Genomic DNA, 57671 nt, shown 5'->3' with positions numbered 1-57671 from the left:
GCCCGGCACTACGGCCGCAAGGCCCCGTCCTATCTGCGCCCGCGCGGTCACACCGGCGCGATCCCCACGCTCACCAAGGTGACCGAACTGCGCCACCCGCGGGGCGTGGTGGGCCAGATCGCGCCCTGGAACTACCCGTTCGAGCTGTCCGTGGGGGACGCCCTGCCGGCCTTCGCCGCGGGCAACGCCGTCGTCATGAAGCCGGACACCGAGACCGCGCTGACCGCCCTGTGGGCCCGCGAGCAGCTCATCGAGGCGGGGCTGCCCGCCGACGTGTGGCAGGTCGTCATAGGGGACGGCCCGGTCATAGGCCCCGAGGTCGTGGACCGCGGTGACTACGTGTCGTTCACAGGGTCGACCCGTACGGGACGCGAGGTCGCCCAGAAGGCGGCGGCCCGACTGGTGGGCTGCTCCCTGGAGCTGGGCGGCAAGAACGCCATGCTCGTACTGGAGGACGCCGACCTGGACAAGGCCGCGGCGGGCGCCGTGCGCGGCGCGTTCTCGTCCGCGGGCCAGCTGTGCATCTCCATCGAGCGGCTGTACGTGCACGAGGCCGTGGCCGACGCCTTCCTGGAGCGCTTCGTCGCCCGTACGAAGGCCATGCGCCTCGGCAACTCCCTCGCGTACGGCGCCGAGATGGGCTCGCTGGTCGGCGAACGGCAGCTGGAGACCGTCAGCCGGCATGTCGAGGAAGCCGTGTCGAAGGGCGCGAAGATACTCGCCGGCGGGCGGGCCCGGCCCGACATCGGTCCGCTCTTCTACGAGCCGACGATCCTGGACGGCGTCGAGTCCCCGATGGCCGTGTGCGGCGAGGAGACCTTCGGCCCCGTCGTCTCCATATACCGCTTCTCGGACGAGGACGAAGCCGTGTCGCTCGCGAACGCGACGCCGTACGGGCTGAATTCCAGCGTGTGGAGCAAGAACGGCCGGCGCGCCCGCGACGTCGCCGCCAAGCTGCGCACCGGCACGGTCAACGTGAACGAGGGCTACGCCTCCGCGTACGGCAGCGTGCAGGCGCCGATGGGCGGCATGGGCGATTCCGGGCTCGGGCGCCGGCACGGGTCCGAGGGCATCCTCAAGTACACCGAGGTGCAGACCGTCGCCCACCAGCGGGTGCTGCCCATGGCGCCCTCGCTGGGGATGGACGACGAGAAGTACGCAGCGTTCATGAGTGCTTCGCTGAAGGCCCTGAAGGCCTTCCGCTTCCGCTGACCGGACCGGGCGCCGGGGCCCCTTCCCCTCGGCCCCGGCGCCCAGCAGGTCACTTTCCGAGCCGCACAGTCTTTCCGGAGGTCCCCGTGTCGGAGGAGAAGTCTGTCCAGGAAAAGGCAGATTCGTACCACTATGACGTGCTTGTCGTCGGCTCCGGCTTCGGGGGCGCGGTCTCCGCACTGCGGCTGACCGAGAAGGGCTACCGGGTCGGCGTGCTGGAGGCCGGCCGCCGCTTCACCCGCGACTCGCTGCCCAAGAACTCCTGGGACGTCAAGAACTACGTGTGGGCGCCCGCCCTCGGGCTGTACGGCATCCAGCGGATCCACGTGATGAGCAACGTGATGATCCTCGCGGGGGCCGGTGTGGGCGGCGGCTCGCTGAACTACGCCAACACGCTGTACGTACCGCCGCCGGCCTTCTTCCAGGACCGCCAGTGGGGCCACATCACCGACTGGCAGGAGGAGTTGAAGCCCTTCTACGACCAGGCGCAGCGGATGCTCGGCGTACGGCTCAACCCGACCATGACGCCGTCCGACGTCCATCTGCGCGCGGCGGCCGACGAGATGGGCGTGGGCGACACCTTCCACATGGCGCCCGTCGGCGTGTTCTTCGGCGACGGGCAGGACGCGGACGGCAACAGTGCGACCCGGCCCGGCGGCGAGGTGCCGGACCCGTACTTCGGCGGCGCGGGCCCCTCCCGCACGGCGTGCACCGAGTGCGGCGAGTGCATGACCGGCTGCCGGCGCGGCGCGAAGAACACCCTCAACGAGAACTACCTGTATCTGGCGGAGAAGGCCGGCGCCGTCATCCACCCGATGACGACGGTCAGCGCCATCGAGGAACTCGCCGCCACCGACGGACTGTCCGAAGGGGACGGCGACGGCGGCTATGCGGTGACCTGCGTCCGTACGGACAGGAAGAAGGCGCCCCCGCGGGTGCTGCGCTGCCGCAAGGTGGTCGTCGCGGCCGGGACGTACGGTACGCAGGCCCTGCTGCACCGGATGCGGGACGAGGGCAGGCTGCCGCGGCTGTCGCCGAAGCTCGGCGAGCTGACCCGCACCAACTCCGAGGCCCTGGTGGGCGCCCAGACGGTCGACCGCCGGTACGAGAAGAAATGGGGCAGCAAACCCGACTTCTCGCAGGGCGTGGCCATCACCTCGTCGGTGCACCCGAACGACCACACGCACATCGAGCCCGTGCGGTACGGCAAGGGGTCGAACGCGATGAGCGCCCTGACGACGGTGCAGGTGCGGCAGGGCACGAAGCTGCCGGGCGCGCTGGCGCACATCGGTACGTGCCTGCGGCAGCCGGTGACGTTCGCGCGGTCGCTGTCGGCACGCAAGTGGTCGGAGCGGATCATCATCGGTCTGGTGATGCAGACGCACGACAACTCGCTCACCACGTACCGGAAGGAAAAGGGCCTGGGCAAGGGCCTGTTGACGGCGAAGCAGGGGCACGGAGCACCGAACCCGGTGCACATCCCGGAAGGCGCCGACGCGGCCCGCAAGCTCGCCACGGAGATCAACGGCTTCGCCGGCACGAACGTGGGCGAGCTGCTGAACATGCCGCTCACCGCGCACTTCCTGGGCGGCTGCCCCATCGCGTCGGACGCCGACCACGGCGTCATCGACCCCTACCACCGCCTCTACGGCCACCCCGGCATCTCCGTCGTCGACGGCTCCGCCGTCTCCGCCAACCTCGGCGTCAACCCCTCCCTCACCATCACCGCACAGGCCGAACGCGCCCTGTCCCTGTGGCCCAACAACGGCGAGGCCGACACCCGGCCCGCGCAGGACGCGGAATACGTACGCCTCGACCCCGTCCCGCCCCGCCAACCAGCCGTCCCCGAGGGCGCGTTCGGGCAACTGCTGCTCCCCGTACCCAAGGTGCCGGCGCGCGAGGCGGCGGCCGGTGAGGAGAAGGCGGCGGCCGAACCCGCCCAGGGAGACTGACCCGCGGCGGGAGAGGCGGCTTCGCGAGAAGTCCCGGAGAGGTCCGGGAGAAGCGAAGGGCCCCGGGGGGCTGCCGGGTGGGTGGCGGCGCCGCGGGGCCCTTGGCGTTCAGCACGGGCGTCAGGGCAGCGCCCGCGCTGAGGTGCGGCGCCGGGGGGTAGCGCCGCGCGGAATTGGTCGGACCAATGGCAGTTGCCCGCCACGGACCGCCAACGCGCTTGTGCGGTACGGGGTTTGTCCTCTGCATCGTGGTGGATGCGCCGCATGCCGCGCAACCGTTTCGACGGATTCGACGAAGCCCGCGCGGTCCGGACCGTGCGGCCGGCCGCAGCGGCTGCCGTACGCGGGGAGTCCGCGGAGCGGCCGGACCCGGAGCGTCCCCCGGGACCGGCCGCCGGCCCCCGCCGCCGGCGGGGGTGGGTGACCGGGCTGCTGTCCCCTGCCGTCCGGTCACGCGCACCGGAGCGAAGGTCCCACGACGCGGTCGCCCCGCCTGACAGGCGGACACGGGCGTCACATCGCTCCGGTGGTGCAGCCCCATTGCCGCCGGGCGCCCAGCTGGCATCGGGGACACCTCGTCCAACGAAGTCCCTGCGGGGCGGTCACGCGCCGTACGGGTGACCGCCCGCGCGCCGGGCCGAATAGCCGCGTCGGCGTGCTGTCAGAGCCGGCCGCGGCACAGGCCGAGGAGGGTCATCGCCAGCTGCGTACCGGGGCGGCCCAGTTCGCGCCGGTAGTGGTCGAGGATCTCCATCTCGCGGGTCAGGTGGACCCGTGGCCCGCCGGTCCCGATCCGGGTCCGCTGGATGTGCCCGGACACGGCCATCCGTTCCTGCACGAGCCCGATGATCTGCTCGTCCAGCGCGTCGATCCGATCGCGCGCGCCGCTGATCTCCGTAGCCGCCGTGTTGTCAGCAGCCGCCGTGTCGTCCGCCGTCACGCTCATGTCTCTGCTCCTCAGAGGTCGGCCGGACGGCCCGGAATCCTCACTGCACGGGAGCGGAAACGCCGGACGCCCCGGGCCGTGAAGGGCCCGGGGCGTCCAGTAAGTCGTTGTCAGTGGCTCAAGCAGCACAACCGACGGACCCACGGCAGCCGGACGGGCCGGTGCCATAGGTAAACCAGAAGGTCATGTGCTGGAACATGCCGGACAGTATGCACCGTGCGCCCACCCCGGCCAAGTCCTGGCCGAGCCAGTGGCACTCCCGGGCGCCGGTAGAATCGGTGGTCCACACCCAGCTCCACCGCCGAAAGGCCGCTTCGTGGCTCCCACCCGCCGCCCGTCCGACGCACCCGTCGACACTGTCCTGGTCGTCGACTTCGGCGCGCAGTACGCCCAGCTCATCGCCCGCCGTGTGCGCGAGGCCCGGGTCTACAGCGAGATCGTCCCGCACACCATGCCGGTGTCGGAGATCCTCGCCAAGCAGCCCGCGGCGATCATCCTCTCCGGCGGCCCGTCCTCCGTGTACGCCGAGGAGGCCCCCTCCCTGGACCGTGCGCTCTTCGAGGCCGGAGTCCCCGTCTTCGGCATGTGCTACGGCTTCCAGCTGATGGCCCAGACCCTCGGCGGCACCGTCGACAACACGGGCAGCCGCGAATACGGCCGTACCGACCTCAGCGTCAGCAAGCCGGACTCCACTCTCTTCGAGGGCACCCCGGACCGGCAGCAGGTGTGGATGTCGCACGGCGACGCCTGCTCCGCGGCGCCCGAGGGCTTCACGGTCACGGCGTCCACCGAGCTGGTCCCGGTCGCGGCCTTCGAGAACGACGAGCGGAAGCTCTTCGGCGTGCAGCACCACCCCGAGGTCATGCACTCCACCTACGGGCAGCAGGTCCTGGAGCACTTCCTCTACCGCGGCGCCGGGCTGACCCCCTCGTGGACGACGACGAGCATCGTCGACGAGCAGGTCGAGGCGATCCGCGAACGGGTCGGCAGCAAGCGCGCCATCTGCGGACTGTCCGGCGGCGTCGACTCCGCGGTTGCCGGGGCCCTGGTCAACAAGGCCATCGGCACCCAGCTGACCTGCGTGTACGTCGACCACGGGCTGATGCGCAAGGGCGAGACGGAGCAGGTCGAGAAGGACTTCGTGGCCTCGACGGGCGCTGTCCTCAAGGTCGTTGACGCCTCCGAGCGCTTCCTCGACGCGCTCGCCGGGGTCAGCGACCCCGAGGAGAAGCGGAAGATCATCGGGCGGGAGTTCATCCGCGTCTTCGAGCAGGCGCAGGCCGAACTGGTCGCCGAGGCAGGCGCGGCCGGCGAGGACGTGGCCTTCCTCGTACAGGGCACGCTCTACCCGGACGTCGTCGAGTCCGGCGGCGGCACCGGCACCGCGAACATCAAGTCCCACCACAACGTGGGCGGACTGCCCGAGGACATCGAGTTCGAGCTCATCGAGCCGCTGCGGCAGCTGTTCAAGGACGAGGTCCGCGCCGTCGGTTCGGAACTCGGCCTGCCGGACGAGATCGTCCAGCGGCAGCCGTTCCCCGGCCCCGGCCTGGGCATCCGGATCATCGGCGAGGTCACCCGCGAACGGCTCGACATCCTGCGCGAGGCCGACGCCATCGCCCGCGAGGAACTGACCGCCGCCGGCCTCGACCGCGAGATCTGGCAGTGCCCGGTGGTGCTGCTCGCGGACGTGCGGAGCGTCGGCGTACAGGGCGACGGCCGCACCTACGGGCACCCCGTCGTACTGCGCCCCGTCTCCTCCGAGGACGCGATGACGGCGGACTGGTCGCGGCTGCCGTACGACGTGCTGGGCCGCATCTCGACCCGCATCACCAACGAGGTCTCCGAGGTCAACCGCGTCACGCTGGACGTCACCAGCAAGCCCCCGGGGACCATCGAGTGGGAGTGACTCTCCCCTGACGGACCGACGACAGCGCCATCGCCCGCTTTCCGGGTGGTGGCGCTGTCTCGTGTCAGACCAGGCGGCGGGCTGTGGCCCAGCGGGTGAGCTCGTGGCGGTTGGAGAGCTGGAGCTTGCGGAGGACCGCGGAGACATGCGACTCGACTGTCTTGACCGAGATGTAGAGCTGCTTGCCGACTTCCTTGTAGGCATAGCCGCGGGCGATCAGCCGGAGCACCTCGCGCTCGCGCTGGGTGAGCCGGTCGAGATCCTCGTCGATGGGCGGGGCGTCCGTGGACGCGAAGGCGTCCAGGACGAAACCGGCCAGCCGCGGGGAGAAGACCGCGTCGCCGTCCGCGACCCGGAAGATCGCGCCGACCAGATCGGTGCCGGTGATGGTCTTGGTGACATAGCCGCGGGCACCGCCGCGGATGACGCCGATGACGTCCTCCGCGGCATCGGAGACCGACAGCGCCAGGAAGCGCACCGGCGCCTCGGCGTCGGCCGCCAACGCGGCGCAGCGGCGCAGGACTTCGACCCCGCCGCCGCCCGGCAGATGGACGTCCAGCAGCACGACATCGGGACGGGTGGCGGCGATGACGGAGACCGCCTGGTCGACATCGCCGGCCTCGCCCGTCACATCGACGCCGGTGACGTCCGTGACCCCGATCTCCGCCCGGACGCCCGCGCGGAACATCCGGTGGTCGTCGACGAGAACCACCCGCACCCGGCGCGCCTCGTCCGCCGCGGCCCCCGTCCCCTCGGACTCTCCGGTCCCCTCGGTCTCGTCGGTCACGATGTCTCCTCCGTCTTGTCCGCTGCCCGCTCCATCTCCAGCTCCACCTCGGTGCCTTCACCGGGGGAGGACCGAAGCCGTGCGGTGCCGCCGTTGCGCTGCATGCGGCCGATGATCGATTCGCGGACGCCCATCCGGTCCTCCGGAACGGTGTCCGGATCGAAGCCGGGGCCGCGGTCCCGCACGGACACGAAGACCGTGCGTTCCTCCACTTCGGCGAAGACCTGCACCGTGCCGCGCTCGCCACCGTACTTGGCGGCGTTCACCATCGCCTCGCGCGCGGCCTGGATCTGGGCGCCGAGCCGATCGTCGAGAGGGCAGTCGCCGACACAGACGACCTCGACCGGGACGCCGTGCGCGTCCTCGACCTCGGCGGCCGTCACCTTGACCGCCGCCGCCAGGGTCTCCGGCGCCTCCGCCTCGTCCTTGCCCGTGCCGTCCGGTCTGTAGAGCCACTCGCGCAGTTCGCGCTCCTGGGACCGGGCGAGGCGGGCGACTTCACGGGGATGCTCGGCGTTGCGCTGGATCAGCGTGAGGGTGTGCAGCACGGAGTCGTGGACGTGCGCGGCGACTTCGGCCCGCTCCTGGGCGCGGATGCGCATCAGCCGCTCCTCGGAGAGATCCTGCATCATCCGCACGAGATAGGGGCCCGCCAGCAGGGCGACGCCGACCAGGATCGCCAGCGCCGCCTGGAGCACGGGGCCGAGATGCCGGGCCGAGCCCTGCACGACGACGATGCCGGTGACGCCGGCGGCGACCAGCAGCACGCCGGCCGTGCCGCGGGCGAGCGGCAACAGCCGCTTGCGGCGGCTGACTTCGGCCCAGTGCTCCCGCCGGGCGTTGTCGGCCTGGCGCCAGACCAGGACCACGCCGAGGCCGATCAGCAGCACCGGCCAGAGGTAGGTGTTGGCCCGGCCGAACTGGAGATTGTCCGCCAGCACCACGGCCACCACGACCAGCGCCAGCAGCGCCGTCAGCTGGCCCTTGTCCGGCTTGCGGACCACGCGGCGGCGCTTGCCGTCGGGGTCCGTCGCCGTCGCGGCGGACCGGGCGCGCGGCGCGGTGCTGACACCGCCGGTGCCGAGCGGCACCACGAACCAGAACGCGGCATACAGCAGCACCCCGAGGCCGTTGGCCACGCACAGCGCGAGGATGACGATCCGCACCCAGGAGACCGGCAGCCCGAGATGCCCGGCGAGGCCGCGCGCGACGCCGCCGAGCATGCGGCCTTCCGCGCTGCGGTACAGCTTGCGCGGCGGCGGCTCGTCGGGTGCGGCGGCCGCGGACGCGGCGCCGAGGCCCGGGGGTGCGGCGGTCATGTCCCGATCGTCACACGCGGGCGGCAGAGGGGGCATCAGGGTCCGTCCCTGAGTGACCCCTGAGGTACGGGCGTGCAGACAGGCCGATCTCAGGGTTGTGTCCGGGTCGGTCCCGGATGTGACGTGGGGCGCGCAGCGGCGAACATGTCCTCATGACCGACGAGCAGCAGCCGTCACGGGACGACGGCACGCACGGCCCCGCCGCCACGGCGGCCCCCGGCGGCGGCGCCGCGGGGGCGTCTGCTGCCGAGGGGGACGGCGGGCGGATCAGGCGGAGCAGGAAGCACCGGGTCGTCGGCGGCGTGTGCGCCGGGCTCGGCCGGCATTTCGACGTGGACCCGGTGATGTTCCGGGTGCCGCTCGCCGTGCTCTCCGTCGTCGGCGGGCTCGGCCTGGTCTTCTACGGCTGTGCGTGGCTGCTGATCCCCGCGTCCGGCGAGCGGGAGAACGAGCTGCGGAAGCTGCTGTCGGGGCGGATCGAGGCCGGTTCGCTGGCCGCTTTCCTGTTCGCGCTGGTCGGCTGCGGTCTCTTCCTCGCCTCGCTCGGCAGCCGGAGCACCGCTTTCTCGCTGATGCTGGCGGTGGCGGTCGCCGGCGCTGCCTACTGGTCGCGCCACCGGCGGCAGGCCGAGGCGGCGGAGGCGGAGGGCGCCCCGCTCGACCCGGCCACCGCGCATGCCGTCGCCGACGCCCCGCCGGAGGCCAAGGCGCCGCCGGTGCGGGAGGTGCCGCAGTGGTGGCAGGACCCGACGGGCCTGCACATCACCTACGCCGGCGGCGGGCACAGCGGACAGGTGGGCGACTCCGGCTATCTGTGGGGGCCGGCCGATCTGAGTGACGCCGAAGCGGCCGGGATGAGAGCCGGGGCGGGCGCGAGTCCGGCCGTGGAGAGTCCCGGCTCCCGGCAGCCGGCGAAGACGCGGCGGCGGTCCATAGGCGGGCCGGTGCTGCTGCTCGCGCTCCTCGCGGCCGTGGCCGGCACGGCAGCGGAGTGGAGCAGCAGGCCGCTCGGTACGAGCCTGACGCTCGGATTCGCCTGCGCGCTGGCCGTGTTCGCCCTCGGGCTGGTCGTCAGCGCCTTCTTCGGGCGGCTGGGGGCGGGCACGATCGTGCTGGTGGTGCTCACCGCGGCGCTGCTGACCGGTGCCGCTCTCCTGCCCAAGGACATCGGCACCCACTGGGACGAGCGGAGATGGACGCCGGCTTCGGCGGTGAAGCTCCAGCCGGAGTACCGGCTGGACGGCGGCCACGGCGAACTGGACCTGCGGCGGCTGGAGCTGAAGGAGGGACAGACGGTGCGGACGGCGGCCCGGATCGGTGCGGGGCAGCTGAAGGTCGTGGTGCCGGAGGGTGTCGCGGTCCGGCTCGACGCGCATGTCGACGCGGGAGAGATCAGGGTTCCGCGCGGCGGGTCCCTCGACGGGCAGACGGGGCACGACACCTCCGGAGGTCTGGACCGGAGGCTGGAGACGACGCTGAAGCCGCTGGGCTCCTCGTCGGCGCCGAAGGGGACGATCGATCTGAAGCTCGAAGTGAGCCTCGGCCAGGGCGAGATCGTCCAGGTGGACCCGTCCGGGGTCAGGACGGACGGGATACCGGCGGGGTCGACTGGGCAGTCCACGACGACCCCGGGGCTGCCCGCGGCCCCCTCGGGACAGCCCTCGTTGCCGTCGCCCGCCGGCGCCTCCCGTACGGCGGCCCTGCGATGAGCCGGCACCGTTTCGAGCCCGCGCTGCTGCTGCTCGGTCTGATACTGCTCGGTGCCGCGCTGACCTTCGTGATGGACGCGCTCGGCGAATGGCAGGTGCCCGGCTGGCTGTTGCTGATTCTCGTGCCGGCCGCGCTGGTCCTGGCGGCCTTCACCGCGGTGATGACCTACGTGGCACGGCAGCGCCTCGCGCGGCGGCGCGAGGGGAGCGCCCCGGAACCGCCGGGGACCGGCTAGCCGAAGATCCGCCGCCCCTTGCGCCTCCGGCGCTGTACGAGCAGCGAGTCCAGGGAGAACATCGGCGCCCCCGCGCAGATCAGCGGGATCCACGCCATCAGATACGGGAGGTCGTTGCCCAGGTAGTAGGGCTCGCTGGACCAGCTCATGGTCAGCAGGAACGTCAGCGACAGCAGGGCCCCGCCGAGCGCCGCCAGCCGTGCCCACAGCCCGGCCAGGGTGCCCAGCCCGACGACCAGCTCACCGGTCGCGATGGCGATGCCGAAGCCGTTCGGGCTGTGCTGCGCCAGGTCGATCAGGGCGGGCACGCCGGCCGTGTTCCGTACCGCGTCGAGCTGGGCGGCCAGTGACTCCGGGCCGTTGCCGAAGAAGGCGGGGTCGGTCAGCTTGTACAGCCCCGCGTAGATGAAGGTGATGCCGAGGAAGGCGCGCAGCGGCAGCAGCGCATAGCGCGAGGCCATGCCCCGGAGCCCTGCCGGCCCGCTTCCCTGCGGTCCGTCGAAACCGTTGACCGCATGCGGCGTGTCGTCGCCGCCCATCCGATCCGCCAGAGACATCCGCCTACCGCCTTCCGAAGAGCCGGGCTGCCAGTGTGGGGTGTCGAGGGTGCGGGGGCGATTCTTCCCGTACGGCGTCCTCTCCAGGCAAGTACGGAACGGAACGCCGGGCCACTCACACGACGCGGAGACAGGACGCGGACACAGGGCCCGGCCCGGGATCCGTGCGCGGGACCCGTGCCGGACCGCCGCCCGCGGGAGGCAGTCCGGTCAGTCGGCGACGTCGACGGTGTAGCGGTTCGTCTCGACCCCGGCCGCAGTGATCACCTGCACGTCGACCCGGCCCGCGTCGACCTCCACGGGCACCGGAACGATCAGGGTGGCGTCGGCCGGATTGGTGAAGCCGCCGGGCACGGGGATCAGCGGCACGTTGACGTGCACCGCGCCGATCCGCACCACCATCCGGGCCAGCCGGTCGGGCGCGCCCGCGCCCGGCGGTACGAAGCCCGCGCCGCGGATCTCGATGTCGTCGCCGGTGCGGATGGGCGCGTGCAGATCGCCGATCTCGCGTGCCCGGACGACCGACAGCACGACCGGCCGGCCGCCCTCCGCGTATTTGCCCGCCAGATACGTCGCCGTGGACACCGCCACGAGCACCGCCAGCGCCCAGGGCAGGTCGGGCAGTTGCTCGGGCATGCGGGCGAGCCGCACCGCGGCGAACAGCACCGCGACGCCGTTGACCAGCGCGTACTGCACGTCCGAGAAGGAGCCGCGGCCGGCGTCGTCGGTGAGCAGATCGGCGGCGCGGGGCCGGTCGGCGCGCACCTTCTGGAGCCGCTGCGACTGCACCCGTACGGCGACTGTGCGGCGTACGAAGACGGCCACCGCGCAGCTCAGCGCCAGCACCGTCAACAGCCCGGCGCCGCGCGCCAGATCGAGCCCCGACAGCAGGGCGCGTCCGTCCTCGGCGCCCCCGGTGAAGGCCAGCTGGAGGGCGAGGACGAGCACCGCGTAGGCGGCGAGCAGCACCCACGCACCGGCGACCGTACGGGAGGTGGACAGCCGGTTGTCCTCGCCGATGACGGGGGCGAGGACGCCGCCGCGGGCCCGGTGGTAGTACGCGGCGAGGCTGAGCGGTACGGCGGTGAGGACCGCGGCCACCAGTCCCGCGGTGCGTGCCGTCGTCCAGCCGGCCGAGATGGCGGTGAGCGCCTGGCACAGGAGCAGCACCGTCACGGCGGCCCATACGGCGGCGAGGGTGTGCCGCCACAGACCGGTGAGCCAGGAGTCGCCCTCGGCGCGGGCGTGTTCGGCGACTGTGCCCGCGGCTCCGGCGAGTTCGTCGGAGATCCACTGCCGGGAGGCGCTCGCGGAGTGCGCGAGCGCTGCGGGTACGCCGTTGCCGGCCGCCAGTTCGTCCCGGCGCAGGTGGAAGTCGTGGAGCGCGCCCTTCGCACAGTGCGGCGAGTGCGTACTGCCGGTACTGCCTGTGCCGGGACGGTCCTGCGTACCGCCCGGATGGTGTGAACTGTCCGGGTTCGGCGCGCTGCCCGCGCTGCCGCAGCCCGAGCCCCGCGTGCCGTCCCGTGCCGTATCGACGGCCACTGTGCAACCCCGCCTCTCAACTACCAAGCGCTGATGGGGGATTGTGCCTTATGGCCGCAAGCGTCAGCTCAGCAGGTCCGGTTCTTCACGAGTCACTCCTGCGTACAGCGGCTGGTAGTTGATCCATGCGACGAGATCGCTGCCGAGCTGTTCGCGGGTCGTGACGGCATTCCTGTGGTCGATCAGCACGGGCTTGCCGGAAGCGCGTGCGGACAGCTGGATCTCGCAGGCGCGCTCCATCTGGTGGAACCACCACGCCGCCGAGTCGACCGTGTCGCCGACCGTCAACAGGCCGTGATTGCGCAGGATGAGCCCCTTGTGCGGGCCGAGAGCCGACGCGATGCGGCGGCCCTCCTGCTCGTCGACGGCGACGCCGGTGTACTCGTTCAGCAGCGCGTGGTCCTCGTAGAAGGCGCACGCGTCCTGCGTGAGCGGGTCGAGCAGCTCGCCGAGCGCGGACAGCGCGCGCCCGTGCGTGGAGTGGCTGTGTGCGACGGCAACGACATCCGGGCGCGCCTGGTGCACTTGTGAGTGAACGACGAACGCCGCCTGGTTGACGTGCCGGCGCCCCTGGAGGACCCGGCCCAGCTCGTCGACGAGCAGCAGATCGCTGACCGTCACGTGCTGGAAGGGCACCCCGAACGGGTTCACCCAGAAGCAGTCGGTGAACTCCGGGTCCCGTGCGGTGATATGGCCCGCCACACCCTCGTCGTACCCGAACCGGGCGAACACGCGCAGCGCCGCCGCCAGCCGCTCCTTGCGGTGCTGCCGCTCCTCGGCCGGGGAGAGATTCTCGGGCGGCAGGCTGAAGTGCAGCTCTTCCGGGGGTATCGGGGCCGGGCGGGCGGTGCCTGCCGGGTGGGCGGGTTCGGCGGGGTACGACATGGGCCTGCTCCTCCTGATCGCAGCGCGGTACGGAAGCGGAAGCTACCTGTACGTACGTCAACTGACCAGGGCCGGGCGGGCGTCGGACCGGGCACGCGCCGGACCGGGCGGGGGCCCGGCCGCGGTGCTCAGGCCGGACGCATCGCGCCCGAGAAGGGCATCTCGTCGATCGGCGCGACCCGGACCGGCGTGCCGGGACGGGGCGCGTGGATCATCTTGCCGCCGCCGATGTAGAGCCCCACATGGCTGACGCTCTCGTAGAAGAACACCAGGTCACCAGGGGCGAGTTGGCCCCGGGCGACACGCTTTCCGGCGTCGATCTGTGCGTACGTCGTGCGGGGCAGCGAGACGCCGGCGGCCTTCCACGCGGCCTGGGTCAGGCCTGAGCAGTCGTACGAGCCGGGGCCGGTGGCGCCCCAGACGTACGGCTTGCCCAGCACGCCGCGCGCGAAGTCGACGGCCTGCACGGCGCGTCCCGCCGCCTGCCCGGGACGTACGGCGTCCCGGCCCGCGCCCGAACCGTCCGCGCCCGAACCGCTCGCGCCTGAACCGTCCGCGCCGTCCGAACGGGACGCGCGGGCGCCGGCGGGCGGCTCCTCACCGAGCGCCCGCGCGCGGTCCTCGGGCGAGAGCCGGTCGAGCAGCTTCTCCGCCTCCGCGAGCTTGTCCTTCACCGTCCGCTTGTGCGCACGGGCCGAGGCGGTCGCGTGCCGGAGGGTCTGCTCCGTCGCGGCGGCCTCGTCGCGCAGCTGCCGCACCTCCCGCGCCTGCGCGGCGATCTTCCGTACGGTGGCCGACTGCCGGTCGCCGGCGCGCTCGGTGACGGCCGCCCGGTCCAGATAGTCGTCAGGCGAGGACGAGAGCGCGACCTGCAGGGACGGGTCGAGGCCGGCGGTGCGGTACTGCGCGGTGGCGTACGAACCCAGGGTGTCCCGCGCCGCGTTGAGCCGGGAGCGGCCGCGGGCGGTCTCGTCGCGGAGCTCCTCGAGCCGGTCCTCGGCCGCCTCGGAGCGCTCCTCGGCGGCGTTGTGGCGTTCCGTCGCGCGCTCGGCCTGGCGGTGCAGCGCGTCCACACGGGAGGCGATCTGCTCGGGGGTCTGCTGTGGATCCGCGTGCCCCGAGCCTTCGAATGCGAACGAGCCGGCCGTCCCGGCGAGCGTGAGGGTGAGCGCGGCGCGCGCGGCGTTGCCGGTGAGCGGATGCGGCGGCCGGGGCCTGCGGTGGGAGGGGGAGGGGGAGGACTTGCGGTGCGAGGCCATGGTCCGGCCGTCACTTCCTTCGCGTCGTACGTCCCGCGAGGGGGAACCCGGCGGCGGCCCGCACAGGGGGGAACGGACCGCCGCCGGATCTTCGGCGGGGGTGGCCGGACGTACCCGAGGGGCGGGGCCCGGCCACCTGGGCGAGGACGCTAGCCCCACGGTCCGCGCCGCTGCCCGGCGTTGACCGCGACTGTCCGTTTTCGGCGGGGCGGGGAGCGGAGGGGGACCGGCGGCGCGACGGTCACGGTCGCCTTCCGGTGACTCGGCGATCGATGCGCGGATTCCGCGCCCCCTGCCCGGCAGGCCGTGTTACCGCCCCACCGCGGGGCCGTACGCCGTGGCGCCGTCGCGGTGTGGGGGAACCGCGACGGCGCAGCCGGAGGTCAGCCGGGGCGGACGGCCGAGTGGAACGGCATGTAGTCGATCGACTCGTAGCGCACGTTGGCGCCGGGCTTCGGCGCGTGGATCATCTTGCCGCCGCCGCTGTAGATCCCGACGTGGCTGATGTCGTCGTAGAAGAAGACCAAGTCGCCCGGCTGCAGCTGGGACTTGGAGACCGTCGTGCCGACCTTCACCTGGTCCCACGTGGTGCGCGGCAGCGATATGCCGGCGGCCTTCCAGGCATCCTGGGTGAGGCCCGAGCAGTCGTACGAGGACGGGCCCGTCGCACCCCACACGTACGGCTTGCCCAGCTGTTCCTTCGCAAAGCCGAGCACCTTCGCGGCCTTCGTCGCGTACGCGCCGTCCGACGTGCCGCCGGAGGAACCGGAGTCCGAACCGGACGACGAGCCGGAGTCCGAGCCGGAACCCGAACCCTCCTCGCGCTGCCGCTCCTCCTCGGCCGCCTGCCGGCGCTCCTGCTCCGCGCGGGCCGCGGCCTTGCGCTGCGCCTCGGCCTCCTTCTTGCGCTCCAGCGCGGCCAGCCGGGCCTTCTCCTGCGCGGTCAGCTTCGACAGCATCGTGCGCGCCTCGGACAGTTTGCCCTGCACCTCGCGCTTGCTGTCCCGGAGTTGGTCCTGCGCGGAGGTGAGCGATTCGAGCTGGCGGGTCGCCTCGGCGCGCTTCGTGCTGGCCGACCGCTGCTGCTTCTCGAAGTCGGCGACGGCCTCCTTCTGGCGGCCGGTCATCCGGTCCATCATGTGCTTCTGCTTGAAGAAGCTCTGCGGGTTCTCCGTGAGCAGCAGCGTCGCCGTGTCCGACATGCCGCCGGTGCGGTACTGCGCGGCGGCGATCGAACCGAGCAGCCTGCGCGCGTCGTTGAGCTTCTCGGTCCGCTGTGCGACCTGGCCGAGCATCGAGTCGACCTTCGAACGCTGCGCCGCCGTCTGCTCCTTGGCCGCGTTGTACTTCTGCGTCGAGACGCCGGCCTGCTGGTACAGCCGGTCGACCTTCTTCTTCACCGACTCCACGGACGGTCTGGCACCGCCGTCGTCGGGTGCGGCGCTCGCGCTCTGCGAGAGCAGAGTGACGGAGGCGAACGCGGCGGTGGTGACTCCGATGGCTCCGCGCTTCGTCGCGGCGGACTGCAATATGCGGGTGCGCGGCTTGCGGTGGGACGCCAAGGCCGGCGACTCCTTCCGTGCTCCGCCTACCGGGTTAGCTGTCGGGTTCGGGCGTCGGAAAGCGGCCCTACGGAGCGCATCGCGCGGTGCGCGCGCTCCGATTCACCCCTGCAGTACGTGCGTACGCGGTGGGTCCCCGGCTCCGGCACGGCGGCCGGACTCGGCGGGGGCGGTCCGTGCCGGCGCGGTCGCCGGCGAACGGTGCGGACTGCCCAGAGACGGCACGGTAGCGAAGTCGTGTGGCCCATGTGAAGGCTGTGAGCGATTCGTCCGTTATCTTTTCGTTGCCTCGCAGGTGAGCAGCGGCGGGGCGGTGCGGAAGCGGACAGCTGTGCGCAGTTTCCGTGCGGAGGGCAAGGGTGTCGGTGCGGGCGCCTAGACTCGTACGACGATGAGCAGCCTCTTCGACGACAGTCACCTCGCGCACCTGGAACCCCCGGCCGAGGAGGAGCCGCCGCCTCCTCCGGACCCGGAGGGACCGGACGCGGCGCCCGACGACCTCTTCGGCGGCACCTTCGGTTCCGGTGCCCGCGAGCCGTACCACCGGGACGGCGCCCCGCGCACCGTCGTGGACACGGCCGCGCTGCTGGACGGGATGAACGAGCCGCAGCGCGACGCCGTCGTGCACACCGGCTCGCCGCTGCTCATCGTCGCCGGCGCCGGCTCCGGCAAGACCCGCGTGCTCACCCACCGCATCGCGTATCTGCTGGGCGCCCGCGGCGTCCACCCCGGCCAGATCCTCGCGATCACCTTCACCAACAAGGCCGCGGGCGAGATGAAGGAGCGCGTCGAGGAGCTGGTGGGCCCGCGCGGGCAGGCGATGTGGGTGTCGACGTTCCACAGCGCGTGCGTGCGCATCCTGCGCCGGGAGTCCAAGAAGCTCGGTTTCACCTCGTCGTTCTCGATCTACGACGCGGCCGACTCGAAGCGGCTGATGGCGCTGGTGTGCCGGGATCTCGACCTCGATCCGAAGCGCTTCCCGCCCAAGTCGTTCAGCGCGAAGGTGTCCAACCTCAAGAACGAACTGGTCGACGAGGAGGACTTCGCGGGGCAGGCCAGCGACGGCTTCGAGAAGACCCTCGCCGAGGCGTACGCGATGTACCAGGCGCGGCTGCGCGAGGCCAACGCCCTGGACTTCGACGACATCATCATGACGACGGTGAATCTGCTGCGCGCCTTCCCGGACGTGGCGGAGCACTACCGGCGGCGCTTCCGGCACGTCCTCGTGGATGAGTACCAGGACACCAACCACGCGCAGTACGCGCTGGTGCGGGAGCTCGTCGGCGGCGGGGACGACCCGGCGGAACTGTGCGTCGTCGGCGACGCCGACCAGTCGATCTACGCCTTCCGCGGTGCCACCATCCGCAACATCCTGCAGTTCGAGGAGGACTACCCGGACGCGACGACCATCCTGCTGGAGCAGAACTACCGCTCCACGCAGACGATTCTGAGCGCCGCCAACGCCGTCATCGAGCGGAACGAGAACCGCCGCCCGAAGAACCTGTGGACCCGCGCCGGGGACGGCCCGCGGATCACCGGCTACGTCGCGGACACGGAGCACGACGAGGCGCAGTTCATCGCCGACGAGATCGACCGGCTCACGGACGGCGGCGAGGCCAAGGCCTCGGACGTCGCGATCTTCTACCGTACGAACGCGCAGTCCCGTGTCTTCGAAGAGGTGCTGATCCGGGTCGGCCTGCCGTACAAGGTCGTCGGCGGTGTCCGCTTCTACGAGCGGCGCGAAGTCCGGGACGTGCTGGCCTACTTGCGGGTGCTGGCCAACCCGGAGGACTCCGTCTCGATGCGGCGCATCCTCAACGTGCCCAAGCGCGGCATCGGGGACCGCGCCGAGGCGATGATCGAGGCGCTGTCCTCCCGCGAGAAGATCACGTTCCCGCAGGCGCTCATCCGGGTCGACGAGGCGTACGGCATGGCGGCCCGTTCGGCGAACGCGGTGCGGAAGTTCAACGTGCTGATGGACGAACTGCGCACCATCGTCGAGTCGGGCGCAGGCCCTGCCACCGTCCTGGAGGCGGTGATGGAGCAGACCGGCTATCTGGCCGAGCTCCAGGCCTCCACCGACCCGCAGGACGAGACCCGCATCGAGAACCTGCAGGAACTCGCCGCCGTCGCCCTCGAGTTCGAGCAGGAGCGTGCCGAGGACGAGCCGGGCACGCTGGCCGACTTCCTGGAGCAGGTCGCGCTCGTCGCCGACTCCGACCAGATCCCCGACGAGGCGGAGGGCGAGGAAGGCGAGGAGGCCGGAGTCGTCACGCTGATGACGCTGCACACGGCCAAGGGGCTGGAGTTCCCCGTGGTGTTCCTGACCGGCATGGAGGACGGCGTCTTCCCGCACATGCGCGCCCTGGGGAACACCAAGGAGCTGGAGGAGGAGCGGCGGCTCGCGTACGTGGGCATCACCCGCGCCCGGGAGCGGCTGTATCTGACCCGCTCCGGCATGCGCAGCGCCTGGGGCCAGCCGCAGTACAACCCGCCGTCCCGCTTCCTGGAGGAGATCCCCGACTCGCACGTCGAGTGGAAGCGCACGGGGAAGGGCGCGGCACCGGGCGTCTCCGTCAGCACGGGCGGCGGCATCGGCGCGGGGCTCTCGTCCCCGGGCAGCCGGGGCCGCGGCGGCCCGAGCGGCTTCGCGACGCGGCGGACTTCGGACCGGCCGGTCGTCTCCCTGACAGCCGGGGACCGGGTGACGCACGACAGTTTCGGGCTGGGCACCGTGGTCGCGGTGAAGGGCAGCGGCGACGCGGCGGAGGCGACGATCGACTTCGGCGGCGAGAAGCCCAAGCGGCTGCTGCTGCGGTACGCGCCGGTGCAGAAGCTGTAGCTGCCGTACGGCAGTCGGCAGCCGTTGGCGCGGCTGTCGGCTGTCGGTTGCGGGCTACGGCTGTCGGCTTACGCCTGGGACTTGGGGCTGTCGGCCGGGGGCGTTCGGGCGTCGGGGCCCGGGGCTCACCCCGGGTTCAGGCCCTTGCTGCGCAGCCAGGGCAGCGGGTCGGCGGCGTCCCCGCCGCCGGGGTGGTACTCGAAGTGCAGGTGCGGGCCTGTGGAGTTGCCCGTGGTGCCGGAGTAGCCGATCACGTCGCCGGCCTTCACCTCACCGGAACGGATCTTGGTGCTGCTCAGGTGGCAGTACCAGGTCTCGGTGCCGTCGTCCGACTTGACCTTCATCATGTTGCCGAAGGACACATCGAACTGGGTGGTGACGGTCCCGTCGGTGGCCGCCTTCACCGGCGTGCCCTCGCTGACGGGGAAGTCGATGCCGCTGTGCAGGGACATCCAGTTGAGGCCCGCCGAGCCGAAGGTCGCGCTGAGCCCGGGCTGGTCCACCGGCAGCGAGAACTTGGGGCGCATCGCCTCCTTGCGCGCCGCCTCCTTGGCCTTCCGCTCCCGCTCCGCTTCCTGACGCTTCTTCAGGTCGATGCGTTCCTGGGTACGGCTGGCGCGGTCGGCGAAGTCACCGGCGTCCTCGGAGAGACCCGCGAGCTGGGTGTCCAGCTTCTTGTTGGCCTTCGACGGCTTGACCGGGGTGCCTTCCGAGGGGGAGGACGCGGCCTGGGTGGTGGTCCCGCTGTCCTCCTCGCTCTCGCCGGCCCCGCCGGCGACCGTGGCGGCGGCCGCACCCGCGACACCGAGCACCGCGAACGACGGGACGGCGACCGTCATCAGGGCCGAGCGACGCGGCTTCGGGGAACGCCGCCGCCCCGCGCCGCGCGGCTGATGCGGCAGTACGGCGGCGGGATCCGGTTCCGGATCGGGCGCCGGGGGGACGGTCTGGCTGTCCGGGCCCACGGCTCCGACGGCGGCGAACTCGCTTGTCGCCTCCATCCCGTGGAACGTACCGGCCGCGTCCACGGCGGCGAACTCGCTCGTCGCGTCGAGGGCGGGCGTCCCGTCCGGCGTGTGCTCGAAGCCTTGTTGATCGAAGCCCTGCTGCTCGAAGCTCTGCGGCGCGTACCCGTCGAACGTCTCGTGACCGGTGTACGTGGCGAAGTCGTCGTGCGCGGCGGCGTAGTTGAGGTCGTGGCCCGCGTCGAAGGACTGGCCCTCGAAGGGCTGCCCCTCGAAGGTGCCGTTCTCCAGACCCTGCGCGGCGCCCTCCTGGCCGGCAAAGGCCTGTCCGGCGAAAGTCTGGTCGGCGAAGGACTGGTCCGCGTAACCCTGGCCCTCGTAACCCTGACCGGCGAAGGTCTGGCCCTCGAAGGGCTGGCTGTCGAAGCCCTGGCCGTCGGTGAAGCCGTGTTCGTACCCGCCGGTGTGCTCGTAGCCCGCGTACGCCGCGTGCTGCTGACCCGTGTCCCAGGCCGAGGCATCCCACTGGCCCGTCTCGTGACCGCCCGCGGCGAACGCGAAACTGCCGGTGTCGTACGCCGTCGTGTCGTATCCGCCGGTGTCCCACTGGGCCACCGTGTAGCCGTAATCGGCCTGGTCGGGGCCCTGTTGCGAGGGAATGCCCGGGGTGCCCGCGCCCGTGTCCCAGCCGGATCCGGCCCACAGTGCGCCCGCGTCGTACTGCCCGGTGTCGTACTGGCCCGCGCCGTACTGCGCCGCGTCGAAGCCGTACTGCCCGGTGTCGTACTGGACTGTTCCGTACTGCCCTGTGTCGTACCCCGCGTCGTAACCGGCCCCGTACGCACCGGCGTCCACGCCGACGGCGCCCGGAACGGCTCCGTGGAACGTGTCGCCCTGGCCGTACGAGTCGGCCTGTCCGTAGGCGAAGCCGTCGAAGCTGCCCGTCGAGTAGCCGTCGTATACGGGCTCGTAGCCGGGCTGAACGGGCTGTCCGTCGTAGCCGCCGTAGGCCGGCTGCTCGTCACGCGTACCGAAGGCCGCGTACGAGAACTCAGAAGCGGTATCTGCCGGGGCGGGATCGCCCGACGGGTGACGTTCGTTCACCACCAACTTCTCTTTCGCCTCGACAACAGGGGCGGAAACAGTGCGGTGACTGTACCCGGCAGTATGCGAGCGCGACAATCTTCGGCAGGTTTCGGGCAGTGGGGAAACGGGCATTCGGCCGCCTTTCGGCGGACTACGGGCCGGTAGTTGGTGTGCCGTTCGACGCCCGTTCGACAAATACCCGACAGGATGAGCGAACCGTGCCCCCCACACGGGGGTCGGGAGGTTCCCTCAGGCCACGCCGGCGTCGCTGTCGGCGGTATCTGCCGAGGTCACAGCGGCCGCGTCGGCCTGTGCGCCGTCGGTCAACTCCCGGCGGATCCGCGCCGAGACGGCACAGTCCACCGGCAGCGTCAGATGCCCGACACCGTCCACGCGGACGTTCTCCGCGTGCAGATCCGGGTGGTCGAGACGCGCCGTCTCCACCGGCGCCATGAAAATGTCGAGATCGCTCCAGAAGCTCACGAACCGCGTGGCGAGAGCGTTCGGTTCGGGCCGGGCGAGATCGTTCAGCAGCGCCGAACCGGGCCGCATCTGCTGCAGCAGCGGATGCGGGACGAGCGCGGGCGCGGCGCGCGTACCGGAATGCGGTGTGCCCAGCGTGACGAGCGTACGGACGCGCGCGTCGCCGCCCAGACGCTGGACGTAGTAGCGCCCCGTCAGGCCGCCGAGGCTGTGCCCGACGATGTCGACCTGGCTGTGTCCCGTCTGTGCGCAGATCTCCTCCACCTGCAGCGCGAGCCGCTCGGCCGCGGCGCGGATGTCGGTGGTCAACAGCGAGTGGTTGACCGCGAAGACATGCCGCCAGCCGTCCCGCAGCAGCGCACGGCGCAGCAGCACGAAAACGGAGCGGTTGTCGACGAAGCCGTGCAGCAGCAGCACCGGAGTGTGCGCGCGCCCCTCCGTCGGAAGCAGGTGCGGCGCGTCCTCGGACTCCTGACCCGGATCGGCCGCGAGATGCGGAGCGGGGCGCTCCGCGATCAGACCCATGGGGTACAGCAGCAGATGTCCCGTCAACACCATGAGTTCCATGGCGGCGGCTCGCAGAAAGGGCGCTGTGGGGAGCGCCGGCAGGGCACGAATGATCGACCACCTCCCGAAAGGCACACGAGAGGACGGCGCGGCGCGTTGTGCTGGCAACTCGGCTCCGGCCGCCGGTCCGGCCGACGGCGCGGGAACCTCGCTGCGGCTCCTGCGGCTCCCCTGACGCGTCGCTGCTGTTGGTGCGGACGGCGCGTGGCGTACGTGTTGTCCCACGTGTGATTTCCCCCTCCCTTCAGAGCGCGAAACGGGCCGCTGAGGGATGCTGGCGATAACGTGCGTTCACTGACGCAGGGACGGCGATGGGCAGATGGAGGCAGTGATGGGTGTGTCGGGTCCGATCCGTGTGGTGGTCGCCAAACCGGGGCTCGACGGCCACGACCGCGGGGCCAAGGTCATCGCGAGGGCGCTGCGGGACGCCGGTATGGAGGTCATCTACACCGGGCTGCACCAGACTCCGGAGCAGATCGTGGACACGGCGATCCAGGAGGACGCGGACGCCATCGGCCTCTCGATCCTCTCCGGGGCGCACAACACGCTGTTCGCGCGGGTGTTGGAGCTGCTGCGGGAGCGGGACGCCGCGGACATCAAGGTGTTCGGCGGCGGGATCATCCCGGAGGACGACATCGTGCCGCTGAAGAATCTGGGAGTCGCCGCGATCTTCACGCCGGGGGCGACGACGTACGAGGTCGTGGAGTGGATCCGCACCAACGTGGGGCAGCTGGCGGCCTGACGGGGCCGCACCGGCCCGGGCCGCCCCCGCGAAAGGGGCGCCGGGCAGCTCCGCTTCACCGGCCATGGCCACCCTCCCCGTCCGGCTCGGCTTCCCGGGCCGGCGCGGTCTGCCCGTCCGGTCCGGTCCGCCCGTCCAGTTCGGCGAGCATGGCCGCGCGCAGCCGCAGGGTGCCGACCAGGCGCTGGAAGGCCTCGGCCCAGTAGGCGCCGGCGCCCGGTGAGCCGCCTTCCGGCTCGTCGGGGACGGCCGCCAGCGGTGCCAGCCGGCCGGCGTCCGCCGGATCGAGGCAGCGTTCGGCGAGGCCCATCACTCCGCTGAAGCTCCACGGGTAACTCCCCGCGTCCCGGGCGATCTCCAGCGCGTCCACCACGGCCCGGCCCAGCGGCCCCGCCCACGGCACGGCGCACACCCCGAGGATGCGGAACGCCTCCGACAGGCCGTGCGCGTCGATGAACCGGGCGGCCCACGCGGCGCGTTCACCCCCGGGCAGCACCGTGAGCAGCTTCGCGGGATCCCCGGGACCCTCCGTGAGCGGGTCGGTGGGCGGGCCGATCAGGGCCCGCGCCCACTCCGCGTCCCGCTGCCGTACGGCTGCGCGGCACCAGGCGGCGTGCAGGTCCTCCCGCCAGCCGTCACCCACCGGCAGCGCGACCACGGCGGCGGGCCCGCGGCCGCCGAACTGCCCGCGCCACACGGACAGCGGCGTTGCCTCCACCAACTGACCCAGCCACCACGCCCGTTCGCCCCGGCCCGACGGCGGCTTCGGCGCCACACCGTCGCGCTGCATGCCCGCGTCGCACTCCGGCGGCGCCTGCACGGATATCCGCGGCCCGGCGGCGCCCGCGCCGAGCGTGACGTACCTGCGGGAGCGGGCCGCCATCCGCGCGGCGAGGGCCGAACCCGGCAGCCCCGACAGCAGCTCGGCCGCCGTCGCCCGCACGGTGCGGCTGCGGTCGGCCAGCGCCTGCTCCAGGAACGGCTCGTCGTCCGGGGAGAGCCGGCCGCGCAGCGCGTCGAGGAACATCAGCCTGTCCTCGGCCCGTTCGGCCGCCCAGGTCGAGGCGAGCAGGGCCCGCCCCGCCGCGGGGTCGCGCCGGCGCAGGGCGCTCAGCGCGGCGACCCGCTCGGCGAACAGGCCCTCCTCCCACAGCCGGTGGACGGATCCGGCGTCCTCCGGCCGGGCTCCCTCCGCTCCCGCCGTGTCCGGGCCCCGGCCGGTGCCCTGCGCGGCGCCGGAGCGCAATGCGAAGCGCCAGTCCGGGTTGAGCCGGGCCAGCCACAGGCCGCGCGGACCGGCGAACTCCAGGGCCCGCGGCCGCAGATCAGTACGCGCGCGGGCCGCCGCCAGCAGAGCCGGAAGCTGCGCCGCGGGTGCCCGGTAGCCCCGGGCGCAGGCGGCCGCCAGCCACTGGGGCAGCAGCTCCGCCAGGTCGGGCCGGGCGCTCCGCCGTCCGCTGCGCTGCGCGCCCGGACCGCCTCCGGAGCCGCGGTCCGCGAGCAGCAGCGTCAGCCGGTGTGCCGCGGCGGCCGGCAGGGCCGCCCGCGGGTCCTCCGGCGCCGGCTCGGGACACGGCCGCGCCGCACCCGGCCGCAGGCCCGCCCTGCGGCGCACGGTCTGCACGGCCGCCTCGTCGAGGAGGGCGGACACACTGCCGCCCGGCGGAGTGCGGCGCTCGGCCCCGAGCAGCGCCGCGGTGACCAACTCGCCCCACTCCGCGGCCTGTTCCCCCTCGGGCGCCGCGGTCCGTGTGGCGCCGGGCAGGCCGTCGTTCTGTGAAGTGCCGTCGCTGAAGCTCCAGCTGTCCATGAATCCCCCGCTGTTCATGAAGCTCCTGCCGCTCATTGTGGCCCTCCCTCTCGCCGCCCGGCATCCGCCCTTGCGTACCGGTTCGGTCACAGCGTCGGATCCCGGCGTGGGGTCCGGTCACGGCGTCAGAGCGGAACGGCCGTGCCCTCGTGCCACGCCGTGTACGGCGCGAAGCCGCGGTGCCCGCACTCGCCGAACACGGTGAGCGGGCCGCCGCCCGACAAGGACGTCAGCTTCCACAGCGCGTCCGCCGGAGTCCCGGGCGCGACGGGCAGCGCGTCCCCGTTGTGCGCGTCGGCTATCTGCCAGCCCGTCGTCCCGTCCCGCTCCTCGGGTATCGGCAGCACGCCACGCAGCACCACGGGGCGCGCCTCCAGCCAGGGGTCCTCCGTCAGCGCGGCCCCGTACGCCTCCAGTGCCGCACGCAGGGAACAGCCCGGCGGCTCGAACCCGGCGTCCGGCTCCGCGTACCGCTCGCCGAGCGCTGCCCGCAGCGGCGGCGCGCCCGGATAGAAGGCCAGGTCCGCGTCGGCCGACATGCCCACGGGGAGGGCGAGTTCGGGAGGGCGGCCCGCCGCGCCGAAGGACAGCAGCAGCGCGGTCCTGCCACCGGCCCGTCCGTACAGCCAGATGCGGCGGACCGTGAGCCGGCCCTCCTCCTCGTCCCGCTGGGCCAGCACCAGCCAGGTGTCCCGCACCCGCGCCCGCTCGTCCGCCAGCAGCTCCGCCGTCTCCACGGTGAGGCCCACCCGCGCCCGCACGGTCGCCGCCAGCGGCTCGGGAAGAGGCGGCCGCCCCTCCTCCTCCGAAGCGCCTTCGAGCGCGAGGAAGCCCCGGTCGAGGAGGTGCAGCAGGGCGCACTCGGACAGCAGCCGCTCCGGCCAGCCGCTGCCCGACGACGCCACCGCGCCCAACTCCCGCACCCGGGAGGCGAGTCCGGGAGCCTGCGCGTCGACCATCCGGGCCGCCGTCTCGTCCCACGCCCCGTACCCCGCCTGGTCCGCGCCCGCCAGCCCGTCCCGCAGCAGATCGGCGAGCCGCTCCTCCAGCTCCGTGGCGCCGGCCGCGATACGCCGCGCCCTGCGCTCCGCGGACCGCCGGCGAGCCGCTCCGTCACCTTCGCCCCGCTGCGGGCCGGCACCCGAAGTGCTGTCCTGCGACGCCCCGTTGACCCGCCCGGGGCCGTCCCGATCACGCCGCGCCGTCAGCCACTGCGCCGCCCACTCCGGCGGCTCGGCACCCTCCGGCACGGCCCGCCCCTCCGGACCGTCCCCGACGCCGCCCCCCGTGCCCCGCGCCCACAGCAGCAGCAGGCCGAGGGCGTGCTTGCAGGGGAACTTCCGGCTCGGGCAACTGCACCGGTACCCCGGCCCTTCCGCCGCGTCCGTGCGCAGATCCACCACCGTTTCGTACGGCATGCTTCCGCTCCCCTCGCACAGCCCCCACACGGCCGTCCCCGCCGCGCCGGCCTCCCGCCACGGGCCCGGCTCCGACAACGCGCCGCCCGCCCGTCGCGACGTCTCGTCGGGCGCCAGCGCCAGCACCTGTTCCGCCGTCCAGCGGACCCCCTGTCCCGTCATGTCTACGACGCTACGAGCCGCCACTGACAATCCTCGACTCCCTTTTTCCGGGCGGAAGTTCGCGCAGGTCACAGCGGTGTGCGGGGGATTGTCAGTGGCGGGGTGCATCGTGGAGCGCACATCGGACGACCGATCGCGGAGGGGGATTTCGTGACCGTTTCCCAAGCCGGCACGGAGGGGCAGGACGGAGCGCAGCCGACGGATGCGCAGACGCTGCGGCCGCACGCCGAGGACGCGTTCGCCGGCGAGCTGGCGGCGCTGGCCGCCGCCGACGACCGGCCGCGGCCGGCGCGCTGGCGGCTGTCGCCGTGGGCCGTCGCCACCTATCTGCTCGGCGGTGAACTCCCGGACGGTCAGGTGATCTCGCCCAAGTACGTCGGGCCGCGCCGCATCGTCGAGGTCGCCGTCAGCACGCTCGCGACCGACCGCGCCCTGCTGCTGCTCGGCGTGCCGGGCACGGCCAAGACCTGGGTGTCGGAGCATCTGGCCGCCGCGGTGAGCGGCGATTCGACGCTGCTGGTGCAGGGCACGGCGGGCACCTCGGAGGAGTCCATCCGGTACGGGTGGAACTACGCGCGCCTGCTCGCCGAGGGCCCCAGCCGGCGGGCCCTGGTGGCGAGTCCGGTCATGCGGGCGATGGCGGAGGGGCTGACAGCCCGGGTCGAGGAGCTCACCCGCATCCCCGCGGACGTGCAGGACACGCTGATCACCGTGCTCTCCGAGAAGACCCTGCCCGTACCGGAGTTGGGGGAGGAGGTGCAGGCGGTCCGCGGCTTCAATCTGATCGCCACGGCCAACGACCGCGACCGCGGGGTGAACGAGCTGTCCAGCGCCCTGCGCCGGCGGTTCAACACCGTGGTGCTGCCGCTGCCCGAGACCGCCGAGGACGAGGTCGACATCGTGGCGCGGCGCGTCGGCCAGCTGGGCCGCTCTCTCGATCTGCCGGCGGCGCCGGACGGCACAGCGGAGATCCGCCGGGTGGTGACGGTCTTCCGGGAGCTGCGGGACGGGGTGACGGCGGACGGGCGGACGAAGCTCAAGTCGCCCTCGGGGACGCTGTCGACGGCCGAGGCGATCTCCGTCGTCACCGGCGGTCTGGCGCTGTCCGCGCACTTCGGGGACGGGGTGCTGCGGCCCGGCGACGTGGCCGCGGGCATCCTCGGCGCGGTGGTCCGCGACCCGGCAGCAGACCGCACGGTGTGGCAGGAGTATCTGGAGGCGGTGGTGCGCGAGCGCGACGGCTGGAAGGACTTCTACCGCGCCTGCCGAGAGGTCACCGGATGAGCGGAACGGGCAGCGGTCCGGCGGCGGTTGGCGCCGCCGGCGCGGGCGGGCCCGGGGGAGCGGAGGGGCCGCTGCTCCTGGGGGTGCGGCACCACGGTCCGGGGTCGGCGCGCGCGGTGCGGGCCGCGCTGACGGCGTACGAGCCGGAGGTGCTGCTCATCGAGGGGCCGCCGGAGGCCGACGGCATCGTGCGGCTCGCGGGCGAGGAGGGCATGCGGCCGCCGGTCGCACTGCTCGCGCATGTGCGGGACGAGCCGGGCCGGGCCGCCTTCTGGCCGCTGGCGGAGTTCTCGCCGGAGTGGGTGGCGGTCCGGTGGGCGCTGCGGCACGGCACGGAGGTCCGGTTCATCGACCTGCCCGCCGCCCACGCGCTCGCCCTCGGCGAGAGCGGCCACGACGACGAGCGGGAGGACGGTGGGCCCGAGGCGGACGGGGCCGGGGATGCTGGGGAGCGTGAAGACCCCGTGCGTATCGACCCGTTGGCGGTCCTCGCGGAGACCGCGGGATACGACGACCCCGAGCGCTGGTGGGAGGACGCCGTCGAGCACCGCGGCGCGGCGGACGATCCGTACGCCCCGTTCCAGGCGCTCGGCGAGGCCATGGCCGTGCTCCGCGAGGTGCACGGGGACGGCGGACACCGCCGTGACCTAATGCGCGAGGCCCATATGCGGCTGCGTCTGCGCGACGCCGTGCGGACGCACGGTGCGGGGGCCGTCGCCGTCGTCTGCGGTGCCTGGCATGTGCCGGCGCTCACCGCCAAACCCCCGGTCACCGCCGACCGTTCGCTGCTCAAGGGGCTGCCGAAGGTGAAGGCCGAGGTCACCTGGGTGCCGTGGACGCACCGCAGGCTCGGCCGCCAGAGCGGGTACGGCGCGGGCATCGCCTCGCCCGGCTGGTACGGCCATCTCTTCTCCGCGCCGGACCGCCCCGTCGAGCGCTGGATGACCAAGGTGGCCCGGCTGCTGCGGGACGAGGACCACAGCGTGTCCCCCGCGCACGTCATCGAGGCCGTCCGGCTCGCCGGCACCCTCGCGGCAGTCCGCGGCCGCCCGCTCGCCGGGCTGAGCGAGGCCACCGACGCGGTGCGGGCCGTGATGTGCGGGGGCTCCGACGTGCCGATGGCGCTCGTGCACGACCGGCTCATCGTCGGCGACGCGCTCGGCGAGGTCCCGGAGGGGGCACCGGCCGTTCCGCTGCAGCGCGATCTCGACCGGCAGCAGCGGAGCCTGCGGCTGCGCCCCGAGGCGCAGGACCGGGACATGGAGCTCGACCTGCGCAAGGACACCGACGCCGCGCGCAGCCGCCTGCTGCACAGACTGCGGCTGCTGGGCGTCGGCTGGGGCGAGCCCTCCGTGTCCCGCACGGTCAGCACCGGCACGTTCCGGGAGAGCTGGCGGCTGCGCTGGGAGCCGGAGTTGTCCGTCCGGGTCGCCGAGGCCGGCATCTGGGGCACCACGGTGCTCGGTGCGGCGACGGCCTCCGCCTCCTCGCAGGCCGTCGGGACGCGCGCGCTGTCGGAGGTCACCGCGCTCGCCGAACGCTGCCTGCTCGCCGGGCTGCCGGACGCGCTCCCCGTGGTCATGCGGGTGCTCGCGGACCGTGCCGCGCTCGACACCGACGTGGGCCATCTCGCCCAGGCGCTCCCGGCGTTGGTGCGCTCGGTGCGGTACGGGGACGTGCGGGGCACCGACGCGGCGGCGCTCACCGAGGTCGCCCAGGGCCTCGCCGAGCGGGTCCGGGTGGGCCTGCCGCCGGCCTGTTCGGGCCTGGACGCCGACGGCGCCAGGGACATGCGCGGCCATCTGGACGCGGCACACCGGGCGGTGGCGCTGCTGCGTGAGAGCGACCTCTCCGCGCGCTGGCGCGGCACGCTGCGCACCCTCGCGGAGCGCGACCGGATATCGGGGCTGCTGCGCGGCCGGTGCGCCCGTCTGCTGCTGGACGACGGGCAGTTGGCGGAGGACGAGGCGGAGCGGCTGATGGGGCTAGCGCTGTCGCCGGGCACGGAGCCGGTCGAGGCCGCCGCGTGGACCGAGGGCTTCCTGGCGGGCGGCGGCATGCTGCTCGTGCACGACGCGCGGCTGCTCGCGCTCGTCGACCGCTGGCTCACGGGCATACCGGCGGAGGCGTTCGCCGACGTACTGCCGCTGCTGCGGCGGACGTTCGCGGAGTACGAGCCGGGGGTGCGCCGCACCCTGGGCGAGCTGGTGCGGCGCGGCACACCGGGGGAGGGCACGGGGACCGGCGGCGGCCACGCCCCCGCGCCGGGCTTCGCCCCCGTCCCCGACGCGGACCGCGCCGACGCCGTCATGCCGGTGCTGCGGCTCCTGTTGGGCCACTCCCTCACCACCCGGCACTCCACAGAACCGGAGGTGACCCGATGAGCGGTGACACGGACGAACGGCTGCGGCGCTGGCGGCTCGTGCTCGGGGATCCCGGAGGCGGTGAGGGCACGGGCCAGGCGCTCGGCGGCACCGACGCCGCCATGGACCGCACCCTGGAGGCGCTCTACGGCGGCGACCGCCCGTCGCGGGACACCGGGGGCACCGGCGGAGGCGGCAGAGGGGGCGGACTGGGCGGTTCCGCGCCGCGGGTGGCCCGCTGGCTCGGCGACATCCGCAGCTATTTCCCCAGCTCCGTCGTCCAGGTCATGCAGCGCGACGCGATCGAACGGCTCGGCCTGTCCACCCTGTTGCTGGAGCCGGAGATGCTGGACGCCGTCGAGGCCGACGTCCATCTGGTCGGCACGCTCCTCTCCCTCAACAAGGCCATGCCGGAGACCAGCAGGGAGTCGGCGCGCGCCGTGGTGCGCAAGGTCGTCGACGAGCTGGAGCGGAAGTTCGCCGCGCGCACCCGGGCGACGCTCACCGGCGCGCTGGACCGCTCGGCGCGGGTCAGCCGCCCGCGCCCCGGCGACATCGACTGGGACCGCACGATCCGCGCCAATCTCAAGAACTACCTGCCCGAGTACGGAACGGTCGTCCCCGAGCGCCTCGTCGGGCACGGCCGCGCGGCGCAGTCGGTGAAGAAGGACGTCATCCTCTGCATCGACCAGTCGGGGTCCATGGCGGCCTCCGTCGTGCACGCCTCCGTGTTCGGCGCCGTCCTCGCCTCCATGCGGGCGCTGGACACCCGGCTCATCGCGTTCGACTCCAACGTCGTCGATCTGACGGACGCTCTGGACGACCCGGTGGATGTGCTGTTCGGCACGCAGCTCGGCGGCGGCACGGACATCAACAGAGCCCTGGCGTACTGCCAGTCGAAGATCAGCCGCCCCGCGGAGACCGTCGTCGTGCTCATCAGCGACCTCTACGAAGGGGGCATACGCGACGAGATGCTCAAGCGGGTCGCCGCGATGAAGGCGGCGGGGGTGCAGTTCGTCACGCTGCTGGCACTCTCCGACGAGGGCGCGCCCGCGTACGACCGGGAGCATGCCGGCGCGCTCGCCGCCCTGGGGGCGCCCGCTTTCGCCTGCACGCCGGACCATTTCCCGGAGGTGATGGCCGCCGCTCTGGAGAAACGCGAGCTCCCGGTGCCGGAGGCGTGAACCGGGGCGGCAGACGGGTCCCCGGGAGAAGTGAACAGTTTGTGAGGGGAGTTGCGTCCGGGGCAGGGGAGCGTGCAAGGATCTCTCCCGTTGCCCGGAACGCAGGGCTCCGGGGTGTGTTCTCCGCCCCCGTGGTGCCCGCTTCCGCCTGCTTTTTCTTCCGTCCATCCCTCCGGGAAGGCTCTCCGTTGTCCGCAGTGACCGCTGTGCCCGCAGCCGTGCGCATGCCGCGCTCGGCAGCCGGCCGGCGCGCCCTGCTGACGGCGGTCTTCCTCGGGGGTCTGTTCGCGCTCGCCTTCTTCTTCGGCGGCAGCGCGCACGCCGCGACCGGACCGGACCTCGGCGACCACGCCGGTGTCCGGGAGCCCTCCGGACCCACCCCGGTCGACCGGAGCGGGGCCGTACGGCAGGACACGGCGCAGGACGGCGAGTCCGCGGTGCGCGAGCGTACGGACAGTCAGGCCCGTCAGGCCGCCGAGGCCCGGGACCGGCTGGCCGGACACCGCGAGCGGACCCGCGCGGCGGCCGGTGAGGTCACCACCGAGGTGACCCGGCCCGTCCGGGACGGCGCCGAGCGGACGCGGCAGGCAACACGCCCCGTGGACAGGACCGTTCAGCAGGTCACGCAGCACACGGGGCTCGATGAGGCGACCGGCGGGCTGCTCCCGGACCGGCTGACGGAGCACGACCGCGGCAGCGGTACCGGCGCGGACCGCGCCACGGCACACCAGGACGGCCCCTCCCGCGACAGCGCGGACCGGACCGCCCACCGGGACCACGCGAAGGGCTCGCAGGCCGCTTCGCAGTGCGCCCCGCACACCCTGTCCGACGGCGCCGCGCACCAGCAGGCGTCGGCGGGCGACGGATTCACCGGCGGCGACAGCGGCCACGGCCTTCCCGGGCCGCGGCTTCCGCACCACCAGCTGCCGTCGGCACCCGCTGTCTCCGCTGCTTCCCAGACCGCCGGTGACGGCAGTGGGAAGCGCGGTGGCCCGGACCAACTTGCCGCTTGTGTCACGGACATGGAGCGGGCCGGACCGCTGCTGCCCGGCGCCGTGCGCGCCGAGCAGGACGGCCCGACGCGCGAGCGCGCGGGCAACATCCTCGAATTCCCCGGCTAGGGCAGACCTTCCACTCCTCTGGAAGACCCTGACCTGCCGCGCGGGGGTGGACAGGTCTGCCCGACGCCCCATTTCCCTGAATTCGAAGGACGTTCCTCGATCATGCGCAAGAACATCCGCCGTTCCGTAGCCGTCGCAGCCGCCGCCACCGGTATCTGGGCCCTCGGTGCCGCCACCGCCTCCGCCGCCGACCTGCCCGTCTCCGACGGCGCGAGCACCGTCACCGACACGGTCGACGGCGCCAAGGACACCGTGCAGGGCGTGACGGACGGCGCGCAGGACAAGGCCGCCGAGAGCCCGGCGTCCGGCGTCACCGACAAGCTGCCCGAGGCGCCCTCGACGCCCGGCACCGACGACGTGACCGGCAAGCTCGGCGACGTGACGGGCAAGGCCGGCGACGCGGCCGGCACGGCGAAGGGCGTCACGGGGAACCTGCCGCAGGCCGGCAAGGCGGCCCACCTGGGCGCGCTGCAGGGCAAGCTGAGCTCGCTTCAGATCGAGAAGCTGCAGAAGCTCGGCAAGCTCGACGAGGCCCGTGAGCTCGCCGCCGCCGGCAAGCTCGGCCAGGTGAAGGGCCTGCTGCTCGGCAAGGCCGGGGACGTCAAGTCCAAGGCCGGGGACGTCACCTCCACGGCGCAGGGTGCCGGTGACGAGCTGCGCGGCGCGGCCCAGGGTGCGAACCTGCCGGGCACCCCCGCCCTGCCGTCCCTCCCGGTGCTGAGCACCGTGCCGTCGCTGCCGGGTCTGCCGGTCCTGCCGGGCGACGTGTCGACGAAGCCCGCGCTGCCCGTCGGCCAGCTGCCGGTCAACGCCCCGGCGCTGCCCGCCGCGCCGAACGCCGGCAACCTGATCGGCGGCCTCGCCGGTAAGGCCCCGCACCCGGAGCAGCTGACCGCCGTCACCAAGGGCGGCGCCGCGCAGAAGGCACTGAAGACCACGCGTCAGCCCGCCGCCGTGGCGCAGCCGGTCGCCGGCAAGGCCGGCAACGCCATCCTGCCGCCCGCCGCGGGCAGCATCCTCGTGAAGCTCGCGCCGGTCGCCGAGGGCGCCGTCGCCGACACCGCGACGACCGCCGACAACGCCGGTGCGCAGGCCACCCCGTTCGCCCAGGGTGTCGCCGAGAAGACCGGCACGCTGACCAAGGCCACCGCCGGTCACGCCGCCGTCGCGGGCACCGGCATCGCCGGCGACGCGAGCGCCTACGGCCAGGGCGTGGCCGCCGACGCGCAGCCGTTCGCCGTGCAGCTGGGCACCGGTGCCGCCGGTGACGCGCGCACCCTGGCGACGAACGCCGCCGCCGGCACGCAGCGGGTCACCGCCGTGCAGGCCCCGGCGAACCTGACGGACGCCGCCAACATCCCGGCGCTGCCCGCCGTTTCGACCCTGCCGGGCGCCGGCTCGCTGCCGGCCGTTCCGGCGGTCTGAGGGTCCGACCCTCTCGCTGACCGGCGGGGCGGCTCTCTGTGGGGGTGAGTCGCCCCGCCTCTCTTCACCGCCGGGTCAGCACCGAACAGAACACCGACCGACTCCTACGGAATCGAGACAGACATGCGCAAGAGCGTTCGTCGCGGACTGGTGATCGCCGCCGCGGCCGGCGGGCTGCTGGCCTTCGGGGCCGGCGGCGCGTCGGCCGCGTCCGCGGGATCCGCCGTGAAAGCGGGCGACGGGCCGCCGTCCATCGGAGTGCCCGAAGTGGTGCCGGGGGTCCCCAGCATCAGCGTCGTGCCACTGTCCCTCCCCGGGATTCCCGGGGTGGGGCCGATTCCCCCGGACTCGTCGGTGATTCCGATGCCGCGGGCCTGAACCCGCAGGACCGGCAGGCCCGTTGCGGGCCACCGGTACGAGGTGTACGAGGGGTACGTACGGAGCGCGGCGGCGCCCTGTGCGTACCCCTTTCCGGTGGGCACACCGTCCGTTTGTGACCGTTGTCACCGCCCCGGTGTGATCTGCGATTTATGAAGGACTCACGCGCGGAGCTAACCTGCAAGGCGGACATGCCGCGCGCCACCGGGGACGCCGCGGCCACGCGGCACGCCCACGCTGACAACGACCGCGAAACCATTGATTAAGGGGACGGACGCGCGTGGACCTGTTCGAGTACCAGGCGAGGGACATCTTCGCCAAGCATGACGTACCGGTGCTGGCCGGTGAAGTCATCGACACGCCCGAGGCGGCGCGCGAGGTGACCGAGCGTCTCGGCGGCCGCGCGGTCGTCAAGGCGCAGGTCAAGGTCGGTGGCCGCGGCAAGGCCGGCGGCGTGAAGCTGGCCTCCGACCCGGCGGACGCCGTCGACAAGGCCGGCCAGATTCTGGGCATGGACATCAAGGGCCACACGGTCCACAAGGTGATGCTGGCCCAGACCGCGGACATCGCGGAGGAGTACTACGTCTCCTTCCTGCTGGACCGCACCAACCGCACCTTCCTGGCCATGGCCTCCGTCGAGGGTGGTGTCGAGATCGAGGAGGTCGCGGCGACCAAGCCCGAGGCGCTCGCCAAGATTCCGGTCGACGCCATCGAGGGCGTGACCGAGGCCAAGGCCCGCGAGATCGTCGAGGCCGCGAAGTTCCCGGCGGACCTGCACGACCAGATCGTGAACGTCCTGCAGAAGCTGTGGGACGTCTTCATCAAGGAAGACGCCGTCCTCGTCGAGGTGAACCCGCTGGTCAAGACCGGCGAGGGCAAGGTCATCGCGCTGGACGGCAAGGTGTCGCTGGACGCCAACGCCGACTTCCGGCAGCCCGACCACGAGGCGCTCGAGGACAAGGCCGCCGCCAACCCGCTCGAGGCGGCTGCCAAGGCCAAGGGCCTCAACTACGTGAAGCTCGATGACGGCCAGGTCGGCATCATCGGCAACGGCGCGGGTCTGGTCATGTCGACCCTCGACGTCGTGGCGTACGCCGGCGAGGCGCACAAGAACGTGAAGCCCGCCAACTTCCTGGACATCGGTGGCGGCGCCTCCGCCGAGGTCATGGCCAACGGCCTGGAGATCATCCTGGGCGACCCGGACGTCAAGTCCGTGTTCGTCAACGTCTTCGGCGGCATCACCGCCTGCGACGCCGTCGCCAACGGCATCGTGCAGGCCCTGGAGCTGCTCAAGTCCAAGGGTGAGGACGTCAACAAGCCGCTCGTCGTGCGCCTCGACGGCAACAACGCCGAGCTGGGTCGCAAGATCCTGACCGACGCCAACCACCCGCTCGTGCAGCAGGTGGACACCATGGACGGGGCGGCCGACCGCGCCGCCGAGCTGGCCGCGCAGTAGTTTCTGGCGCGTCTCCTACAAGACAAGAAGGACCGAGGACACCAGAACCATGGCTATCTTCCTCACCAAGGAGAGCAAGGTCATCGTCCAGGGGATGACCGGCTCGGAGGGCCAGAAGCACACCAAGCGGATGCTCGCTTCCGGCACCAACATCGTCGGCGGCGTGAACCCGCGCAAGGCCGGCACGAACGTCGACTTCGACGGCACCGAGGTGCCGGTCTTCGGCAGCGTCAAGGACGCGATGGAGCAGACTGGTGCCGATGTCACCGTCATCTTCGTCCCGCCGAAGTTCTCGAAGGACGCGGTCGTCGAGGCCGTCGACGCCGGCATCGGTCTGGCCGTCGTGATCACCGAGGGCATCGCGGTCCACGACACCGCCTACTTCTGGGACTACGCCTCCCAGAAGGGCAACAAGACCCGCATCGTCGGCCCGAACTGTCCCGGTCTCATCACCCCGGGCCAGTCCAACGCGGGCATCATCCCGGCCGACATCACGAAGCCGGGCCGCATCGGCCTGGTCTCCAAGTCGGGCACGCTGACGTACCAGATGATGTACGAGCTGCGGGACATCGGCTTCTCCACCGCGGTCGGCATCGGCGGTGACCCGGTCATCGGCACCACGCACATCGACGCCCTGCGGGCCTTCGAGGCCGACGCCGACACCGACCTCATCGTGATGATCGGTGAGATCGGCGGCGACGCCGAGGAGCGTGCCGCGGACTTCATCAAGGAGAACGTGTCGAAGCCGGTCGTCGGCTACGTCGCGGGCTTCACCGCGCCCGAGGGCAAGACCATGGGCCACGCGGGCGCCATCGTCTCCGGTTCGTCGGGCACCGCCCAGGCGAAGAAGGAGGCCCTGGAGGCCGCCGGCGTCAAGGTCGGCAAGACCCCGTCGGAGACCGCGCGTCTCGCGCGTGAACTCCTCGCCGGCTGACGGCTGCTGACGCCCCGTCGGGGCACGTACGGCAACGGGTCCGCCCCTCACGCACATCGCGTGAGGGGCGGACCCGTTCTCGTGCGCGGGCAGCCGGAGGGGACGGCCCGGTCAGTAGTCCGCGTACGCCCAGGCCGCCTTCTCCTCGGGGCGCAGCTCGCCGGACGGGGTGAAGTCGTCCCAGTGCATCCGCCGGTTAGTGGAGCGCAGCTGCGGCAGATACGCCGGGCCGGTGTCCTGCGGCAGGACCTGCCGCGGCTCCGAGGCCCCGGACAGCGAGGCGGATTCGGACCGGCCGGGCCGGTTGTCGTCGGGGCGGTCCGGCTGCGGCGAGGTGACGGCCGCGTCCGGCGGCCGGGGAGCCGGGCCGTCCCGGCCGCCGTCCCAGGTGGCGACGGTCAGCCCGGTCACGGCCGCCACCAGCGCGGTCAGCCCGATCGCGGCCCGCGTCCAGAGCCGCGTGCTGCTCTCGCTGCCGGCCCGTACGTACGAAGCGGGCGGTGTCCGTACGGGCTGCGCCGCCGCCAACTCCCGCAGCCAGTCGGCCAGTACCTCGCCGCGCCGTTCCGGCGGCGTACCGGCGAGGCGGGGCAGCTGCCCGGCGAGCGCCTCGCGCGCGTGGGTGAGCCGGCCGGCCGCCGCGGGGGTGCTGGCCTCCGTCTCCGCGGCGGTGTCGGGCAGGCTCAGTCCGACCCCGTCGTGCAGCAGGAGCGTGGCCCGGTACGAACGCGGCAGGCTCAACAGGGCGTCCAGCAGCGCCCGGTCGTACGGCGGGCCCGGATGCGCCTCGGGCTCCCGGTGCCCGGGCCGGAACAGATGCCAGGGAGAGAGCGCGTACGCGTACACCGCGCCGCGCACCCAGCCGGCCGGGTCCCGGTCAACGGCGACCTCCGGCCAGTGCTGCCAGACCTGGTGGAACCCGTGGGTGACGGCCTGTTCGGCCACCCGGCGGTGTCCGCAGAGCAGCAGCGCCTGCCGGGCGAGGCCGCGCGCGTGCCGTTCGTAGAGCAGGTCGAAGGCGTCGGCCGCGCTCCGCGGCCCGGCGTGGCCCGCGGGCTCCGCCGTCATCGGCGGACCCGGCCCGTGGACGGACTCACAGAGGCTCTTTGTGTGAAAAGACGCATAAACCTATCTTGTGCGACACCACGACGATTCTCCTGATACCGCGTCAGAACGTGTGTCGTTGGCAGCATGTCGCTGTGCAGGACGTGCAGGAAGTGACGCATCGCGACCCGTCGTTGTCCGGGTACGGACGTGTCTACGGCCGGGCCGCGCCCCACCGGTACTCCATGGACGCCGGCGGCTGGCTGGCCGGCGGGGCCGTCGCCGCGGGCCTCGGGCTCGGCACGTGTGCCGTCCTCGTCATGCTGCTGTGGGTCACCTCGCCGTACTCGGACACCGGCCCCGGCGACGCGCTGCGCATCGCCGCCGACATCTGGCTGCTGGCCCACGGCGCGCAGCTCGTACGGGAGAACACGCTCGCCGGGCAGCCCGCGCCGATGGAGATGACGCCGCTGCTGCTCGCCGCCCTCCCGGGCTGGCTGCTCTACCGCGGCACCCGCTCGGTGCTCGCGGGCGAACTGCGCGCGCACGAGGAGCAGAGCAAGTACGACGGCCGGAGCAAGCGCGAGGCGCGGAACGGGCCCGGCGGACGCGGGCAGAGCACTCGCGGCGAACAGGGCACGCACAGCGAGCAGGGCGCGTACGGCGTGCAGCGGGCCTACTACGAGCGGCGCGGGCTGCTCGCCGCCGGATGGTGCGCCGCCGGCTATCTGCTGGTCGGGATGGCGGCCGTCGCGTTCGCCTCGACGGGGCCCGTCCGGGTGGATCTGCTGAGCGGACTCCTCCAACTCCCGCTGTTCGTGCTGTGCGTGACCGCGGTCGCCGTCTGGACCGGCAGCGGCCGCCCGCGGCTGCGGCTGCCCGGCGTGCTGCGCGGCGCCCGCACCAAGTCCCTGCGGAGAGTGCTCAACTGGCAGCGGCTGCTCGGCTCCGCGCAAGGCGCCTGCGTGTCCGTCGTGGCCCTCACCGGCGGCGGCGCGCTGCTCCTCGCGGTCGCGCTGGCCTGGAACTTCCGTACGGCCCAGGCGTCCTTCCCGCAGCTCGCGGGGTCGTGGACCGGGTATGCCGGGGTGGTGCTGCTCGCCTTCGTGCTCGTGCTGAACGGGGCGGTGTGGGCGGCCTCTTACGCGCTCGGCCCCGGCTTCACCCTCGGCGCGGGCAGCGTGGTCGGGCCGCTCAGCGCGGCCGGCCACCCCCAACTGCCGGAGTTCCCGCTGCTCGCGGCGCTGCCCCCGGCGGGCAGCGCCGCCGGTCCGGTGGTGTGGGGGATCGTCGCCGCGCTGCCGCTCGCCGCGGGCGTGCTGTGCGGCTGGTACCTGGGCCGGGAGGCCGCACCCGTACGGGGCCGCCGCGACGGGGCCAGGGGATGGAAGGGCACGGTGCTCAACTCCGGGCTCGCCGCGGTCTGGGCGGGCCTCGCGATGGGAGTGCTGGCGGCGTGCGCGGGCGGCGCGCTCGGCACCGGCGTACTGGTCAGGTTCGGCCCGGGAGCGATGGTGACGGGGGCCGCCGCACTGGTGTGGACGGCCGTGCCCGCGGCGCCCGTCGCTCTCCTCGTACGGTGGCTGCGGCTGCGCCGCGGACGTCCTGAACCGCAGCAGCAGCCAGACGGGACCGCCTAGCCGCCGGCCGAGACCGCTTAGCCGCCGCCGCGGTTCTCCAGGAACGGGCGGAGCTTCTCGGGCAGCAGCTTCTGGCAGTCGTCCTGCGACGACTGGGTCAACGCGTCCTGCTGGCAGGTGAAGTAGTCCTCGTACACCATCTGGAAGGCGAAGGTCGACGCCACGACCGCCAGCGTCAGCACCGCCGTGACCAGCCCGCCGATCGCCGCCGACGTCTGCGACCTGGCCGCCTGCGCGGGCGTCACCGCCAGCTGCGTCTGCTGCCCCTGGCCGGAGCCGGAGCCGGAGCCGTTCTCCGCCGCCGGCTGCTCCGCCGTACGGCCGCCGCCCGAGATGTCCTCGGCGGTCGCCCGCGCCGTGCGCTTGCCCGCGGGCTTCTCCTCGCCCGCCGTGGCCGACCTGCCGCGCAGCGCTGAGATGCCCCAGTACAGGGAGAGCGCGCCCAGCAGGAGCGCCACCGGCGGCAGGCTGAACAGCGCGAAGAAGAGCCCCCAGATGCCGGCGTGCAGCGCGTACCGCGCGTGCCGCTGCAGCGGGTCGGTCGGATCCCAGCGCATCCCGCCGCGCGGAACGCCCCCGTCCGGGCCGCCCTCACCGCCGGAGCCCTGGGGTCCGCCCTGACCGCCGAAGCCGCCGCTCTGCCGGCCCGGCTGGTTGCTGCTCCACCGGCCCCACTGCCGTGCCCGCTCCTCGTCGGAGCCGGAACCGGAGCCGGAACCGGAGTCGGACCCGCCGGAACCCTGGCCCCGGTCGTCGCCGGAGCCACCACCGGAGCCGTTTCCGGAACCCGGGCCGTCGGAGCTCTCCCGGCCCGCGGGGAGGCGGGGCTGCCACGGCTGGTCCGGCTGTCCCTCGGGCGGCGGCGCGAAGGGGTTGTCCTCGCGTGCCTCGCGGGAGGCGGTGTCGGATGCGGCCGCGCGGCGGCGGGGTCGGTCGGTCATGTGGTGTGTGTCTTCCCCTTGTCGTTCCGTCGTTCCTGTGGCGCGCACGGATACGTGCCCCCGACGCTACCTTCCGCATTCGCCCCCGTCCCGTGGGGGCCGCGCGGAGTGCCGGTATCGTTGCCGACGGTCGGACGCTTCGTAGAGTTCCCCGGAATCTTCCACTCCACCTGCTTGTACGACCGCACAACCCGCCTCCTCAGCGAGAGAGAGCTCCGTCGTGGCCGCGCCGCACGCCTCCGCTTCCGTACCGCACAGCCCTGCCCGTCTCGTCGTGCTCGTTTCCGGCTCGGGGACGAATCTGCAGGCCCTGCTCGACGCCATCGAGGAGCAGGGCGTCGAGGGCTACGGCGCCCGCATCGTGGCCGTCGGCGCCGACCGGGACGGCATCGCGGGTCTGGAGCGCGCCGAGCGCGCCGGTCTGCCGACGTTCGTGTGCCGGGTCAAGGACCACTCCAGCCGCGAGGAGTGGGACCGGGCGCTGGCCGGGGCCACCGCGGCGTACGAGCCCGACCTGGTGATCTCCGCGGGCTTCATGAAGATCGTGGGCAAGGAGTTCCTGGCCCGCTTCGGCGGGCGGACCGTGAATACGCACCCCGCCCTGCTCCCCAGCTTTCCCGGCGCCCACGGCGTCCGTGACGCACTCGCGTACGGCGCGAAGGTGACCGGGTGCACCGTCCACTTCGTCGACGACGGTGTCGACACCGGCCCGGTCATCGCCCAGGGCGTGGTCGAGATCCGGGACGAGGACGACGAATCCGCGCTCCACGAGCGCATCAAGGAAGTCGAGCGCCGCCTGCTCGTCGAGGTCGTGGGCCGGCTGGCCCGCCACGGCCATCGCATTGAGGGACGAAAGGTAATTGTCGGTGAAGAGTGATGCAGCCGTGACTGCCGGAGAAACGCAGCGGCCGATCCGCCGCGCGCTGGTCAGTGTCTACGACAAGACCGGCCTGGACGAGCTGGCCCGGGGCCTGGACGCGGCGGGCGTACAGCTCGTCTCGACGGGCTCCACCGCGAAGAAGATCGCCGAGGCCGGGGTGCCGGTCACCAAGGTCGAGGAGCTCACCGGCTTCCCCGAGTGTCTGGACGGCCGGGTCAAGACGCTGCACCCGCGCGTGCACGCCGGGATCCTCGCCGACCAGCGGGTCGAGGACCACCGCAACCAGCTCACCGAGCTGGGCGTGGAGCCGTTCGACCTGGTCGTCGTGAACCTCTACCCCTTCGAGGAGACGGTGGCCTCCGGCGCGGGGCCCGACGACTGCGTCGAGAAGATCGACATCGGCGGTCCGTCGATGGTGCGCGCCGCCGCGAAGAACCACCCGTCGGTGGCGGTCGTCGTCAACCCGGACCGGTACGCGGACGTGCTCAAGGCCGCGCAGGACGGCGGCTTCGACCTCGGTGCGCGCAAGCGGCTGGCGTCCGAGGCGTTCCAGCACACGGCGGCGTACGACGCGGCCGTCGCGAGCTGGTTCGCCGCCGAGTACGCGCCCGTCGACGACGCGGCCTTCCCGGACTTCCTCGGCGTGACCTACCACCGCAAGCAGGTGCTGCGGTACGGCGAGAACCCGCACCAGCCGGCCGCCCTCTACACAGGCGGCTGCGGCGGCCTGGCCGAGGCGGAGCAGCTGCACGGCAAGGAGATGTCGTACAACAACTACACCGACACCGACGCGGCCCGGCGTGCCGCGTACGAGCACGAGGACCCCTGCGTCGCGATCATCAAGCACGCCAACCCGTGCGGAATCGCGGTCGGTTCGGACGTCGCGGAGGCGCACCGCAAGGCGCACGAGTGCGACCCGCTGTCGGCCTTCGGCGGCGTGATCGCCGTCAACCGGCCGGTGTCGAAGGCGATGGCCGAGCAGGTCGCGGAGATCTTCACCGAGGTCATCGTCGCCCCGGACTACGAGGACGGCGCCGTGGAGGCGCTGTCGAAGAAGAAGAACATCCGGGTGCTGCGCTGCCCCGAGGCCCCGGAGGCCCCGGCCGAGTTCAAGCCGATCGACGGCGGCGGTCTCGCCCAGGTGAAGGACGCCTACCAGGCCGACGGCGACAACCCCGCCGACTGGCAACTGGCCACCGGTGAGGCGCTGTCCGAGGACGAGCTCGCGGAGCTGGCGTTCGCGTGGCGCTCCGTCCGCGCGGTGAAGTCCAACGCGATCCTGCTCTCCAAGGACCGCGCGACGGTCGGCGTCGGCATGGGCCAGGTCAACCGCGTCGACTCGGCGAAGCTCGCCGTGCAGCGCGCGGGCGAGGAGCGGGCGTCGGGCGCGTACGCGGCGTCGGACGCGTTCTTCCCGTTCCCGGACGGCCTGGAGGTGCTGACCGCGGCGGGCGTCAAGGCCGTGGTGCAGCCGGGCGGTTCGGTCCGCGACGAGGCGGTCGTCGAGGCCGCGAAGGCCGCGGGCGTGACGATGTACCTCACGGGGACGCGGCATTTCTTTCATTAGACACAGCTTCCACTGAGGCTGAGCTGTAGCAACGGCGAGGGCCGGGTCACCCGTTGCGGGTGGCCCGGCCCTTCTGTCGCGGTTGACGCGGCGTCAGCCCGGCAAGCGTCGGACTGCGCAGCGTCAGGTGCGCGGCCGGTTGAACCAGGCTGCGGACTCCGGCTTCGACAGGTGCACGATCACCATGATCGCCAGCACCAGTCCGCCGAGCGTGACGATGTAGAGGAAGTTGACCAGGAACGTCAGGGCCGCCAGCGCGCAGTAGACGATGGTCGTGACGCGGATGCCGTTGCCGCCCTTGGCGAACTGCGTGCCGAGGAAGATCCCCAGGCCGGCGAAGAGCAGCGCGAGCACGCCCATGCCGATGATCAGGCCGGTCGAGAAGTTCGCGTAGGTGGACGCCTCGGCGTCGTCGTACACGCCGGAGTCCTGCATGCTGCTGGACATCACGGCGCTCAGGATGAACATCACGATGGCGCCGAGCACCGCGAGGCCCGAGATCACGAACAGCATGGTGCGCGCGGAGCGGACCTTGCCCGGCATGGCACCGGGGACGCCCCCGGGTATGCCGCCCGGCTGCATTCCGTACGGGGAAGCGGGCGGCGCCTGCGGGTATCCGTACGCCTGCTGCGGCTGCTGCGGGTAGCCGTATCCGGGCTGCGGCTGCTGGGGTGCCTGCTGCCCGTAGGGGTTCTGGCCCGCGTACGGGTTCTGGCCGCCGGGGTTCTGGCCGTAGGGGTTCTGCGGTCCGGGCGGGTAACTCATCTCGTCCCTCTCCAGTCGTCACATCGAAGGCCGCACACCCGGGAGTCCGGGAGTGCGGCCTTCGTCGGTCGCCGCGGCGCGGTCACTTCGTCCGTACGACCACGGTCCGGCAGACCTTGTCGGCGAAGGTCTGCTTCTTCTCGTCCCACAGCGGCCACAGGTAGCCGATGTAGCAGGCGAACGTGTCGAGGATGTGGGCGAGCCTGCGGACGAAGGCCATGCCGAAGCCGAGGACCTGGCCGGTCTCCTCGTTGAGCAGGCGCACGCCGACGGTCCGCTTGCCGATGGTCTGGCCCGTGCTGCCCTCCTGGTAGATCATCCAGAAGGCCAGGCCGATGACGGCCAGCAGCCCGATCAGCGCCATGATGCCGCCGACCACATCGCCGATGGCGGCGCCGCCGACACCGAAGAGGAGGTACGGCACGGCGATGATGAGGCCGTCGAGCAGGGTCGCGCCCGCGCGGCTGCCCCACTCCGCGAGCTGCGGCTGGCCGGTCGCCGGGTTGTGGCCCATGCCGGGCTGCTGCGGCTGCGGGTAGCCGTACGCCTGCTGCTGGCCCTGCTGCGGGTAGCCGTAGCCCTGCTGGGGCGGGACGCCCTGGGGCTGCTGGGCGTAGGGGTTCGGGGGCTGCTGCGGGGGCTGCTGCCCGTAGGGGTTCTGGCCCTGCTGGGGGTAGCCGTAACCGGGCTGCTGCGGCTGCTGCGGCTGCTGGGGAGCCTGCTGCGGGGGCTGCTGCGCGTACGGGTTCTGCGCGTACGGGTTGTTGGGGTCCTGGCCGGGCGGCGGCGGGTAGCTCATGGGCTGTCCTCCGAGCGGTGTGGTGGGGACGGAACGGGCCGAAGAAATCCGGGGATCCACGGGTCCGCCCCGCCGGCACCGCAGTTGGGACTGCGTGAGCTGCGCGGTATGTACGACGTGCCCCCCGATGGTCGGCGCCGGACCCTCGGCCCTCTTGTACGGGCTCGGCGCCGCCCCACATGCTGATGGTCGGGCAGTGGCGCTGTCCAGCCAAGATCTGCCGATGTGGCGCATTCGGAACCCCCTCGTCAGCGGGGGATTCCGCGCTCCTGGCCGGGGGCCTGCCGGCCGCGCGATCGTGAGGCAGTTGTTATCCGGGGCCCGCGGTATCTCCCCAACTCCCTCAACGGCGCTGCCGGTCGTACCACTGCGCGGCCGGCCCCTCAGTAGCGGGGGCGGTTGAACCAGGCCTTGCCGTCCGGCTTCGACAGGAACACGATCGTGATGATGCCGATGCCGAGCGGGACGACGCCGAGGATCGCCGTGATGTTGATCAGGCCGCCCACGGCCAGCAGCGCACCGTAGACGATGGAGCCGATCCGGATGCCGTTGCCGCCGCTGGTGAACTTGCTCGCCAGGAAGATGGCGACGCCGCCGAGGATCGCCGAGAAGACGCCGGCCGCGATCAGGGCGCCGGTGCCCAGGCTCGCCATTTCCGCGGCCTCGGGGTCGGTGCCGGCCGCTCCGGCCTCCGCCAGGGAGTCACCGAGTGCGGCGGAGGCGATGCACAGGATGATGCCGCCCAGCACGTTCAGGCCGCCCATGATGAACATGGCTATGCGGACTCTGTTGACGGTGGCGGGCATCGTCGTCGGGGCGCCGCCCTGCGGCGGAACGCCCGGGTACGCCTGCTGCTGGCCCTGCTGCGGGTAGCCGTACGCGGCCTGCTGGGGAGCCTGCTGCCCGTAGGGGTTCGGCGCCTGCTGTCCGTACGGGTTCTGGGCCTGCTGTGCGTAGGGGTTCTGCCCCTGCTGGGGAGCCTGCTGCGGGGCCTGCTGCCCGTAGGGGTTCTGTGCGTACGGGTTGTTGGGGTCCTGGCCGGGGGGCGGCGGGTAGCTCATGTCTGACTGTCCTCCGAGCGGTGTGAGGGGACGGAACGGGCCGGAGAGATCCGGGGATCCACGAGTCCGCCCCGCCGGCACCGCAGTTGGGACTGCGTGAGCTGCGCGGTATGTACGACGTGCCCCCCGATGGTCGGCGCCGGACCCTCGGCCCTCTCTTGTACGGGCTCGGCACCGCCCCACATGCTGATGGCCCGGCAGCGGCGCTGTCCAGCCAAGATCCGATGATGTGGCGAATCAGCAACGCCCGGCCCGCTGCCTGCACTTCCGCGGTGTACGCCGTTACCGGTTCGTTGTGGTACCGCGAGAATGCCGTAACCACGGGTTCCAGAGGGGCGGATGGGGCCGCGGGGGCGGGTGTGCCGGGCCGACTGCCGGGCGGTTGTGCCGAGTTCAGTGCCGCGGCCGGCGGAACCACTGCCCGGCGGAGCCGAGCGCGCAGAGGACGATCGTCGCGATGGCGACGCAGACCCAGAAGACGCCCATGACCGGATTGCCGGACTCCCCGGACATGGCCGTACTGATCCCGCCGACCGCGGCGAGCAGTCCGATCGGCGTGTTCAGCGAGGCGGCGACGATCGCGGTGACGCGGACACCGCTGCGGCCCCGGCCGAACCGCACAGCGGGCACGAGGTGCAGCGCCGCCATCCCGCCGGAGAGGGCCGCGGCGACGGCCACCAGCGCGGTTGTCACGCCCCGGTTGTCGGTGCCCGCGCCCGGGATCTCGCTCAGGAAGGCGTCGGCGGCGAACAGCCCGAAGAGCGCCGTCACGAACACGAGCGCCCAACTGCCGCCCGCGATGAAGAGCATGACCCGCGCGGCGATGACAGTGCCCGGCATCCGGGCCGTCACGATCGGGCCGCCGCCCGGGTGCGCCGGGTAGCCCTGCTGCGGCGGACGGGCCTGCTGCGGGTATCCGTACGCCTGTTGGGGCTGCTGCGGCTGTTGCGTCTGTTGCCACTGCTGGGGTTGGCCGTATGCCTGCGCCTGCTGGGGCTGCGCGTACGGGTTCGGGCCCGCGTAAGGGTTCGGCGTCTGCTGCCCGTACGGGTTCTGGCCCTGGCCGGGGGGCGGGTAGCTCACGTGCGGTCTCCTCCGAGCGGTGTCCTGGCGGAACGGGCCGGAAAGTGCCGGGGAACGGCGGAACCGGTGCTCCGGCCGCGCCGCGTGAGCCGCGCGCTGTCCACGGTGTGCCTCCCCCGTCGGTCGGCGCCGCGCCCCCGGCCCTCGCTGCTGCGGGGCATGCGCCGTCCGGCCATGGTCATTGCCGCGGGCGACCATGTCCAGCGAGGTGTGCCGGCGCCGGCGAGGTGTCGGAGCCGGCGGGACGTCATGAGGCCTGAGGGATGCCGGATCCGGCGGCGGCTGCCGGAGCGGGGCGCCGATTGGAGACCGGCGACCCCCATCCGGGAGGATGGGGCGCATGACGGCCCAGATTCTCGATGGCAAGGCCACGGCAGCAGCGATCAAGTCCGATCTCACCACGCGGGTGGAGGCGCTCAAGGCGAAGGGCGTCACGCCCGGCCTGGGCACCCTGCTCGTCGGGGACGACGTCGGCAGTCAGAAGTACGTCGCGGGCAAGCACCGCGACAGTGAGCAGATCGGCATCAACTCGATCCAGCGCGAACTGCCCGCCGAGGCCTCCCAGGAGGAGATCGAGGCGGTCGTACGGGAGCTCAACGAGGACCCGTCCTGCACCGGTTACATCGTCCAACTGCCGCTCCCCAAGGGCATCGACACCAACCGGGTGCTCCAGCTGATGGACCCGGACAAGGACGCCGACGGGCTGCACCCGATGAGCCTGGGCCGTCTCGTACTGAACGAGCCGGGCCCGCTGCCCTGCACCCCGCAGGGCATCATCCAGCTGCTGCGGCAGCACAACGTCGAGATCAACGGCGCGCACGTGGTGGTCGTCGGCCGCGGCATCACCGTCGGCCGGTCCATCCCGCTGCTGCTCACCCGGCGCAGCGAGAACGCGACCGTGACCCAGTGCCACACCGGCACCCGCGATCTGCCGGCGCTGCTCAAGCAGGCCGACATCGTGGTCGCGGCGGCGGGCGTGCCGCACCTGGTGAAGCCGGAGGACGTGAAGCCGGGCGCGGCCGTACTGGACGTCGGTGTCTCGCGCGACGAGCACGGCAAGATCGTCGGCGATGTGCACCCGGGCGTCGGCGACGTCGCGGGCTGGATCTCCCCGAACCCCGGCGGCGTCGGCCCGATGACCCGCGCGCAGCTGCTGGTCAACGTGGTGGAGGCGGCGGAGCGCCGTGTCGGCTGAGTCGAACGGGACCCGTACGGGCGGCGGCCTCAGGGCCGGTGCCGTACGGGTCGCGGCCATGGTGTCGGACAAGATCCCGGGAGTGCCGGGCGCGTCCGGGGAGCCCGGAAAGAAGAGCCGCCGGTTCCCCGCCATCACCCGGGACACCGCGCGCCCCGAGGGCGGCGGCCGCGCGGGCGGCGGGCACACCGCGGCGCCGTACCGGCAGTGGCCGCTGCTCGCCGTGTCCGGCGGGGTGCTGATCGGACTGCTGGTCACCGTGCTGGAGTTCCGCTCGGGGACGATCATCATCGGTCTCTCGATGATCGGCGGCGCGGTGCTGCGGCGGATGCTTCCCTCGGTGGGGATGCTCGCGGTCCGCTCGCGCTTCACGGACATGGTGACCTACGCCGTACTGGGCGTGGCGATCATGATGCTGTCGATGATGTCGCAGCCCGACCCCTGGATCACGATCCCGTTCCTCAACGACATCGTGCACTTCTCGGTCCGATAGACACAGCTCCGTCCGATAGCCCCACCGCACACGACTGGTCCCGCCCTCTCCCCCGGAGAGGGCGGGACTTGTGCGTTCATACGGACCGCGCCGCGCGTCCGCTCAACGGCGTGGGGGAGGCGCCGTCGGTGAGTGAGCGGGTTCGGTGGAGGCCGGCCGGGAGGTGCAACCGGACCGGGGCGGCTCGGCATCCTGAGTCACAGGGGCCCTGGAGAGGTCCCGGGGGACGAACGCGAACGGGGTGGACATGTCGCGTGGGAAAGCACTGCCGGAGACCGTCGCCGTCTGCCGTTCGCGCGCCTGCCGTTCGCGCGCCGGCATGTGGCTCGATCTGCGCCACGAGAGGGAGTGCGCGACGGGCCGGGCGCGAGTATGGGGACAGCGCACCGTTGACGCCTTCGCGGTGCACACGCCCGGCCTGCCCGTGCAACGGCTCCGTATCCGCGACGAGTTCGACGCCGGCAAACGACTGTCCCGTCACATGGTGGCCACGGACGACCCTCGTGAGCTGCGCGTCCGCTGCGAACCGGAAGGAGGCGGAGAAGAAGTGCGCTTCGGGGAGAAGGCGTAGTGGCAGACTGTCGTTCGTGTGAGCGACGTGTGAACGGCCGACGCGGACAGCGCGGCACGCGTGTCGGGGGGATGAGGGGGAGGAAATGCCTCGTTGGAGGCCACTGCCGGAGGAACTGGACCCGCAGATCCACGAGTTCACGAGTCAGCTGCGGCGGCTCGTGGACCGCAGCGGACTGAGCGTGGCCGCGATCGCGGACCGTACGGGATACAGCAAGTCGTCGTGGGAGCGCTATCTGAACGGGCGGCTGCTGCCGCCCCGCGGCGCGACCCAGGCGCTCGCCGAGGTCACCGAGACGGATGTACGGCACCTCGGCACCATGTGGGAGCTGGCCGAACGGGCGTGGAGCCGCTCCGAGATGCGGCACGACGTGACCATGGAGGCCGTACGGGTCGCCCAGGCACGTGCCGCGCTGGGGGAGTTCGGGGAAGGCCCGGCGAAGAGCAAGAAGCGGGGACGGCGCAAGGGTCCGGGGCGGACCCCGGAGGGGGAAGCGGAACCGATACCGGAGTCGTCGATATCGCCGTCGGCCCCGTCGGAGTCGCCGACGCCGCAGTCTCCGGCACCGCAGTCCCCGGCGCCGGAATCCTCCGTGCCGGAGCCCCGACGGGCCTCCACCGCGGACGCCGCGGGCCGGGCGCAGCAGGCCGGAAACGCGGAGCGGGACGCCGGGGACCGGGCGCCGGCGCGGAGTCAGGCCCACCCTCCGGCGCAGGCACCGTCACAGGAGTCCTCGCCCCCGCCGGGCCCGGCCCCCGAGACCCGTAAGGGCCCCGAGACCCGTAAGGCTCCCGGAACCCGTAAGGCCCCCGACACCCGTACGGCTCCCCTCCGTCCGCAGGCCCGCCCCCAGGAGCGGAACCCCGCGAGCGGCTGGCCGGACTCCGGGTCAACACCGGGGGTCGGACAGCGCGTTGACGTCACCTCATGGGGCGCGGCGGACCGGGGCGCCCGTACGGGGCAGGCCCGGGAGGCCGCGCCCGGTACGGCCGAGCCGGGCACGCCCGGCGCGGCGCCCGGCAGCGGAGCGGGACAGCGGAAGCCGGCCCAGCACCGGGCCGGCGGCGCACGCACCGGGCAGGCCGGAGCGGGCGCGGCAGCGGGTGCGGCGGCAGCGGGCGCACCGGCGTCCGGGCCGGCCGCCGCCTCCGGAGCGGGAGCGGGCGCCGCCCCTCCCGAGGTGCCACGGCGCGAGCCCGCAGGGCACCGGGCGGGGCCTGCCGGTCCCGGCGGACCCGGCGGCACGGGGCCGGGAAGCCCGGGGGACGAGGCGGGCAAGCGGCGGGTCACCATGTTCCTCGCGGGCATCGTCGGCGCGCTCGTGCTGATAGCCGCCGCCGTACTGCTCTTCGATCTGACCAGCGGCGGCGGGGACTCCGACAAGCCCAAACCCTCGGCCAGTGCGGGCAATCAGAAGCTTCCCGCGGGTGTGAAGTGCCGGGGCGCGGACTGCACGGGCAAGGACCCGGAGAACATGGGCTGCGGCGGACAGCACGCCAAGACGTCCAGTTCCTCGTGGGTGGGCGCGAGTTACGTCGAGGTGCGCTACAGCAAGGTCTGCCAGGCCGCGTGGGCGCGGGTCACCGGCGGCACGCAGGGCGACAGCCTGAAGGTGACGGCGGCCAAGCGCACCGAGCGCGACTCCGTGGACGCCACCAGCGACGCGTACACGAAGATGGTCGCCGCGAAGTCCGCTGACGCGGCGCGGGCTTGTGTCGCGCTGACGGCGGGCGGCAGCGGGTGCACGACGCCGGGGACTACGTCCCCGACGACCCGTCCGGAAGGGCAGTAGGCGCGCCGATTCGGGTGCCCCTTGGGGGTGTTGGGCGGCTGCGGTCCCCGCTGGGGTTTGCGCAGTTCCCCGCGCCCCTTACGGGCCCCTTACGGGGCTGCGCAGTTCCCCGCGCCCCTTATGGGGCTCGCGCCCCTTAGGGGGGTCTCCGCGTCCCTTGCGGAAGCCGTACGCATGTCGTGGCGGATCCGGGGCAGGCGCTCCGTACCGACCCCCCACGGGTGTGGCACCACACCCCCCTCGGCAGCCGCCCGCGCTCCCCCTCCTGAGCGGGCGGCTGCCTCTTCGCGGGGGGCGTCCGATAGCCTGAGGCCGGGTCTCTTGATGTAGAGAGATCGCGTCGCCCTCGTCAGGTATCGGAGAACGTCATGACCCGCACCCCCGTCAACGTCACCGTCACCGGCGCCGCCGGCCAGATCGGCTACGCGCTGCTCTTCCGTATCGCCTCCGGTCAGCTGCTCGGCGCGGATGTGCCGGTCAAGCTGCGCCTGCTGGAGATCACCCCCGCGCTGAAGGCCGCCGAGGGCACCGCGATGGAGCTCGACGACTGCGCCTTCCCGCTGCTGCGCGGCATCGAGATCTCCGACGACCCGAACGTCGCCTTCGACGGTACGAACGTGGGCCTGCTCGTGGGCGCCCGCCCGCGCGCCAAGGGCATGGAGCGCGGCGACCTGCTCGAGGCCAACGGCGGCATCTTCAAGCCGCAGGGCAAGGCCATCAACGACCACGCGGCGGACGACGTGAAGGTGCTGGTCGTCGGCAACCCGGCGAACACCAACGCGCTGATCGCGCAGGCCGCGGCGCCGGACGTGCCGGCCGAGCGGTTCACCGCGATGACCCGCCTCGACCACAACCGCGCGCTGACGCAGCTGGCGAAGAAGACCGGCACCACCGTCAACGACATCAAGAAGCTGACGATCTGGGGCAACCACTCGGCCACCCAGTACCCGGACATCTTCCACGCCGAGATCGCCGGCAAGAACGCGGCCGAGGTCGTCAACGACGAGCAGTGGCTCGCCGACGACTTCATCCCGACCGTCGCCAAGCGCGGCGCGGCGATCATCGAGGCCCGTGGCGCGTCCTCCGCCGCCTCGGCCGCGAACGCCGCGATCGACCACGTGCACACCTGGGTGAACGGCACCGCCGACGGCGACTGGACCTCCATGGGCATCCCGTCCGACGGTTCCTACGGTGTGCCGGAGGGCCTCATCTCCTCCTTCCCGGTCACCACCAAGGGCGGCAAGTACGAGATCGTGCAGGGCCTGGAGATCAACGAGTTCTCCCGCCCGCGCATCGACGCCTCGGTGCAGGAGCTCTCCGAGGAGCGCGACGCCGTCCGCGGTCTCGGCCTCATCTGAGCCTTCCGCGCCAACCGCTCTTCCGCAGGGCCCGTACGGATCATCCGTACGGGTCCTGTCTCGTACTGTCATCCGGATTGATCTGGTCCGGTGGCCCCGCTAAGGTCTGAATTTCCTTGCTGGAACAGCGAGTTGGGGATGACGGGGGTCATGTGAACGGTGCCGCGACGCGTTATGCCCACACCGAGGCCACCCGGCTGCTGACCGCGGGCACCTACCTCGACTCCGGCTTCCGGCGCCGGGTCGTCGACGAACTGATCGGGCACGCCGAACGCCCGGTCGCCCCGTCGCTCGGCATCGACGTCCGTACGGTCCTCGCCCACGCGCTGCGCGCCCGCCGCCAGGAGCTGTACGCGGCGCTGGCGCTGCTCGCCGTCTGGGCGGGCTTCTTCCTCGTCGAGTACCGGATGGCCGACGGCGCCCTCGGGGCCGGCCCCTACGGGTCGGACCCGTACGCGTCCGGGCCGGACTGGGACGGCGCGTCCGGGAGTCCCCTCCTGCCCGACGACGGGTTCGGGCAGTACGGCGTACCGGGCGTCGCGGCGCTCCAGTACGCGCTGCTGTGCCTCCAGTTGGCCGTGGCGCGGCTGATCGCCGGCAAGCGCCCCGCCGTGTACTCCGTGGCGGACCGGGAGGCGCCGGCCCCGGCGTTCCGCGGGGGCGGTTTCCTCGCCCGCTGGCGCCGCAGGATCGGCATGCTGGTGACCTTCTGGGCGCGGCTGGCCATGCTGGGCTACTGGATCGCGGCCCTCGGCAGTCTGGATGAGGACCCGTTCGCGCTGATCTTCCCGCTCGCGCTGGCGCTGGTCGTGTGGGCGTACCGCGCGCAGGTGGAGTCCGTGCTCCGCGACGAGCTGGGCCGGGACACCTTCCTGGACAGCCCCGCCACGACCGCGCTCCCCGACACTCCGCGGCTGCGCCGCATCGGCGAGGCGCTCGACCGCGAGCAGCACGCGCACGGCGCGCTCTACGACCCGTATCTGCCGTTCGTCGGGGCCGGATTCCCGTACGGGCCCTGGTCGTTCGCGCTGGAGCTGAAGCGCGACAAGGAACTGCGCGGCGAGGAGCCGCGCGGCACGAGCGTGCCCGCGCAGGACGCCGGGCCCGGGGCCTCCGGGGCGGACGCCCGTGAACTGACCACCGGCAAGATCGTCGCCCTCGTCCGGGAGCCCCTGGAGGAGCTGCGGAGGGCGACGGCGGAGAGCAGCATCGACCGCCTCCGCGATCTGGAGATCGACGAGTTCGTCTATCTCCCCGCGGGCGTCGGCCGGGACGAGGGCTTCTATCCGGCGGACAGCGTCGAGGAGCACGTACGCGCCGCCGTCGACGAGGGCGGCGAGGGCCGCCGGCACTTCCTCCGCGTCCGCGTCGGCGCCTGGGACGAGCAGATCGTGGTGACCGTGTTCGTCCGGGTGCACACGCAGGGCCGGATGCTGGTCCTGGAGGTCGCCCCGCACGTACTGGGCCCGGTGCGCGAGGACTTCCGCGAGGTCGACGCGCTCGTCGCGCACGGCCGCCGGGGCGAACTGGCCCGCGAGGCCGTCCGCGCGCTCATGATCGCCCCCACCGGAGTGCTCACCCTGGGCGCCGCGGCCTGTCGTACGGCCGCCTCCCTCGTCCGGACCGTGTGGCACGCCCCGGAGCGCCGGGCACCGGGTGCGCCGGTCGACTCGGTGCGGGAGATGGCGAGTTCGGACGACTTCTCGCTGTTCCAGGAGATGGACGTGAGCCGGTACGTGAAGACGGTGCAGGACCGCATCGCGAGCGGCGTGCGGGACGCGCTGGAGAAGAACGGCTACCGGACCGACCGGTTCGAGCAGCAGATCGTCAACGTCAGCGACGGCGGACTGTTCATCAAGGACATGAGCGGTGGTTTCGCGACCGGCCAGGTGTCCGGCGGCGCGGTGGCGATGGGTGACAACAGCCGGGCGACGGGCGGGGCGGGAGACAGGGCATGAGTGCGGAACAAGGCAGCGGCGGCAACGGCGGCACCTTCCACGTGGGCAGCGTGACGGGCGGCGCGGTCAGCTTCGGCGCGCACAGCAAGGCCGTCTATCACGAGGCGCCGCAGGGCGGGCCGGCGCTGGACGAGGCGACGGCCGCGCTGCTGGAGGCGGTCCGCGGGCTGCGCGGCGAGCTCTCCGTACTGGCGGCGAGCGAGGCCACGGAGGAGGCGGGCCGCGAACTCGCCGCCGCCGAGGAGGAGATCACCGCGACCGGCCGGACCGGCACTGACCGGCTGCGGCGGCTGCGGGAGCTGGCCGCTCCCGGCGCCACCGCCGTCGGGGCGCTCGCCTCGGCCGCGACGGTGGCCCAGACCGCCGCCCAACTGCTCGGCTGACTACGGGGGTTGGCTCACGTGAAGAGATACGAGGCGCAGCGGCAGCGCTGGGTCGACGACGCCGAGGGCGACGCGACGGCCGCCGCCGCGCGCACCCGCCGCATGCAGCGCGTGACCATCCTGTCGGCCGCGGGCGTACTCCTGGTCTCCTCGCTCGGATTCGGCCTGTGGCGGGCGGTGGAGAACAGCCTGGAACGCGACAGGGCGGAGCGGGCGACGGCCCGCGCGGAGGCCTCGGCCAGTGCGCAGGCCTCGCCGGAGGCGGACCCCGGCGCCTCGCCGGACGCGAGCAACCCGCCCCCGTCCGGCGGCCCTTCGGGCACGACCCCCGCCGGGTACGAGCGGGTCGAGGACGAGGAGGGCTGGTCCCTCGACGTGCCGGAGGGCTGGACCCGGAAGGTCGTGGCGGGGGAGGGGCGGACCACGGTCGTCGACTACGAGAGCGGCGACGGCGCGCACAGCCTCCGTGTGTTCTGGGTGGAGGACTCCTCGCCGTACGAATCGGCCCGACTCGCCGACCGGTTCCTGAAGGACGAGGCCACCGCGTACCGGCGCACCGGCCTCGACCGGCTGCCCGCCGACGGCGCGGACAAGAGCGACACGGCCCGGCTGGAGTACGCCTACGAGGACAAGAAGTCCGGCGAGCGCAGACGCACCGTCGACGAGCGGTTCGAGGCGGCGGACGGCGAGTTCTACGCCGTCGCCGGGACCGGGCCCGAAGACGACGACACCGTACGGGAGTTCACCGCGGCGGGTGTCTCCTCGTTCTGTCCGGCGGCCGGAGACTGCTGAACAGTGTGGTCAGACGCTCTCGGTGGGCGGGGACTCGAGCAGTTCCGTGAGCTCCGCCGTATCGAGGGAGTCCCGCTCGGAGGGCACGCCCCGCGGCACGGGCGCGCCGAACCGGCTCAGCCGCAGCACGTCCTGGCCTGTGCCGGGCGTCTCCCGTGTGACGGTGCGCGGGTACGGCCTGCCGTGCGGCGCGACGTCCATGGTGACCGTCGTGTCGCCCTGGGAGCGGGTGAGGTGGTGGCCGGCCGCGCCCGTACCGCGCCGCCACTGCGAACCGTCGCCCGCGAAGGCCGCCGTGCGCAGCACATCCAGATCGCACGTGGCGGACATACCCTCCATCAGCGCTTGGTCCGAAGTTCCCTTGATGTAGCGGCCATTGACCGAATTGGCGAGCTTTTCCCCGTCCTCTCCGCCGACTTGGGTGCGCCAGAATGCGGCATTCGGCGACAGCCATACCGTCTCGCCGCGTTTGACGATTTTCACCCGGCCGTGGTCCGTCATGGCGGCCGTGCCCGCGCAGTTGCCGTCCTCGTCCAGGGAGAGCCGGAGAGAGAAGCCCGGGGACGTCATCCGCAACTGCACGGCGGATATGGAGTCGAGTTCCCGGCGGGCCTGTTCCGCGAGTTCCGTACCGGACCGGGTGGGCACCGGCGGGGCCGCGGCCGTGAGGGCCGCCGCCAGGGCCAGACAGCCGACCGTGGCGTACACGCCGCGCGTTCGCCCTGTTCGGCCTGCTCTTCGCGGCGGCACCGGGTGCATCGTTCGCAGCAGTCGCACGAGGAGATCACCGCCCGTGTCGGGTGTTCGCCTCCTCACCGTACGTTCCGGGAACGCGCCACGCGCCCCGGAGCGGGCGCACAGCGGAAGTTGCACCCTGCACACGCCCAGGTCACGGGAGAGTCACCGGCATTCAGCAGGCCGAACGCGAAAAAACAGGGCACAGTCCCGCAAGATGCGGGACCCCGCGTGATCAGGCTCACTTATACGGTCTTGATGCGCATGAGATTCGACCGGCGGGGCAGGGTTCGCGTTTGGTCCATGCGCCCCGACGTATGGCCGGGAACATTTCGGTAATGGAAGGCAGTATCCAAGGTGTCCGTTTTGGAGAGCATTCACGTAGACGGCGTGTGGCGGACTGCTGCTGCGGGTGGCACGCGCGAGGTTCTGGACCCCGCGGACGCGACCACGCTGGCCGTCGTCGCCGAGGGTGACACGGAGGACACCGACGCGGCGATCGCCGCCGCCCGCCGTGCCTTCGACGAGGGTCCCTGGCCGCACACCCCGACCGCCGAGCGTGCGGCGCTGCTGCGCCGTGTCGCGGACCTGCTGCAGCGGGACCGCGAGGAGATCGCACTGATCGAGTCCCGTGACACGGGTAAGACCCTCGAAGAGGGCCGCGTGGACGTCGACGACGTCACCTCGGCCTTCCGCTACTTCGCCGACCTCGTGATGAACGAGTCCGGCGGCCGCGTCGTGGACGCCGGCGACCCGGATGTGCACAGCGTCGTCGTGCACGAGCCGGTCGGCGTCTGCGCGATGATCACGCCCTGGAACTACCCCCTGCTCCAGGCCAGCTGGAAGGTCGCCCCGGCGCTCGCCGCGGGCAACACCTTCGTGATCAAGCCCAGCGAGGTCACCCCGCTGTCCACGGTCCACATGGTGAAGCTGATCGTCGAGGCCGGTACCCCCGCCGGCGTCGCGAACCTCGTCACCGGCGCCGGCGACCCCGTCGGTGCCCGCTTCGGCACCCACCCGGACGTCGACCTGGTCTCCTTCACCGGCGGCCTGGTCTCCGGCACGAAGGTCGGCCAGGCGGCCGTGGCGAGCGCCAAGAAGATCGCGCTGGAGCTGGGCGGCAAGAACCCCAACGTGGTGTTCGCCGACTCCTGCGCCACCGACGAGGGCTTCGACCACGCCGTCGACCAGGCCCTGAACGCGGCCTTCGCACACAGCGGCCAGGTCTGCTCGGCCGGTGCCCGGCTGATCATCGAGGAGTCGGTCAAGGAGCGCTTCGTCACCGAGCTCGCCGAGCGGGCCGGGAGGATCCGGCTCGGCCGGGGCACGGAGAAGGACGTCGAGTGCGGCCCGCTCGTCTCCGCTCCGCAGCTGGCCAAGACCGAGGCGTACGTCGCGTCCGCGCTGGAGGAGGGCGCCGTGGTGCGCACCGGCGGCAAGCGGCCCGAGCCCTCGGACGTCCGCCCCGCGGACGGCTACTTCTACGAGCCGACCGTGCTGGACAGCTGCCACCGCGGCATGAAGGTCATCCGTGAGGAGACCTTCGGTCCGATCCTGACCGTCGAGACCTTCCGTACCGAGGACGAGGCCGTGGCCCTGGCCAACGACACCGAGTACGGACTGGCCGGCGCCGTGTTCTCCTCCGACACGGCCCGTGCGCGCCGGGTGGCGGCCCGGCTGCGGCACGGCACGATCTGGATCAACGACTTCCACCCCTACCTGCCGCAGGCGGAGTGGGGCGGATTCGGCAAGTCCGGCATCGGCCGCGAGCTCGGCCCCGCCGGTCTCGAGGAGTACCGCGAGACCAAGCACGTGTACGAGAACCTGCGCCCCCAGCCGGTCCGCTGGTTCGCAGGCTGAGCCACCCCCCCCAGAGGCTCACCCCCCACACCTCCCCCCACAACCCCCATCGTCCGCCGGCGCCGAGGCCGAACCCCCAATCGGCCGAGGCCCGGCGGGCACCGCGGCACCCCGAGGCCCGAAGAAGGGCCACCGCACGCGGAACGCTTGATCCCCTCAAGGAGCAACGACAGCTATGTCCAGCTACGACTACGTCATCGTCGGTGGCGGAACCGCAGGGTCGGTGATCGCTTCCCGGCTCACCGAAGACCCGGCCGTCAGGGTCGCCCTGATCGAGGGCGGCCCCTCCGACATCGACCGGCCCGAGGTGCTGACCCTGCGCCGCTGGCTCGGCCTGCTCGGCGGCGAGCTCGACTACGAGTACACGACGACGGAGCAGCCGCGCGGCAACAGCCACATCCTGCACAGCCGGGCCAAGGTGCTCGGCGGCTGCTCGTCGCACAACACCCTCATCTCGTTCAAGCCCCTGCCCTCGGACTGGGACGAGTGGGAGTCGAACGGCGCCGCCGGCTGGGGCGCGGCCGCCATGGACCCGTACTTCGGCAAGCTCCGCAACAACGTCGTACGGGTCGCGAAGAAGGACCAGAACGCCATCGCGACGGACTGGATCGAGGCCACCAAGGACGCGCTCGGCGTGCCCGAGGTCGTCGGCTTCA

Annotated in this window: 47 protein-coding genes and 1 riboswitch (2 of these 48 only partly in view); of the genes, 28 read left to right on the top strand and 19 right to left on the bottom strand. The window is 72.6% G+C overall.

The window, feature by feature from the left end; translation table 11 throughout:
• Together AC3AGO_RS14840 and AC3AGO_RS14835 are read left to right on the top strand one after the other, a co-directional pair.
• Positions 1–1212 carry the 3' portion of a succinic semialdehyde dehydrogenase gene (locus AC3AGO_RS14840; RefSeq protein WP_487820675.1) on the top strand. It extends 405 nt beyond the left edge of the window, so 1212 of the gene's 1617 nt are visible here — the last part of the coding sequence; its start codon lies off the left edge, out of view; it ends in the stop codon at positions 1210–1212.
• 86 nt (positions 1213–1298) lie between these two features.
• Complete coding sequence (locus AC3AGO_RS14835) at positions 1299–3164, top strand: GMC oxidoreductase (protein WP_487820674.1); 1866 nt, start codon at positions 1299–1301, stop codon at positions 3162–3164.
• 661 nt (positions 3165–3825) lie between these two features.
• Here AC3AGO_RS14835 and AC3AGO_RS14830 read toward each other — a convergent pair.
• Positions 3826–4110 carry a chorismate mutase gene (locus AC3AGO_RS14830; RefSeq protein WP_487820673.1) on the bottom strand — a complete coding sequence of 95 codons (285 nt, stop codon included), beginning with the start codon at positions 4108–4110 and terminating at the stop codon, positions 3826–3828.
• Between the two features lie 316 nt (positions 4111–4426).
• Here AC3AGO_RS14830 and guaA point away from each other — a divergent pair, with 316 nt between their 5' ends.
• A complete protein-coding gene (guaA, locus tag AC3AGO_RS14825; RefSeq protein ID WP_487820672.1) occupies positions 4427–6019 on the top strand; it encodes a glutamine-hydrolyzing GMP synthase in 1593 nt (530 codons plus the stop codon).
• Between the two features lie 64 nt (positions 6020–6083).
• Here guaA and AC3AGO_RS14820 read toward each other — a convergent pair whose 3' ends face one another.
• Together AC3AGO_RS14820 and AC3AGO_RS14815 are read right to left on the bottom strand one after the other, a co-directional pair.
• Positions 6084–6806 (bottom strand): LuxR C-terminal-related transcriptional regulator, encoded by a 723-nt coding sequence (locus tag AC3AGO_RS14820; RefSeq protein ID WP_487820671.1) that lies wholly within the window; start codon positions 6804–6806, stop codon positions 6084–6086.
• Positions 6803–8125, bottom strand: coding sequence for a PspC domain-containing protein (locus tag AC3AGO_RS14815; protein WP_487820670.1), 1323 nt, complete (start codon positions 8123–8125; stop codon positions 6803–6805). Before AC3AGO_RS14815 ends, AC3AGO_RS14820 begins: the two co-directional genes overlap by 4 nt.
• 152 nt (positions 8126–8277) lie before the next feature.
• On the opposite strand from AC3AGO_RS14815, the gene AC3AGO_RS14810 reads away from it, so the two are divergent.
• On the top strand, positions 8278–9834 hold the full coding sequence (locus tag AC3AGO_RS14810) for a PspC domain-containing protein (RefSeq protein ID WP_487820669.1): 1557 nt from the start codon (positions 8278–8280) through the stop codon (positions 9832–9834).
• On the top strand, positions 9831–10070 hold the full coding sequence (locus tag AC3AGO_RS14805) for a hypothetical protein (RefSeq protein ID WP_487820668.1): 240 nt from the start codon (positions 9831–9833) through the stop codon (positions 10068–10070). Before AC3AGO_RS14810 ends, AC3AGO_RS14805 begins: the two co-directional genes overlap by 4 nt.
• On the opposite strand, the gene AC3AGO_RS14800 is transcribed toward AC3AGO_RS14805, so the two are convergent.
• From AC3AGO_RS14800 to AC3AGO_RS14780, 5 genes are all read right to left on the bottom strand, one after another.
• Positions 10067–10609 carry a DoxX family protein gene (locus tag AC3AGO_RS14800; protein WP_487824663.1) on the bottom strand — a complete coding sequence of 181 codons (543 nt, stop codon included), beginning with the start codon at positions 10607–10609 and terminating at the stop codon, positions 10067–10069. The two genes, AC3AGO_RS14805 and AC3AGO_RS14800, sit on opposite strands and share 4 nt — an antisense overlap.
• A gap of 228 nt (positions 10610–10837) precedes the next feature.
• Complete coding sequence (locus tag AC3AGO_RS14795; protein WP_487820667.1) at positions 10838–12172, bottom strand: hypothetical protein; 1335 nt, start codon at positions 12170–12172, stop codon at positions 10838–10840.
• 63 nt (positions 12173–12235) lie between these two features.
• The gene (locus AC3AGO_RS14790) at positions 12236–13057 is read right to left on the bottom strand and encodes a class II aldolase/adducin family protein (protein WP_487820666.1); all 822 of its coding nucleotides are present in this window, start codon (positions 13055–13057) and stop codon (positions 12236–12238) included.
• A 128-nt stretch (positions 13058–13185) separates the two neighbouring features.
• Positions 13186–14316 carry an NlpC/P60 family protein gene (locus AC3AGO_RS14785; RefSeq protein ID WP_487820665.1) on the bottom strand — a complete coding sequence of 377 codons (1131 nt, stop codon included), beginning with the start codon at positions 14314–14316 and terminating at the stop codon, positions 13186–13188.
• Between the two features lie 383 nt (positions 14317–14699).
• The gene (locus AC3AGO_RS14780; protein ID WP_487820664.1) at positions 14700–15878 is read right to left on the bottom strand and encodes a C40 family peptidase; all 1179 of its coding nucleotides are present in this window, start codon (positions 15876–15878) and stop codon (positions 14700–14702) included.
• A gap of 8 nt (positions 15879–15886) precedes the next feature.
• A riboswitch (cyclic di-AMP (ydaO/yuaA leader) is annotated at positions 15887–16054 on the bottom strand.
• Positions 16055–16269: 215 nt separating this feature from the next.
• Here AC3AGO_RS14780 and pcrA point away from each other — a divergent pair.
• Positions 16270–18720 carry a DNA helicase PcrA gene (gene pcrA / locus AC3AGO_RS14775; RefSeq protein WP_487820663.1) on the top strand — a complete coding sequence of 817 codons (2451 nt, stop codon included), beginning with the start codon at positions 16270–16272 and terminating at the stop codon, positions 18718–18720.
• Between the two features lie 125 nt (positions 18721–18845).
• On the opposite strand, the gene AC3AGO_RS14770 is transcribed toward pcrA, so the two are convergent.
• The gene (locus AC3AGO_RS14770; protein WP_487820662.1) at positions 18846–20789 is read right to left on the bottom strand and encodes a M23 family metallopeptidase; all 1944 of its coding nucleotides are present in this window, start codon (positions 20787–20789) and stop codon (positions 18846–18848) included.
• Positions 20790–21020: 231 nt separating this feature from the next.
• Positions 21021–21812 carry an esterase/lipase family protein gene (locus AC3AGO_RS14765; protein WP_487820661.1) on the bottom strand — a complete coding sequence of 264 codons (792 nt, stop codon included), beginning with the start codon at positions 21810–21812 and terminating at the stop codon, positions 21021–21023.
• A 340-nt stretch (positions 21813–22152) separates the two neighbouring features.
• On the opposite strand from AC3AGO_RS14765, the gene icmB reads away from it, so the two are divergent.
• On the top strand, positions 22153–22563 hold the full coding sequence (icmB, locus tag AC3AGO_RS14760) for a coenzyme B12-dependent isobutyryl CoA mutase small subunit (RefSeq protein WP_487820660.1): 411 nt from the start codon (positions 22153–22155) through the stop codon (positions 22561–22563).
• A gap of 55 nt (positions 22564–22618) precedes the next feature.
• Here the strand turns inward: icmB and AC3AGO_RS14755 are convergent, their stop codons facing one another.
• Both AC3AGO_RS14755 and AC3AGO_RS14750 read right to left on the bottom strand, forming a co-directional pair.
• Positions 22619–24373: a DUF5691 domain-containing protein gene (locus AC3AGO_RS14755; RefSeq protein ID WP_487824662.1), complete on the bottom strand. Its 1755-nt coding sequence runs from the start codon at positions 24371–24373 to the stop codon at positions 22619–22621.
• Positions 24374–24498: 125 nt separating this feature from the next.
• On the bottom strand, positions 24499–25953 hold the full coding sequence (locus AC3AGO_RS14750; RefSeq protein ID WP_487820659.1) for an SWIM zinc finger family protein: 1455 nt from the start codon (positions 25951–25953) through the stop codon (positions 24499–24501).
• 150 nt (positions 25954–26103) lie between these two features.
• Here AC3AGO_RS14750 and AC3AGO_RS14745 point away from each other — a divergent pair, with 150 nt between their 5' ends.
• The 8 genes from AC3AGO_RS14745 to sucD all read left to right on the top strand — a co-directional run bounded on the left by AC3AGO_RS14745 (position 26104) and on the right by sucD (position 36098).
• A complete protein-coding gene (locus tag AC3AGO_RS14745; protein WP_487820658.1) occupies positions 26104–27237 on the top strand; it encodes an ATP-binding protein in 1134 nt (377 codons plus the stop codon).
• A complete protein-coding gene (locus AC3AGO_RS14740) occupies positions 27234–29621 on the top strand; it encodes a DUF5682 family protein (RefSeq protein ID WP_487820657.1) in 2388 nt (795 codons plus the stop codon). The genes AC3AGO_RS14745 and AC3AGO_RS14740 overlap by 4 nt, the downstream gene beginning before the upstream one ends.
• Positions 29618–30784: a VWA domain-containing protein gene (locus AC3AGO_RS14735; protein WP_487820656.1), complete on the top strand. Its 1167-nt coding sequence runs from the start codon at positions 29618–29620 to the stop codon at positions 30782–30784. Before AC3AGO_RS14740 ends, AC3AGO_RS14735 begins: the two co-directional genes overlap by 4 nt.
• Before the next feature lie 197 nt (positions 30785–30981).
• Positions 30982–31905 (top strand): hypothetical protein, encoded by a 924-nt coding sequence (locus tag AC3AGO_RS14730; RefSeq protein ID WP_487820655.1) that lies wholly within the window; start codon positions 30982–30984, stop codon positions 31903–31905.
• Between the two features lie 102 nt (positions 31906–32007).
• Positions 32008–33330: a hypothetical protein gene (locus AC3AGO_RS14725; protein ID WP_487820654.1), complete on the top strand. Its 1323-nt coding sequence runs from the start codon at positions 32008–32010 to the stop codon at positions 33328–33330.
• A gap of 123 nt (positions 33331–33453) precedes the next feature.
• Positions 33454–33708, top strand: coding sequence for a hypothetical protein (locus AC3AGO_RS14720; RefSeq protein ID WP_487820653.1), 255 nt, complete (start codon positions 33454–33456; stop codon positions 33706–33708).
• A 280-nt stretch (positions 33709–33988) separates the two neighbouring features.
• Positions 33989–35164, top strand: coding sequence for an ADP-forming succinate--CoA ligase subunit beta (sucC, locus tag AC3AGO_RS14715; protein WP_487820652.1), 1176 nt, complete (start codon positions 33989–33991; stop codon positions 35162–35164).
• 49 nt (positions 35165–35213) lie between these two features.
• On the top strand, positions 35214–36098 hold the full coding sequence (sucD, locus tag AC3AGO_RS14710) for a succinate--CoA ligase subunit alpha (RefSeq protein WP_487820651.1): 885 nt from the start codon (positions 35214–35216) through the stop codon (positions 36096–36098).
• Between the two features lie 111 nt (positions 36099–36209).
• On the opposite strand, the gene AC3AGO_RS14705 is transcribed toward sucD, so the two are convergent.
• Complete coding sequence (locus tag AC3AGO_RS14705) at positions 36210–37166, bottom strand: RNA polymerase sigma factor (RefSeq protein WP_487820650.1); 957 nt, start codon at positions 37164–37166, stop codon at positions 36210–36212.
• Positions 37167–37297: 131 nt separating this feature from the next.
• On the opposite strand from AC3AGO_RS14705, the gene AC3AGO_RS14700 reads away from it, so the two are divergent.
• Positions 37298–38782, top strand: coding sequence for a cell division protein PerM (locus tag AC3AGO_RS14700; RefSeq protein WP_487820649.1), 1485 nt, complete (start codon positions 37298–37300; stop codon positions 38780–38782).
• Between the two features lie 17 nt (positions 38783–38799).
• Here the strand turns inward: AC3AGO_RS14700 and AC3AGO_RS14695 are convergent, their stop codons facing one another.
• On the bottom strand, positions 38800–39723 hold the full coding sequence (locus AC3AGO_RS14695; protein ID WP_487820648.1) for a hypothetical protein: 924 nt from the start codon (positions 39721–39723) through the stop codon (positions 38800–38802).
• Between the two features lie 220 nt (positions 39724–39943).
• Here AC3AGO_RS14695 and purN point away from each other — a divergent pair, with 220 nt between their 5' ends.
• Both purN and purH read left to right on the top strand, forming a co-directional pair.
• Positions 39944–40600 (top strand): phosphoribosylglycinamide formyltransferase, encoded by a 657-nt coding sequence (gene purN, locus AC3AGO_RS14690; protein ID WP_487820647.1) that lies wholly within the window; start codon positions 39944–39946, stop codon positions 40598–40600.
• A 7-nt stretch (positions 40601–40607) separates the two neighbouring features.
• Positions 40608–42170 (top strand): bifunctional phosphoribosylaminoimidazolecarboxamide formyltransferase/IMP cyclohydrolase, encoded by a 1563-nt coding sequence (purH, locus tag AC3AGO_RS14685; RefSeq protein ID WP_487820646.1) that lies wholly within the window; start codon positions 40608–40610, stop codon positions 42168–42170.
• Between the two features lie 123 nt (positions 42171–42293).
• Here purH and AC3AGO_RS14680 read toward each other — a convergent pair whose 3' ends face one another.
• From AC3AGO_RS14680 to AC3AGO_RS14665, 4 genes are all read right to left on the bottom strand, one after another.
• On the bottom strand, positions 42294–42935 hold the full coding sequence (locus AC3AGO_RS14680; protein ID WP_487820645.1) for a hypothetical protein: 642 nt from the start codon (positions 42933–42935) through the stop codon (positions 42294–42296).
• A gap of 82 nt (positions 42936–43017) precedes the next feature.
• Positions 43018–43734, bottom strand: coding sequence for an RDD family protein (locus AC3AGO_RS14675; RefSeq protein ID WP_487820644.1), 717 nt, complete (start codon positions 43732–43734; stop codon positions 43018–43020).
• A gap of 383 nt (positions 43735–44117) precedes the next feature.
• Complete coding sequence (locus tag AC3AGO_RS14670; protein ID WP_487820643.1) at positions 44118–44795, bottom strand: hypothetical protein; 678 nt, start codon at positions 44793–44795, stop codon at positions 44118–44120.
• 393 nt (positions 44796–45188) lie between these two features.
• Positions 45189–45878, bottom strand: coding sequence for a hypothetical protein (locus AC3AGO_RS14665; RefSeq protein WP_487820642.1), 690 nt, complete (start codon positions 45876–45878; stop codon positions 45189–45191).
• Positions 45879–46218: 340 nt separating this feature from the next.
• Here AC3AGO_RS14665 and AC3AGO_RS14660 point away from each other — a divergent pair, with 340 nt between their 5' ends.
• The 8 genes from AC3AGO_RS14660 (at position 46219) to AC3AGO_RS14625 (ending at position 54420) form a co-directional block, all read left to right on the top strand.
• Positions 46219–47073 carry a bifunctional methylenetetrahydrofolate dehydrogenase/methenyltetrahydrofolate cyclohydrolase gene (locus tag AC3AGO_RS14660; RefSeq protein ID WP_487820641.1) on the top strand — a complete coding sequence of 285 codons (855 nt, stop codon included), beginning with the start codon at positions 46219–46221 and terminating at the stop codon, positions 47071–47073.
• A 58-nt stretch (positions 47074–47131) separates the two neighbouring features.
• Positions 47132–47566, top strand: a complete 435-nt coding sequence (locus AC3AGO_RS14655; protein ID WP_487824661.1) for a DUF3017 domain-containing protein — start codon at positions 47132–47134, stop codon at positions 47564–47566.
• 247 nt (positions 47567–47813) lie between these two features.
• The gene (locus tag AC3AGO_RS14650; protein ID WP_487820640.1) at positions 47814–48137 is read left to right on the top strand and encodes a hypothetical protein; all 324 of its coding nucleotides are present in this window, start codon (positions 47814–47816) and stop codon (positions 48135–48137) included.
• An 85-nt stretch (positions 48138–48222) separates the two neighbouring features.
• Positions 48223–49929, top strand: coding sequence for a helix-turn-helix domain-containing protein (locus AC3AGO_RS14645; RefSeq protein WP_487820639.1), 1707 nt, complete (start codon positions 48223–48225; stop codon positions 49927–49929).
• A 368-nt stretch (positions 49930–50297) separates the two neighbouring features.
• Positions 50298–51287 carry a malate dehydrogenase gene (locus AC3AGO_RS14640; protein ID WP_487820638.1) on the top strand — a complete coding sequence of 330 codons (990 nt, stop codon included), beginning with the start codon at positions 50298–50300 and terminating at the stop codon, positions 51285–51287.
• Positions 51288–51439: 152 nt separating this feature from the next.
• Complete coding sequence (locus AC3AGO_RS14635; RefSeq protein WP_487820637.1) at positions 51440–53245, top strand: hypothetical protein; 1806 nt, start codon at positions 51440–51442, stop codon at positions 53243–53245.
• Positions 53242–53628 (top strand): hypothetical protein, encoded by a 387-nt coding sequence (locus AC3AGO_RS14630; RefSeq protein WP_487820636.1) that lies wholly within the window; start codon positions 53242–53244, stop codon positions 53626–53628. Before AC3AGO_RS14635 ends, AC3AGO_RS14630 begins: the two co-directional genes overlap by 4 nt.
• 18 nt (positions 53629–53646) lie before the next feature.
• Positions 53647–54420, top strand: a complete 774-nt coding sequence (locus tag AC3AGO_RS14625) for a hypothetical protein (RefSeq protein ID WP_487820635.1) — start codon at positions 53647–53649, stop codon at positions 54418–54420.
• A gap of 9 nt (positions 54421–54429) precedes the next feature.
• On the opposite strand, the gene AC3AGO_RS14620 is transcribed toward AC3AGO_RS14625, so the two are convergent.
• Positions 54430–55128, bottom strand: coding sequence for a hypothetical protein (locus AC3AGO_RS14620; protein WP_487820634.1), 699 nt, complete (start codon positions 55126–55128; stop codon positions 54430–54432).
• A gap of 384 nt (positions 55129–55512) precedes the next feature.
• Here AC3AGO_RS14620 and AC3AGO_RS14615 point away from each other — a divergent pair, with 384 nt between their 5' ends.
• Both AC3AGO_RS14615 and AC3AGO_RS14610 read left to right on the top strand, forming a co-directional pair.
• Complete coding sequence (locus AC3AGO_RS14615; RefSeq protein WP_487820633.1) at positions 55513–57015, top strand: aldehyde dehydrogenase family protein; 1503 nt, start codon at positions 55513–55515, stop codon at positions 57013–57015.
• A 175-nt stretch (positions 57016–57190) separates the two neighbouring features.
• On the top strand, positions 57191–57671 hold the start of the coding sequence (locus AC3AGO_RS14610; RefSeq protein ID WP_487820632.1) for a GMC family oxidoreductase. Its footprint extends 1076 nt past the window's final position; the window shows 481 of its 1557 coding nt (coding positions 1–481); it begins with the start codon at positions 57191–57193; its stop codon lies off the right edge, out of view.

It is taken from the genome of Streptomyces sp. BL1 (genome assembly GCF_057628045.1).
This window is presented reverse-complemented; position numbering and strand designations above follow the sequence as displayed.

Bases quoted from the DNA above. Each gene is read 5' to 3' on its own strand.
- AC3AGO_RS14830 (WP_487820673.1), bottom strand. From the start codon at position 4,110: ATGAGCGTGACGGCGGACGACACGGCGGCTGCTGACAACACGGCGGCT.
- AC3AGO_RS14815 (WP_487820670.1), bottom strand. From the start codon at position 8,125: ATGACCGCCGCACCCCCGGGCCTCGGCGCCGCGTCCGCGGCCGCCGCA.
- AC3AGO_RS14810 (WP_487820669.1), top strand. From the start codon at position 8,278: ATGACCGACGAGCAGCAGCCGTCACGGGACGACGGCACGCACGGCCCC.
- AC3AGO_RS14805 (WP_487820668.1), top strand. From the start codon at position 9,831: ATGAGCCGGCACCGTTTCGAGCCCGCGCTGCTGCTGCTCGGTCTGATA.
- AC3AGO_RS14800 (WP_487824663.1), bottom strand. From the start codon at position 10,609: ATGGGCGGCGACGACACGCCGCATGCGGTCAACGGTTTCGACGGACCG.
- AC3AGO_RS14790 (WP_487820666.1), bottom strand. From the start codon at position 13,057: ATGTCGTACCCCGCCGAACCCGCCCACCCGGCAGGCACCGCCCGCCCG.
- AC3AGO_RS14785 (WP_487820665.1), bottom strand. From the start codon at position 14,316: ATGGCCTCGCACCGCAAGTCCTCCCCCTCCCCCTCCCACCGCAGGCCC.
- pcrA (WP_487820663.1), top strand. From the start codon at position 16,270: ATGAGCAGCCTCTTCGACGACAGTCACCTCGCGCACCTGGAACCCCCG.
- AC3AGO_RS14765 (WP_487820661.1), bottom strand. From the start codon at position 21,812: ATGGTGTTGACGGGACATCTGCTGCTGTACCCCATGGGTCTGATCGCG.
- icmB (WP_487820660.1), top strand. From the start codon at position 22,153: ATGGGTGTGTCGGGTCCGATCCGTGTGGTGGTCGCCAAACCGGGGCTC.
- AC3AGO_RS14755 (WP_487824662.1), bottom strand. From the start codon at position 24,373: ATGGACAGCTGGAGCTTCAGCGACGGCACTTCACAGAACGACGGCCTG.
- AC3AGO_RS14750 (WP_487820659.1), bottom strand. From the start codon at position 25,953: ATGACGGGACAGGGGGTCCGCTGGACGGCGGAACAGGTGCTGGCGCTG.
- AC3AGO_RS14740 (WP_487820657.1), top strand. From the start codon at position 27,234: ATGAGCGGAACGGGCAGCGGTCCGGCGGCGGTTGGCGCCGCCGGCGCG.
- AC3AGO_RS14735 (WP_487820656.1), top strand. From the start codon at position 29,618: ATGAGCGGTGACACGGACGAACGGCTGCGGCGCTGGCGGCTCGTGCTC.
- AC3AGO_RS14725 (WP_487820654.1), top strand. From the start codon at position 32,008: ATGCGCAAGAACATCCGCCGTTCCGTAGCCGTCGCAGCCGCCGCCACC.
- AC3AGO_RS14720 (WP_487820653.1), top strand. From the start codon at position 33,454: ATGCGCAAGAGCGTTCGTCGCGGACTGGTGATCGCCGCCGCGGCCGGC.
- sucD (WP_487820651.1), top strand. From the start codon at position 35,214: ATGGCTATCTTCCTCACCAAGGAGAGCAAGGTCATCGTCCAGGGGATG.
- AC3AGO_RS14705 (WP_487820650.1), bottom strand. From the start codon at position 37,166: ATGACGGCGGAGCCCGCGGGCCACGCCGGGCCGCGGAGCGCGGCCGAC.
- AC3AGO_RS14695 (WP_487820648.1), bottom strand. From the start codon at position 39,723: ATGACCGACCGACCCCGCCGCCGCGCGGCCGCATCCGACACCGCCTCC.
- AC3AGO_RS14680 (WP_487820645.1), bottom strand. From the start codon at position 42,935: ATGAGTTACCCGCCCGGACCGCAGAACCCCTACGGCCAGAACCCCGGC.
- AC3AGO_RS14675 (WP_487820644.1), bottom strand. From the start codon at position 43,734: ATGAGCTACCCGCCGCCGCCCGGCCAGGACCCCAACAACCCGTACGCG.
- AC3AGO_RS14670 (WP_487820643.1), bottom strand. From the start codon at position 44,795: ATGAGCTACCCGCCGCCCCCCGGCCAGGACCCCAACAACCCGTACGCA.
- AC3AGO_RS14660 (WP_487820641.1), top strand. From the start codon at position 46,219: ATGACGGCCCAGATTCTCGATGGCAAGGCCACGGCAGCAGCGATCAAG.
- AC3AGO_RS14655 (WP_487824661.1), top strand. From the start codon at position 47,132: ATGGTGTCGGACAAGATCCCGGGAGTGCCGGGCGCGTCCGGGGAGCCC.
- AC3AGO_RS14650 (WP_487820640.1), top strand. From the start codon at position 47,814: ATGTCGCGTGGGAAAGCACTGCCGGAGACCGTCGCCGTCTGCCGTTCG.
- AC3AGO_RS14645 (WP_487820639.1), top strand. From the start codon at position 48,223: ATGCCTCGTTGGAGGCCACTGCCGGAGGAACTGGACCCGCAGATCCAC.
- AC3AGO_RS14640 (WP_487820638.1), top strand. From the start codon at position 50,298: ATGACCCGCACCCCCGTCAACGTCACCGTCACCGGCGCCGCCGGCCAG.
- AC3AGO_RS14630 (WP_487820636.1), top strand. From the start codon at position 53,242: ATGAGTGCGGAACAAGGCAGCGGCGGCAACGGCGGCACCTTCCACGTG.